The organism is Celeribacter baekdonensis (assembly GCF_900102315.1).
Taxonomy (GTDB): domain Bacteria; phylum Pseudomonadota; class Alphaproteobacteria; order Rhodobacterales; family Rhodobacteraceae; genus Celeribacter; species Celeribacter baekdonensis.
In genome coordinates this window covers 1-56,047 of record NZ_FNBL01000019.1, presented here as the reverse complement: position 1 = coordinate 56,047, position 56,047 = coordinate 1, and the positions used below count along the sequence as shown (strand labels likewise).

At 57.5% G+C, this 56,047-nt stretch carries 58 protein-coding genes (1 of these 58 cut by a window edge); 48 read left to right on the top strand and 10 right to left on the bottom strand.

Features of this window, described 5'->3' with window-relative positions; translation table 11 throughout:
* Both BLT54_RS20505 and BLT54_RS20500 read left to right on the top strand, forming a co-directional pair.
* Positions 1–813 carry the 3' portion of an ion transporter gene (locus BLT54_RS20505; RefSeq protein WP_074647306.1) on the top strand. Its footprint begins 159 nt before the window's first position, so 813 of the gene's 972 nt are visible here — the last part of the coding sequence; its start codon lies off the left edge, out of view; its stop codon occupies positions 811–813.
* Positions 810–1,349 carry an NADPH-dependent FMN reductase gene (locus tag BLT54_RS20500; RefSeq protein ID WP_074647305.1) on the top strand — a complete coding sequence of 180 codons (540 nt, stop codon included), beginning with the start codon at positions 810–812 and terminating at the stop codon, positions 1,347–1,349. Before BLT54_RS20505 ends, BLT54_RS20500 begins: the two co-directional genes overlap by 4 nt.
* Before the next feature lie 150 nt (positions 1,350–1,499).
* Here the strand turns inward: BLT54_RS20500 and BLT54_RS20495 are convergent, their stop codons facing one another.
* Positions 1,500–1,814: a GNAT family N-acetyltransferase gene (locus tag BLT54_RS20495; protein ID WP_074647304.1), complete on the bottom strand. Its 315-nt coding sequence runs from the start codon at positions 1,812–1,814 to the stop codon at positions 1,500–1,502.
* The gene (locus BLT54_RS20490) at positions 1,811–3,367 is read right to left on the bottom strand and encodes a VOC family protein (RefSeq protein ID WP_074647303.1); all 1,557 of its coding nucleotides are present in this window, start codon (positions 3,365–3,367) and stop codon (positions 1,811–1,813) included. Before BLT54_RS20490 ends, BLT54_RS20495 begins: the two co-directional genes overlap by 4 nt.
* A gap of 160 nt (positions 3,368–3,527) precedes the next feature.
* Between BLT54_RS20490 and BLT54_RS20485 the strand changes: the two genes are divergently transcribed.
* The 5 genes from BLT54_RS20485 (at position 3,528) to BLT54_RS20460 (ending at position 6,898) form a co-directional block, all read left to right on the top strand.
* Positions 3,528–4,466: a pirin family protein gene (locus BLT54_RS20485; protein ID WP_074647302.1), complete on the top strand. Its 939-nt coding sequence runs from the start codon at positions 3,528–3,530 to the stop codon at positions 4,464–4,466.
* 5 nt (positions 4,467–4,471) lie between these two features.
* Entirely contained in the window at positions 4,472–5,011 is a 540-nt protein-coding gene (locus tag BLT54_RS20480; protein WP_074647301.1) for a DUF924 family protein, read from the top strand.
* 537 nt (positions 5,012–5,548) lie between these two features.
* Positions 5,549–5,845, top strand: coding sequence for a putative quinol monooxygenase (locus BLT54_RS20470; protein ID WP_074647300.1), 297 nt, complete (start codon positions 5,549–5,551; stop codon positions 5,843–5,845).
* Between the two features lie 238 nt (positions 5,846–6,083).
* Positions 6,084–6,632 carry a cytochrome c oxidase subunit 3 gene (locus BLT54_RS20465; protein WP_074647299.1) on the top strand — a complete coding sequence of 183 codons (549 nt, stop codon included), beginning with the start codon at positions 6,084–6,086 and terminating at the stop codon, positions 6,630–6,632.
* Complete coding sequence (locus BLT54_RS20460; RefSeq protein ID WP_074647298.1) at positions 6,629–6,898, top strand: cytochrome C oxidase subunit IV family protein; 270 nt, start codon at positions 6,629–6,631, stop codon at positions 6,896–6,898. Before BLT54_RS20465 ends, BLT54_RS20460 begins: the two co-directional genes overlap by 4 nt.
* Positions 6,899–7,057: 159 nt before the next feature.
* Here BLT54_RS20460 and BLT54_RS20455 read toward each other — a convergent pair whose 3' ends face one another.
* Complete coding sequence (locus BLT54_RS20455; RefSeq protein WP_074647297.1) at positions 7,058–7,471, bottom strand: Rrf2 family transcriptional regulator; 414 nt, start codon at positions 7,469–7,471, stop codon at positions 7,058–7,060.
* A 163-nt stretch (positions 7,472–7,634) separates the two neighbouring features.
* Between BLT54_RS20455 and BLT54_RS20450 the strand changes: the two genes are divergently transcribed.
* The 15 genes from BLT54_RS20450 (at position 7,635) to BLT54_RS20380 (ending at position 23,356) form a co-directional block, all read left to right on the top strand.
* Positions 7,635–8,120 (top strand): hemerythrin domain-containing protein, encoded by a 486-nt coding sequence (locus BLT54_RS20450; RefSeq protein ID WP_245708085.1) that lies wholly within the window; start codon positions 7,635–7,637, stop codon positions 8,118–8,120.
* Between the two features lie 275 nt (positions 8,121–8,395).
* On the top strand, positions 8,396–8,926 hold the full coding sequence (gene ubiT / locus BLT54_RS20445) for a ubiquinone anaerobic biosynthesis accessory factor UbiT (protein ID WP_074647295.1): 531 nt from the start codon (positions 8,396–8,398) through the stop codon (positions 8,924–8,926).
* Positions 8,926–9,924 carry a ubiquinone anaerobic biosynthesis protein UbiU gene (gene ubiU / locus BLT54_RS20440; RefSeq protein WP_074647320.1) on the top strand — a complete coding sequence of 333 codons (999 nt, stop codon included), beginning with the start codon at positions 8,926–8,928 and terminating at the stop codon, positions 9,922–9,924. The genes ubiT and ubiU overlap by 1 nt, the downstream gene beginning before the upstream one ends.
* Positions 9,925–9,929: 5 nt before the next feature.
* Positions 9,930–10,841, top strand: a complete 912-nt coding sequence (ubiV, locus tag BLT54_RS20435) for a ubiquinone anaerobic biosynthesis protein UbiV (protein ID WP_245708084.1) — start codon at positions 9,930–9,932, stop codon at positions 10,839–10,841.
* Between the two features lie 409 nt (positions 10,842–11,250).
* Entirely contained in the window at positions 11,251–12,762 is a 1,512-nt protein-coding gene (locus BLT54_RS20430; protein ID WP_074647293.1) for an aldehyde dehydrogenase family protein, read from the top strand.
* Positions 12,763–13,004: 242 nt separating this feature from the next.
* On the top strand, positions 13,005–14,582 hold the full coding sequence (locus BLT54_RS20425; RefSeq protein ID WP_074647292.1) for a GMC family oxidoreductase: 1,578 nt from the start codon (positions 13,005–13,007) through the stop codon (positions 14,580–14,582).
* 25 nt (positions 14,583–14,607) lie between these two features.
* Entirely contained in the window at positions 14,608–15,897 is a 1,290-nt protein-coding gene (locus tag BLT54_RS20420) for an ABC transporter substrate-binding protein (RefSeq protein WP_074647291.1), read from the top strand.
* Between the two features lie 5 nt (positions 15,898–15,902).
* The gene (locus BLT54_RS20415) at positions 15,903–16,664 is read left to right on the top strand and encodes an ABC transporter ATP-binding protein (RefSeq protein ID WP_245708083.1); all 762 of its coding nucleotides are present in this window, start codon (positions 15,903–15,905) and stop codon (positions 16,662–16,664) included.
* Positions 16,664–17,368 (top strand): ABC transporter ATP-binding protein, encoded by a 705-nt coding sequence (locus BLT54_RS20410; protein ID WP_074647289.1) that lies wholly within the window; start codon positions 16,664–16,666, stop codon positions 17,366–17,368. The genes BLT54_RS20415 and BLT54_RS20410 overlap by 1 nt, the downstream gene beginning before the upstream one ends.
* Entirely contained in the window at positions 17,365–18,237 is an 873-nt protein-coding gene (locus BLT54_RS20405; RefSeq protein ID WP_074647288.1) for a branched-chain amino acid ABC transporter permease, read from the top strand. The genes BLT54_RS20410 and BLT54_RS20405 overlap by 4 nt, the downstream gene beginning before the upstream one ends.
* 2 nt (positions 18,238–18,239) lie before the next feature.
* Complete coding sequence (locus BLT54_RS20400; RefSeq protein WP_083351923.1) at positions 18,240–19,271, top strand: branched-chain amino acid ABC transporter permease; 1,032 nt, start codon at positions 18,240–18,242, stop codon at positions 19,269–19,271.
* Positions 19,268–20,380, top strand: a complete 1,113-nt coding sequence (locus tag BLT54_RS20395; RefSeq protein ID WP_245708082.1) for a class II histone deacetylase — start codon at positions 19,268–19,270, stop codon at positions 20,378–20,380. Before BLT54_RS20400 ends, BLT54_RS20395 begins: the two co-directional genes overlap by 4 nt.
* A 43-nt stretch (positions 20,381–20,423) precedes the next feature.
* Entirely contained in the window at positions 20,424–21,458 is a 1,035-nt protein-coding gene (locus BLT54_RS20390; RefSeq protein WP_074647287.1) for a TRAP transporter substrate-binding protein, read from the top strand.
* A gap of 50 nt (positions 21,459–21,508) precedes the next feature.
* Positions 21,509–22,021: a TRAP transporter small permease subunit gene (locus BLT54_RS20385; RefSeq protein ID WP_074647286.1), complete on the top strand. Its 513-nt coding sequence runs from the start codon at positions 21,509–21,511 to the stop codon at positions 22,019–22,021.
* A gap of 9 nt (positions 22,022–22,030) precedes the next feature.
* Positions 22,031–23,356: a TRAP transporter large permease gene (locus tag BLT54_RS20380; RefSeq protein ID WP_074647285.1), complete on the top strand. Its 1,326-nt coding sequence runs from the start codon at positions 22,031–22,033 to the stop codon at positions 23,354–23,356.
* Positions 23,357–23,417: 61 nt separating this feature from the next.
* Here the strand turns inward: BLT54_RS20380 and BLT54_RS20375 are convergent, their stop codons facing one another.
* Positions 23,418–23,984: a nuclear transport factor 2 family protein gene (locus BLT54_RS20375; protein WP_074647284.1), complete on the bottom strand. Its 567-nt coding sequence runs from the start codon at positions 23,982–23,984 to the stop codon at positions 23,418–23,420.
* Between the two features lie 251 nt (positions 23,985–24,235).
* Between BLT54_RS20375 and BLT54_RS20370 the strand changes: the two genes are divergently transcribed.
* Genes BLT54_RS20370 through BLT54_RS20335 form a run of 8 tightly spaced genes read left to right on the top strand, consistent with a single transcriptional unit; the run spans position 24,236 to position 31,020 of the window.
* Positions 24,236–25,396 (top strand): amidase, encoded by a 1,161-nt coding sequence (locus BLT54_RS20370; protein WP_074647283.1) that lies wholly within the window; start codon positions 24,236–24,238, stop codon positions 25,394–25,396.
* Positions 25,393–26,544, top strand: a complete 1,152-nt coding sequence (locus BLT54_RS20365) for an acyl-CoA dehydrogenase family protein (protein WP_074647282.1) — start codon at positions 25,393–25,395, stop codon at positions 26,542–26,544. The genes BLT54_RS20370 and BLT54_RS20365 overlap by 4 nt, the downstream gene beginning before the upstream one ends.
* 46 nt (positions 26,545–26,590) lie before the next feature.
* On the top strand, positions 26,591–26,953 hold the full coding sequence (locus BLT54_RS20360) for a hypothetical protein (protein WP_009573193.1): 363 nt from the start codon (positions 26,591–26,593) through the stop codon (positions 26,951–26,953).
* Between the two features lie 55 nt (positions 26,954–27,008).
* Entirely contained in the window at positions 27,009–28,286 is a 1,278-nt protein-coding gene (locus tag BLT54_RS20355) for an aromatic ring-hydroxylating dioxygenase subunit alpha (protein WP_074647281.1), read from the top strand.
* Positions 28,283–28,777 carry an aromatic-ring-hydroxylating dioxygenase subunit beta gene (locus BLT54_RS20350; RefSeq protein WP_074647280.1) on the top strand — a complete coding sequence of 165 codons (495 nt, stop codon included), beginning with the start codon at positions 28,283–28,285 and terminating at the stop codon, positions 28,775–28,777. The genes BLT54_RS20355 and BLT54_RS20350 overlap by 4 nt, the downstream gene beginning before the upstream one ends.
* Positions 28,777–29,538: an SDR family NAD(P)-dependent oxidoreductase gene (locus tag BLT54_RS20345; RefSeq protein WP_074647279.1), complete on the top strand. Its 762-nt coding sequence runs from the start codon at positions 28,777–28,779 to the stop codon at positions 29,536–29,538. The genes BLT54_RS20350 and BLT54_RS20345 overlap by 1 nt, the downstream gene beginning before the upstream one ends.
* 2 nt (positions 29,539–29,540) lie before the next feature.
* Positions 29,541–30,506: a PDR/VanB family oxidoreductase gene (locus BLT54_RS20340; RefSeq protein WP_074647278.1), complete on the top strand. Its 966-nt coding sequence runs from the start codon at positions 29,541–29,543 to the stop codon at positions 30,504–30,506.
* A 10-nt stretch (positions 30,507–30,516) separates the two neighbouring features.
* Positions 30,517–31,020 carry a flavin reductase gene (locus BLT54_RS20335; protein ID WP_074647317.1) on the top strand — a complete coding sequence of 168 codons (504 nt, stop codon included), beginning with the start codon at positions 30,517–30,519 and terminating at the stop codon, positions 31,018–31,020.
* A gap of 14 nt (positions 31,021–31,034) precedes the next feature.
* Here the strand turns inward: BLT54_RS20335 and BLT54_RS20330 are convergent, their stop codons facing one another.
* Entirely contained in the window at positions 31,035–31,505 is a 471-nt protein-coding gene (locus BLT54_RS20330; RefSeq protein WP_074647277.1) for a MarR family winged helix-turn-helix transcriptional regulator, read from the bottom strand.
* A 145-nt stretch (positions 31,506–31,650) separates the two neighbouring features.
* On the opposite strand from BLT54_RS20330, the gene BLT54_RS20325 reads away from it, so the two are divergent.
* From BLT54_RS20325 to BLT54_RS20305, 5 genes are all read left to right on the top strand, one after another.
* Positions 31,651–32,673 carry a TRAP transporter substrate-binding protein gene (locus BLT54_RS20325; RefSeq protein WP_074647276.1) on the top strand — a complete coding sequence of 341 codons (1,023 nt, stop codon included), beginning with the start codon at positions 31,651–31,653 and terminating at the stop codon, positions 32,671–32,673.
* The gene (locus tag BLT54_RS20320; RefSeq protein ID WP_245708081.1) at positions 32,670–33,191 is read left to right on the top strand and encodes a TRAP transporter small permease; all 522 of its coding nucleotides are present in this window, start codon (positions 32,670–32,672) and stop codon (positions 33,189–33,191) included. Before BLT54_RS20325 ends, BLT54_RS20320 begins: the two co-directional genes overlap by 4 nt.
* A gap of 14 nt (positions 33,192–33,205) precedes the next feature.
* Positions 33,206–34,495: a TRAP transporter large permease gene (locus tag BLT54_RS20315; RefSeq protein ID WP_074647315.1), complete on the top strand. Its 1,290-nt coding sequence runs from the start codon at positions 33,206–33,208 to the stop codon at positions 34,493–34,495.
* Positions 34,496–34,580: 85 nt separating this feature from the next.
* Complete coding sequence (locus BLT54_RS20310) at positions 34,581–35,639, top strand: maleylacetate reductase (RefSeq protein WP_074647275.1); 1,059 nt, start codon at positions 34,581–34,583, stop codon at positions 35,637–35,639.
* Between the two features lie 24 nt (positions 35,640–35,663).
* Entirely contained in the window at positions 35,664–36,506 is an 843-nt protein-coding gene (locus BLT54_RS20305; RefSeq protein WP_074647274.1) for an intradiol ring-cleavage dioxygenase, read from the top strand.
* A gap of 67 nt (positions 36,507–36,573) precedes the next feature.
* Here BLT54_RS20305 and BLT54_RS20300 read toward each other — a convergent pair whose 3' ends face one another.
* The 3 genes from BLT54_RS20300 to BLT54_RS20290 form a co-directional block, all read right to left on the bottom strand.
* Positions 36,574–38,058, bottom strand: a complete 1,485-nt coding sequence (locus BLT54_RS20300) for a tripartite tricarboxylate transporter permease (RefSeq protein WP_074647273.1) — start codon at positions 38,056–38,058, stop codon at positions 36,574–36,576.
* Positions 38,059–38,069: 11 nt separating this feature from the next.
* Positions 38,070–38,609 (bottom strand): tripartite tricarboxylate transporter TctB family protein, encoded by a 540-nt coding sequence (locus tag BLT54_RS20295; protein WP_074647272.1) that lies wholly within the window; start codon positions 38,607–38,609, stop codon positions 38,070–38,072.
* 90 nt (positions 38,610–38,699) lie between these two features.
* Complete coding sequence (locus BLT54_RS20290; RefSeq protein WP_074647271.1) at positions 38,700–39,635, bottom strand: tripartite tricarboxylate transporter substrate-binding protein; 936 nt, start codon at positions 39,633–39,635, stop codon at positions 38,700–38,702.
* A gap of 216 nt (positions 39,636–39,851) precedes the next feature.
* Here BLT54_RS20290 and BLT54_RS20285 point away from each other — a divergent pair, with 216 nt between their 5' ends.
* From BLT54_RS20285 to BLT54_RS20270, 4 genes are all read left to right on the top strand, one after another.
* The gene (locus tag BLT54_RS20285; RefSeq protein ID WP_074647270.1) at positions 39,852–40,880 is read left to right on the top strand and encodes an AraC family transcriptional regulator; all 1,029 of its coding nucleotides are present in this window, start codon (positions 39,852–39,854) and stop codon (positions 40,878–40,880) included.
* Positions 40,881–41,239: 359 nt separating this feature from the next.
* Entirely contained in the window at positions 41,240–42,379 is a 1,140-nt protein-coding gene (locus BLT54_RS20280) for an ornithine cyclodeaminase family protein (protein ID WP_074647269.1), read from the top strand.
* A 33-nt stretch (positions 42,380–42,412) separates the two neighbouring features.
* Entirely contained in the window at positions 42,413–42,835 is a 423-nt protein-coding gene (locus BLT54_RS20275; protein ID WP_074647268.1) for a Rid family hydrolase, read from the top strand.
* A 33-nt stretch (positions 42,836–42,868) separates the two neighbouring features.
* Positions 42,869–44,161 (top strand): NAD(P)/FAD-dependent oxidoreductase, encoded by a 1,293-nt coding sequence (locus BLT54_RS20270; RefSeq protein ID WP_074647267.1) that lies wholly within the window; start codon positions 42,869–42,871, stop codon positions 44,159–44,161.
* An 88-nt stretch (positions 44,162–44,249) separates the two neighbouring features.
* Here the strand turns inward: BLT54_RS20270 and BLT54_RS20265 are convergent, their stop codons facing one another.
* Positions 44,250–45,029, bottom strand: coding sequence for a DeoR/GlpR family DNA-binding transcription regulator (locus BLT54_RS20265; RefSeq protein WP_074647266.1), 780 nt, complete (start codon positions 45,027–45,029; stop codon positions 44,250–44,252).
* Positions 45,030–45,320: 291 nt separating this feature from the next.
* On the opposite strand from BLT54_RS20265, the gene glpD reads away from it, so the two are divergent.
* From glpD to glpK, 8 genes are all read left to right on the top strand, one after another.
* The gene (gene glpD, locus BLT54_RS20260) at positions 45,321–46,904 is read left to right on the top strand and encodes a glycerol-3-phosphate dehydrogenase (RefSeq protein ID WP_074647314.1); all 1,584 of its coding nucleotides are present in this window, start codon (positions 45,321–45,323) and stop codon (positions 46,902–46,904) included.
* On the top strand, positions 46,901–47,989 hold the full coding sequence (locus tag BLT54_RS20255; RefSeq protein ID WP_074647265.1) for an ABC transporter ATP-binding protein: 1,089 nt from the start codon (positions 46,901–46,903) through the stop codon (positions 47,987–47,989). Before glpD ends, BLT54_RS20255 begins: the two co-directional genes overlap by 4 nt.
* Positions 47,982–49,064, top strand: coding sequence for an ABC transporter ATP-binding protein (locus BLT54_RS20250; RefSeq protein ID WP_074647264.1), 1,083 nt, complete (start codon positions 47,982–47,984; stop codon positions 49,062–49,064). Before BLT54_RS20255 ends, BLT54_RS20250 begins: the two co-directional genes overlap by 8 nt.
* Positions 49,061–49,933 (top strand): carbohydrate ABC transporter permease, encoded by an 873-nt coding sequence (locus BLT54_RS20245; protein ID WP_074647263.1) that lies wholly within the window; start codon positions 49,061–49,063, stop codon positions 49,931–49,933. Before BLT54_RS20250 ends, BLT54_RS20245 begins: the two co-directional genes overlap by 4 nt.
* 45 nt (positions 49,934–49,978) lie before the next feature.
* Positions 49,979–50,818, top strand: coding sequence for a carbohydrate ABC transporter permease (locus BLT54_RS20240; protein WP_074647313.1), 840 nt, complete (start codon positions 49,979–49,981; stop codon positions 50,816–50,818).
* A gap of 28 nt (positions 50,819–50,846) precedes the next feature.
* Positions 50,847–51,122 (top strand): DUF2160 domain-containing protein, encoded by a 276-nt coding sequence (locus tag BLT54_RS20235; protein WP_074647262.1) that lies wholly within the window; start codon positions 50,847–50,849, stop codon positions 51,120–51,122.
* 83 nt (positions 51,123–51,205) lie between these two features.
* Complete coding sequence (locus BLT54_RS20230; protein WP_176832938.1) at positions 51,206–52,912, top strand: ABC transporter substrate-binding protein; 1,707 nt, start codon at positions 51,206–51,208, stop codon at positions 52,910–52,912.
* 98 nt (positions 52,913–53,010) lie between these two features.
* Positions 53,011–54,534 (top strand): glycerol kinase GlpK, encoded by a 1,524-nt coding sequence (gene glpK, locus BLT54_RS20225; protein WP_074647261.1) that lies wholly within the window; start codon positions 53,011–53,013, stop codon positions 54,532–54,534.
* Here the strand turns inward: glpK and BLT54_RS22695 are convergent.
* Positions 54,494–54,670, bottom strand: coding sequence for a hypothetical protein (locus tag BLT54_RS22695; RefSeq protein WP_176832937.1), 177 nt, complete (start codon positions 54,668–54,670; stop codon positions 54,494–54,496). The genes glpK and BLT54_RS22695 overlap by 41 nt on opposite strands.
* Before the next feature lie 327 nt (positions 54,671–54,997).
* On the opposite strand from BLT54_RS22695, the gene BLT54_RS20220 reads away from it, so the two are divergent.
* Positions 54,998–56,008, top strand: a complete 1,011-nt coding sequence (locus BLT54_RS20220) for an IS30 family transposase (protein WP_074639867.1) — start codon at positions 54,998–55,000, stop codon at positions 56,006–56,008.
* The last annotated feature ends 39 nt before the right edge of the window (positions 56,009–56,047 follow it).

The window sequence follows — 56,047 nt, the reverse complement described above, 5'->3', positions numbered from 1 at the left end:
GCGCGTTATCGGGTTGAGTTTCGCCTCTTTGATCTCTTTGTCACCCTCGCCTTTTCCGTGGAATATGTTGCGCGGGTCTGGGCCGCGCCCGAAGCCAGGCCGGACGAGCCCGCGTGGCAGGCCAGGCTGCGCTACATGCGTTCTCCGATGGCGGTGATCGACCTTGTCGCGATCCTGCCTTTCTATCTGACGCTTCTCATGCCGCTGGACTTTCAACTCTTGCGCGTTTTGCGGCTGTTGCGCATCTACAAACTGACCCGGTATTCGCCAGCGCTGTCCGTTCTGATGGCGGTGATCCGCGAGGAGGCGGCGACGCTTTTGGCCGCCTTTTCCATCCTGACGATCCTGCTCATATTCGCCGCCGCCGGTGCCTATATGGTCGAACACGAGGCACAGCCGGATGCCTTCGGCTCTGTTCCCGCCGCGATGTGGTGGTCGATGGTCACGCTGACGACCGTCGGATACGGCGATGTCACACCAATCACGCCGCTGGGGCGCGTATTTGGTGGGGCGATCACCATTTTGGGCGTCGGCATGGCCGCACTTCCCGCCGGTATCATCGCCAGCGGTCTGGCCGATCATCTGCACCGCCGCCGCGATCTGCTGCGCGAGGAATTCCGCTGTGCGCTTGAAGATGGGCAAATTGACTTGCGCGAAGGTCGCAAGATCGAAAAGCTGCGCCGTGACCTTGGCATCAGCAGAGAAATCGCCCACAGCATCCATCAGGACGTGCGGCGCAAGCAGTTTCAACGACCGCAATGCACATGCCCTCAATGTGGGTATGAATTCCAACACATAGGAGATGAAGAATGAGCACAATCCTTGGGATTTCCGGCAGCCTTCGCAAAGCCTCTTTCAATACAGGACTGCTGCGCGCGGCAACAGAGGTGACACCCGATGACGTGCAAATCGACATCGGGTCCATTGCCGACGTGCCGCTCTACAATGCCGATACCGAAGCCGCCGAAGGTTTGCCCCCGGCGGTGCATGTATTGCAGGCGCAGCTTGCATCGGCGGATGGCGTGCTGCTGGTCACGCCCGAATACAACAACGGCATCCCCGGCGTCTTCAAGAACGCGATCGACTGGATGTCACGGGGCGAGGGGTTGAAGCTGTTCGTGGGGAAACCCATCGCCGTGATTGGGGCCTCTCCGGGCGGGTTCGGTACAATCATGGCGCAGAACCATTGGTTGCCGGTCTTGCGAACGCTGAAATGCGATCTGTGGACCGAAGGCCGCCTGATGGTTTCGCGCGCGGGCAGTCTTTATGATGAGGCGGGCAACCTGACCGACGACAAGACGCGCACGATGCTGGGCGATTACATCAAGGCCTTTGCCGCCAGCCTGTAGGCCGGGAGCCGGGCTTTCCCGCTCTCGGCATCGGCAACCGGATCGACGTGCTGCCCTTCGGTCTGCCGGACGTTGGAAATGTCAGGCAGACCCCACCCCGGTCTGATTGATCTCCGTCACGCCTGACAATTCGGCCATGACCTCTTCTCCTTATGGATCTTCGCCAGGTTTGGTTGTGAACAGATCGGCCCATTCGGGATGCTTGGCGTATTGGCTGCGCACAAAGGGGCAAATCGGAATAATGCGGAACCCGGCGCGGCGCGCATCCTCCAGCATGTAGTTGAGCAGCGCCTTGGCAACGCCATGCCCGCCCATTGTGGCGGGCACGCCGGTATGATCCGCACTGATGATGCCCGCGCCTTGATGGCGAAATGTGATCTCGGCTTCGGCGTCGATCCCGGCGAGACGGGCGACGTATCGCCCGCGCCGTGCGCCATCTTCTTTTGACAATACGAGGTCGGTCATGTCGGTTCTCCTTGCGTGATCTTTGCCAGCCATTTTGCGGCGATGCGCACATCTTCGGGCGACAGGTCGTGTCCGGCGTTGATAATCTGGGCATTGAGCGTCGCGCCACCCGACCTGAGGGAGGCTTCCAGCGGCGGGACCATGCGCCCGAACGGGTCCTGCGCGCCGGTCAAAAGTAGAACCTCGCTGTGAGTCAGCTCGGCTGTTGGCGCGTCTTCGAGCGCCTCGATCCCACGCAGCAGGATGGCTCGGTGCACCACACCGGGATGCAACCGCAAGATTGCACCCAAGAGGTTTGCCCCGTTGGAATACCCAAGGAACGTCGTCGTCTTGGGGTCGAGCCCGTAACTCCGGGTCGCCCCTTCGACGAACGCCGCAAAGGCGCGCGCCTCTGCACGGATGTCGGCCTGATCATAGGTCACGGCGTCAAAGCGGCGGAACCAGCGCGTGATCCCCTCTTCGGTGGCTCGGCCACGAACCCCCAAAAGAGTGGCGCGCGGATTCAGCTTGGCGGCCAAAGGCATCAGATCGGCTTCATTCCCGCCGGTGCCATGCAACAGCACAATGGTAGAGCCGTCGGGGTTTTCCGGTGTATGGAACCGGTGAACAAAGGGCAGGTCTCTCATGGGTCTCCTTTCCTCGCCCGGACGGGCAAATTGCGGCAGGGTCACGCGTAAATCAGCGGCGCGCGCCGCATCTGTGGCCGGGATCATCAGGGTCTCACCCAGATGGGCGGCGTCTTCATCCACGGTGAAACCGGGGGCATCGGTGGCGTATTCGACCAGCGTTCCCATCGGTTCCCGCACGTAGAGCGACAGGAAATACTTTCGATCATGCACATTGGTCACACCGTTCTGGGTCACACCGTCCTGCGCGCGCAGGTCCAGTCGCATCTGGCGAAGGGCATCGACATCACGGGCTCGAAAGGCCACATGGTCGAACATACCCGTGCCGGGGAGTGCCGGAACGAACCCTGCCGAGGCCCGCACATCCACCACGTCCCGATCCGACCGCAACCGGATGAACGGCCCGTCTCGCAACGCTTCGGAATAGCCAAACCGTGCCAAAAAATCCGCCGTCGCCTGCGCATCCTCCGACAGCAGGGTCACGCCGTGAATCCGTGTCGGCGCGACGGGATCGGTCAGCGGGGCGGTGGCCGGAGCATCGCCGCCCACAAGCTTCACGACAATCCCGTCGGGATCGCGCAGCCGCAGCACCGTTTCGCCCAGTTCCCGCGTCGGTCCGCTGGCCTGAATGCCTGCGGTCATCGCACGGGTCAGCCAATCGCCCAGGCTGTTTCTGGGCACCGTAAAGGCGACCTCAGACAGCGCGCCAAGACCGACGCGGCCCGGTGCGCCGTCCTGCCAGACCAGAAAGGTTATGATCGAGCCCGGACTGCCCAAAGCATCACCATAGAACAGGTGCAATTGCTCTGCGTCCTCGTAGCCGCCGGTCTGTTTCACCAACTTGAGGCCAAGAAAACCGGCATAGAAATCGACGTTCTTTTGAACATTGCGTGTGATTGCGGTGACGTGATGGATGCCGGTTGTCATGGTGCCCCCCGTTGGAAACAAATCTCTGTCAGCCAAATGGGGACGTCGCAACATTCACTCAACACTGACAATATGGAACCCTGCGTTCCATGGTGACGAACAGCTATCGCTTTTCAAGGGCGCGCTTTTGCGGCTAACCTGACCCTGAAAGGAGAGTGCCATGAGTTGGAACCCCGCTCTTGACCCCGGCTGCCCCGACGAGATCGGTGTGGATGCCATCGAAACCCTGATCATACCGCGCGCCCGCGATCTGGGCGGGTTTGAGGTGCGTCGCGCCTTGCCCGCGCCAAGGCGTCAGATGGTTGGTCCGTTCATCTTTTTCGACCAGATGGGACCGGCCGAGCTTTTGACCAATCAGGGCATCGACGTGCGCCCCCATCCGCATATTGGCCTTGGCACTGTCACGTATCTCTATCAGGGCCATTTTCAGCACCGCGACAGCCTTGGGACCAATCAGGTGATCCGACCAGGTGCGGTCAACTGGATGGTCGCCGGACGTGGCGTGACCCATTCCGAGCGCAGCACAGCCGAGTCGCGCAAGGCCCCACAAGAGCTGTTCGGTATCCAGACATGGATGGCCCTGCCCGAAGAGGATGAAGACCGTGCGCCGTTGTTCGAACATCATGGCCAGGGCGCCCTGCCCATGATCGAAGCCGAGGGGATCGAGGCCCGGCTGATCCTCGGGACAGCCTATGGCGAAACGGCCCCGGCGACGATGTTCTCGGAAACCTTTTATCTGGATGTGACGCTTGCACCGGGCGCGCGCTTCCCTCTGCCGGACGATCATGAAGATCGCGGGCTTTATATCACCCAAGGTGAGGTCAGCATCGCGGGCGAGACCTTCGAGTCCGGGCGCATGATGGTGTTCCGCCCGGGCGATAAGATCACCGTGCAGGCCGGAGCGCAGGGTGCACGGTTGTTGGCACTTGGCGGGGCCACGCTGAACGGGCCGCGTCATGTGTGGTGGAATTTTGTGTCCTCCAGCAAGGACAAGATCGAGGCCGCCAAGGAAGAATGGCGCGCCGCGAATTGGGGCAAGGGTGTTTTCGATCTGCCCGAGGACGACAAAGCCGAGTTCATTCCATTGCCAGAGAAGTGACAGTCATGAAAACAGCAAAAGACATTCGCGATTTCTGGTTCGCGGACACGGTGCAGCCCTATTGGTTTGCCCGTTCCGATGAAGTCGATGCGCGGATCAAAACCGACTTTGCCGAAACTTATGAAGCCGCGCATCGCGGCGACCTCGATCCCTGGATGGAGAACGCGGCAGACGCGCTTTCGCTGGTCATCGCCTTGGACCAGTTCCCGCGCAACCTGTTCCGCGGTTCGGGGCGGTCCTTCGAAAGTAATGATATTGCCCTGACCCATGCCCGCACGGCGCTGGATCACGGCTATGATCAGGACCTTTCAGAAACCGAACGCCAGTTCTTCTACCTGCCCTTTATGCATTCAGAGGTGCTCGCCGATCAGGACCGATCCGTGACACTCTACAAAGCGCTCGGCAACGAGAATGCGCTGGATTTTGCCCATCAGCACCGCGACATCATCGCCCAATTTGGTCGGTTTCCTCACCGCAACGCAGTGCTGGGGCGCGATGATACGCCAGAGGAAGCGGAGTTTTTGAAAACTCATTCAGGGTTCTGAGAGCAATCCACGATCTGTGACACAATCTGTGACACACCCACAACCTGCGGTCAGCAGGTCCGCGCCAGAAGCACAGATGACGCACAGACACGGCAATCGCACTGGCCGCCTGACCCGGAGCCGACCGATAAATGCGGGGAGGGATGAAACGATCCTGACACTTCCGTTTCAACCGATGCGCCTCCATACATGTTGAACGTCATATGATTTTGGCCTTCATGGCTAAGCTGACCCGCATCGGGAAACCTTTACCATTGCCGCCCTTGTTCACTCCATTTTGTTCCTGTAATGTTCTGTCAGATTTGCGGCACCTCACTTGGAGAGATTCTGTCCACGGATGCTACTTTTCCTATCGCTGCAAACGCGCTGGATACGGACATCGGTCTCAAAAACCAGTTCCATGAGTTCACCTCTGAAAAGCTGAACTGGTATGCAATCTGCGATGATGCGCCGCAATCTGCGGGGCACCCCTCTGCGTGACCCGAACCGGGCGAAGCTGTGGGCGGACGAAATAAGAAAGCGACAAGGAAAAATGACATGCTCAAAGTCATCGCACAGGACTTTATTCAAGCCAAGGCGGTCGAAATCGTTCGCCCACTTTATGATGAACTCGTCAGGTTGACGAGAGAAGAACCTCTGTGCATCAGCTACGATCTCTTCGTTGACCGGAAAGATGCGGGGCATTTTATCTTTATCGAAACTTGGCCGGACAGGGCTGCCCTCGATGCCCACTGCGCGAGTGAGCATTTCCGTCGCCTCGTTCCACAGATCAACGCGCACCAGCGGCAAGACGCTACTTTCATTCTGATGGATGACTTCACCTCGACACCCTGACTAGCGGGACCACATCGAGACAAAGATGCCCAATATTCGACAATGTGACTGCGCTTGTTGTGCGGGTTGCTTGGTAGGGGCGTCAGTCAACGCCCCTTTTAGGCTTGTGAATAAGTATTTCAAATACTAATACAAAAGAGGGAACCGGACATAAGTGAGCTGACAAAATGATTTGGGAGACGCAGAGCAAGATTGCCACCCTTTCGCGCCTTTCATTCTGTGAAAGGATGCTCCCCGCATGACCGATAAAGATGCTTTGGACGCATTGCCCGGCGAATTGTTAATGTGGATTCTGATTGTCAGTGAGGTGCTCGTCTTCGGGGCGGGGCTGATCGTGTTCCTGTCTGTTCGGATCACCGACCCCGAGGGCTTTGCCGAGGCACAGGACATGTTGGATCGCACCGCGGCGGGGATCAACACGATTGTCCTGATCACCAGCGGCTTTCTTGCAGCCTTGGCCAATGCCTTGCGTCAGGGCGGCGCGCGGACGAAAGCGCGGTTTTGTCTTGTCGCAGCGGCTTTGCTTGGCGTGGTGTTCCTGTGGATCAAAGGGGCGGAGTTTGCCTCCAAGGCCGCAAGCGGCATCGTTTGGGACACCCATGTCTTTTTCAATTTCTACTTCATGCTGACAGGATTTCATGCCGCGCATGTCGCGGCCGGTGTCGTTCTGTTGGTGCTCGTTGCCTGGCGCGATCATGTTGACAACATAGAGGACGCCACGGCGTTTTGGCACATGGTTGACCTGATCTGGGTGCTGCTCTTTCCCGTGATCTATCTTTTGCAATGACACATCGGTCGCTTTATATCGCCTGGGCGCTGCTGGTGGCCCTCAGTTTTGGCTCAACAGCTCTGTCGGCATCGGGGATCTGGGCGCAATGGCCCATTGTGGCGGGTGTGGCGGTGATGGCGCTTGCCTGGCAAAAAGCCCGGATCATCCTTGCCGACTATATGGGACTGCAACGGGCACCAAGGTGGCGGCGCGGGTTCGATGTGTGCCTGACGGGACTATGCCTTCTCATGCTGGCGCTTTATGCCGCGCCGCTTGTGCTGTGAGCGCCAAAGCGCCAAGGCGATCCGGGTATATCCCAACCGCTTTTCGGGGCGGCTGCACCTGGGTCGAGGTTTCCGGCAGAAGCGGCGCGATGCCCATGATGGGGACCGAGGCCGATATTCTGGCCAGCGCGTGCGAGGGGCGGTCACGCTGTTGGCGTGTCAGAGGGTTTCAGGGCGGTAAACGCAATCGGCCAGTGTGCTGTGGTTGAGATCGGCAACAAAGGCCGCCTCGGCTTGGCCCAGTCGGGCCTTCAACCGGCATTGCGGGGTCAGTGTGCAGGCGTTGCCGCTGGCCGCGAAGCATTCCACCAGGGCTTGGTCAGATTCAAGTGTCGCGACCACGTCGCCCAGCCGGATGTTTTCGGGTGGACGGGCCAATGCAGCGCCTCCGCCCCCTCCGCGTCGGGTTTCCAGATAGCCTGCGGCGGCAAGGGCCGAGATCACCTTGGCCAGGTGATTGCGGGATATTTGGAACTCGTCGGCCAGATCCGCCGTGGTAAAGGGGCGGTCAGGGTCGCCTGCCATGCGCATCAACACGCGTAGGCCGAAGTCGGTGAAGGAGGTGAGGCGCAAGGTCGCAGTCCTGATTTGGTAATTGAAGTGCGTATTTGGAGAATGATATGCGTATTTTAGATACCAATTTGCTGCGGTCCGCGCAAGGGCCGGGCGATTAAAGCGCCACGCCTGTAACCTGAGACAGGGGAAAGGCGGAACGCTTTAGCCTGAGAAAGGGCCTATGATGAACACTCTTGCCGACGCGGACGTCCCCCAGGAAACTGGCGCGCTAATCGACCATATTTTGACCCGGTATCATGAGATGCACCGCGCCGACTTTGCCGCGTTGATGTTGCTGGCAGAGCGGGTCGAGCGCGTCCACGAGGGCGATGCGGATGCGCCTCAGGGTCTGGCACAGGCCCTCGCGACGCTGGCGCATGAGATGGAGGATCACATGACCAAGGAGGAAAGAATCCTGTTCCCGGCCATGCGAGATGGCGGGGGCGCGGGGATCGAGCATCCCATAGCGGTGATGCGGGCCGATCATGACGACCACGCTGAAAACATCGCGCTGATCCGGCAACTGACACACGATCTGACCCCGCCAGAGCATGCCTGCGGATCTTGGCGATCGCTCTATAGTGGCACGTTGACGCTGTTTGATGATATTGCCGCCCATATCGCGCTGGAGAACGACGTCCTTTTTCCAAGGTTCGAGCGAGCGTAAGGGCAATGATGACGCTGGCACGCGTTTCGGCGCCGGGACGCGGCGCGCGCGCGCGCTATCCCCCATGGCTTGCGGCGGCCCGGTGACGTCCGCCCAAGCTGGCGGCACGGCGTCCAAAGCCCGGTGTCATCGGCATTGCGTTGTCCGCAGCAGGTGAACACAATTCATCCGCACCCCCATCACCCGCAGCCCCATGACATCCCGCTTGACCTGATCGTGACCAAGACCAAGATCGCGACCAAGACCGGGTTGCTTGCAGAACGGACCCCCTGATCATGAGCATCCATGCAGATGTCAACACCCGCCCTCCGGGGCCCGGACGGACCGCCGCCGCGCGGCTGGCCTGTGTGCTGATACAGCCGTTTCTGTCCCGCGTTGTCCGTCGGACAGCCGCACGGCACCCGTCGCTCTTTGCGCGGCTTGGGCCACATCAGACGACTGATTTCCTGATCGACCCGGTGGAATTGCCCTTCGCGCTGCACCTGCGCCCTGATCCAGAGGCGCTGGTGTTCCGCGCCGTGCCGCGTGATGCCGCACCGCACACGGGTGCCGTGATCCGGGGGCGGTTTCTGTTGCTGCTGGAGTTGGTCGATTCCGAACAGGACGGCGACGCAGCCTTTTTTTCGCGCGATCTGGAGGTGAGCGGCGACACCGAGGCGGTGGTGCGGCTGCGAAACGCGCTCGACGATATCGACGGGTCTCTGGCCGAAGAAACGGCGGCGATGTTTGGAGCGCCGGGGCGGGCCATGCTCGCACGGCTGCGGCGGGCCTATCTCAACGACACCAAAGGACAGGAGTGCATATGATGAGCCTTGCCGAACTGATCTGCCCCGCGGGCACCCCCGCCGCGCTGCGGGTGGCCGTGGATGCAGGTGCCGACGCCGTTTATTGTGGGTTCCAAGATGCGACCAACGCGCGCAACTTTCCGGGCCTGAATTTCACGCCTGACGAGCTTGCCGCTTCGGTCGTCTATGCTCATGCCCACGGCACGAAGGTTCTGTTGGCGCTCAATACATATCCGCCCGCCGGCAAGCTGGATCTGTGGCGGCATGCGGCGGATACCGGCGCTCGGCTGGGTGTTGATGCCTTCATCGTCGCCGACATGGGCGTGGCCGATTACATTGCCCACACCCACCCGCAGGTGCGGCTGCATTTGTCGGTGCAGGCCGCTGCCTCGTCGCCCGAGGCGATCCGCTATTATTGCGAAAGTTTCGGGGTGAAGCGCGTGGTTTTGCCGCGTATTCTGACGATCCCCGAGATCCGCCAGATCCGCAAGGAAATCCCCTGTGAGATCGAAACCTTCATCTTCGGGAACCATGGTTTGATGGTCGAGGGGCGGTGCAGCCTGACAAACTATCTCACCGGGCAATCGACGAACATGGACGGGGTCTGTTCACCCGCATCGGACGTGGAATATGTGCGCGATGCCGACGGGTCGATGTCCTCGCAACTTGCGGGATTCACCATCGACCGGTTCGGTCCAGACGAGAAGGCGGGGTATCCCACGATCTGCAAGGGCCGCTACACTGCGCCGCACCGACCCGAGGGCTACTATGCCTTTGAGGAGCCGGTGAGCCTGAATCTCTCGCGGTTGCTGCCCGAATTGATTGAGGCCGGGGTCCATGCCTTCAAGATCGAGGGACGGCAGCGGTCGAAAAGCTATGTCCGGGGCGTTGTGCGGGCCTTTCGTGCGGCGGTGGACGATATCAAGGCCGGGCGAAAGGCGAATATCGCGGATCTTCTCGCGCTGACCGAGGGGCAAAAGCAGACCCAAGGGGCTTTCGAAACAAAGAAATGGCGGTGACCAACATGACGAAATTGACACTCGGCCCCATCGCCTATCACTGGTCCGCCGAGGCGCGGAGCGACTTTTATGCCCGCATCGCTGACGAGGCCCCGGTGGACGAGGTCTATCTGGGCGAAGTGATTTGTTCCAAGCGCGCGCCCTTTCACGAAGCCGAGCTGCCCGCCACGATTGAGCGGCTGGAACGGGCGGGCAAGCGGGTGATCTTGTCCACGCTGGCCGAAGTCATGCTCAAACGCGAGCGCAAGGCGACGGAGGATCTGGCAGAGATCGACGCGCCTGAGATCGAAATCAACAATGCGGCGGGCCTCTTTGCGCGAGGTCGGCGCCCGCACCGCATCGGTCCGTTCATGAACGCCTATAACGAGGCAACCATCGGATGGATGGCCGCACAGGGCGCGACCCATGTCTGCCTGCCGTCCGAAATGCCAGCCCCGGCCATTGCCGTCGCTGCGCGTGCCGCAAGAGAGCTGGGGCTTGGCGTCGAGGTGCAGGTCTTTGGCCGCGTCTCTCTTGCCGTCTCAGCGCGTTGCTACCACGCCCGCGCCCATGGCCGGACCAAGGACAACTGTCAGTTCGTTTGCGAGGAAGATCCCGACGGTATGCCACTGCGCAGCCGTGACGAGCAGCCAATCCTGCGGGTGAACGGCATTCAGACCCAGTCTGAGAGTTATCTTGATCTGTTGCCCGAAACCCCGCAACTGGTGGCGGACAGTGTCACCCATCTTCGGCTGATGCCGCAGAGGGTGGACATGGTTGCGGTGGCGCAGGTGTTTCGCGACGCGGTGGACGGCAGGCTGTCGATGGGCGAAGCAGACGCGCGCCTCGCGGCGCTGAGCGGCGATGCGCGCCTCAGCAATGGCTTCTACCATGGTGCGGCGGGCTACCGGCGGATCGCCATGGCGGCACCGAGCTGATTGCAGGCCGAAGTCCACAAAATGACCTCGGCTGTGGCGCAGATATGCGCCTGAACCGGCCTGTGAAGCGGTGATGGTACACATCGCCATGCGTGTCATGACCATGCGTGTCATGCGCAGCATCGACAGGTCCATGCCACTTTTGACACCGATACCCATCTGGCGGATTTCGCGCTTGGGTTCGGGGAGCTTTATCTGCGCAATATCTACTGAGTCCACTTTTCTCTAAGTGGTTATTGTAGACATAGACTCATTTTGCCGTTTAAAAATTCACCAATTTTTACGTTAACTTTCATTTAAATTTGACAGGGCGAGTCAGTTGCGTCAAGTTTCACGTTAACAATAACGCAAAAGCCAGAGATTCAATCCCTGGCGAAATAACGCACAACGCACCCCTTGGAGGTCAAAAATGAAAATTGCTGTGCCAGACAGCGCAGTGGAGGCTATCCTCCCGGCTGTCGCTGACTTTTTGAGCGCGCCTAAGATGGTCGTGGGCGGCCAAAGCTGCGAGGCGCTTTCCGGCAAAACCTTTGCCGTTTACGATCCGGCAACAGGCGGAGAAATCGCTCAGGTGCCCGCAGGTGGCGTGGAAGATGTCAATGCAGCAGTGGCTGCGGCGCGCGCAGCTTTTGAGGGGCCTTGGTCCAATATGAGCGCCATGGCGCGTCAGTCCCTGATGTTCAAACTCGCCGATCTCATTGAGGAGAATGGTGAAGAACTGGCCCAGATCGAGACCTTGGAAAACGGCAAGAACGTGATGATTTCGCGTCTCATCGAGGTACAATCCTCCGCCGAATACATCCGCTATATGGCGGGCTGGGCGACCAAGATTTATGGCCAGACCTTTGATGTCTCCATTGCCATCCCTGAGGGCACAAAATATCAGGCGCAGACCCGCAAAGAGGCCGTGGGTGTGGTCGCGGCGGTGACGCCGTGGAATTTCCCGCTCAACATGGCCGTCTGGAAAATCGCTCCTGCGTTGGCTGCGGGCTGTACGGTGGTGTTGAAACCCGCCGAAGAAACGCCGCTGACCTCGATGTATCTGGCGAAACTCTGTCTTGAGGCCGGGTTCCCTGAGGGGACGGTCAACGTGATCACCGGCACCGGCGCTGACGTGGGCGCACCGTTGGTGGCACATGACGGAGTCGATAAAGTCACCTTTACAGGGTCCACCGCGACCGGAAAACTCATCGGCATTCAGGCGATGAAAGATATGAAACCGGTGACATTGGAATTGGGCGGCAAAGCCCCGATGGTCATGTTTGACGACATGGATCTTGATCTGTTGGGCCCGGCAATCGGCATTGGCACGATGTTCAATTCCGGTCAAACCTGCACCTCCGGCACGCGGCTTTATATCCAAAAAGGCATCTACGAAAAGGCGCTCGACATCATCGCGGCCATCGCCGGGAGCCTGCCGATTGGTTCTGGGATGAATCCGGGCAACATGATCAATCCGCTGGTCTCAGCCAAACATCAGGCCCATGTCAAAGCCTGTATTTCCAAAGCGATCGAACAAGGCGCAAAGCCAATTCTCAACGGGGCCGCCCCGAATGAGGGCTATTATGTTGCGCCGCAGATTTTCACCGAAACCACTCAAGACATGGCGATCATGCAGCAAGAGGTGTTTGGCCCGGTGATCTCAGTCACGCCCTTTGATGACGCCAATGAGGCGATGACCATGGCCAATGATACGATCTATGGGCTTGGTGCGTCGATCTGGACCACGGATGTCAACAAAGTCATGCGCTATGTGCCAAAACTCAAAGCCGGAACGGTTTGGGTCAATGCCCACAACATCCCCGATCAAAACATGCCCTTTGGTGGCTTTAAACAATCGGGTGTGGGTCGTGAACACGGCGCAGGCGCACTTGAGAATTATCTCGAAACGAAATCGGTGTGCGTGGCGTATCCCGCGTAACTCGCATGGCCCTGTCCCTTTCCCCAAGCGGCAGGGCCTAAAGACCCTGTGCGTCTGACGCGCAGCTTACCCCGCGAAGCCCCCGCCATAGAGGGGCCGCGACAACAGAGAGGATTGATCTGAAGACCGAGATGTACCCTCGGTCGGACGCCATCCTTGTCACTGCAAAGTTCCCCCCTCGTGTCGGCACCGCTGGCACGAACCGCTCTTTCTTTGTCCATTGCCAAGAGGCTCATCTCCCCATGAATGCCCATACCTATCCCCAGCTCACCGCCGATCTGAACGGCAAAACATTTGACTATATCATCTGTGGCGCCGGGTCCGCCGGCTGTGTGATTGCCGCGCGCCTGTCCGAGGACCCTGCGGTTTCCGTCCTTCTGGTGGAAGCAGGTCACGGTGACACGCCCGACATGGTCTCCACCCCGCTGCGGGTGATCGACATTTGGTTTTCCGATTACGATTGGGGCTTTTCGACGGTGCCGCAAAAACATGCCGGAAACCGCCAAGTCTATTGGCCGCGGGGCAAGGTCATGGGCGGCTGTTCGTCGATGAATGGCATGATCTATGTGCGCGGCCATCAGGCGGATTATGACGCTTGGGCGCTTCAGGGCAATTATGGCTGGGATTGGAAATCTGTCCTGCCGTATTTCAAGAAAATCGAGGATTTTGAAGGCGGTGCGGATGACTATCGCGCCACCGGCGGGCCGCTGCGTGTGATCAAAGAATATGAGCCGCACCCGGTGATGGCGGCTTTGGTCAAGGCCGGTGTCGAAGCAGGCATTCCCTATAACGAGGATTACAACGGCGAGACCACTGACGGCATTTCGCGCATCCAGTTCAACATCAAAGAGGGCACCCGCGCCTCGACAGCGGCAGGCTATATCGACCCGATCCACAACCGTCCCAATCTGACGGTGATGAGCGGCGCGCGGGCGGAGAAGGTTTTGATCACCGACGGCGTGGTTACCGGCGTTCAACTTGCCACTGCCTCAGGGTCGGTCACGCTCAATGCCGCAAAAGAGGTGGTGCTCTCTGCCGGGACTTTGGAAAGCCCGAAAATCCTCATGCTCTCAGGGATCGGACCGAAAGAGCATCTTGCCGAACACGGCATTGACTGCATCAGTGATCTGCCGGGGGTGGGCCAGAACCTGCATGACCATACCTTCCTGCCGATGGTCTATGAAAGCAAACCGGACTACCCGTTCCCGACCAACCCGACCTTGCCACCGATGCAAGTGCATATGTTCACCAGATCGCATCCCGACATGGCGGTGCCGGACCTTCAGCCGCTGTTCTTTTCGGTGCCCGCCTATGCGCCGGGGCAGGAGGGGCCGATGAATGCGTTCACGCTGCACGCGGCGGGCATTCGTCCTACGTCGCGTGGTGAGATGCGGTTGACCGGGGCGTCGATCGACGATCCTGTGGCGCTTGATCCGAACCTTTTGTCGACCCAATATGACGTTGATTGTCTCGTCACCTCGATGAAGCAAATTCGCGACCTCACCTCTCAGCCTGCCCTCAAAGACTGGGTGACGCGCGAGGTCTATCCGGGGCCGGATGTGCAAACGGATGAAGCGTTGGCGGAGTATGCCCGCGCTTTCGTGGGCAGTTATCACCATCAGGTTGGCACCTGCGCCATGGGCACCTCGGCCTTGTCCGTCGTCGACCCGGAATTGCGGGTCTATGGCGTCAAAGGGCTGCGTGTGGCGGATGCCTCGGTCATGCCCGCCGTGCCATCCGGCAACACCAATGCCCCGGCCATCATGATCGGCGAAAAATGCGCTGATCTTATCAAGTTCAACGTCTGTGCCAGCGTTTGAACCGTGTGTTCCAAGGATATTTACCATGACAAAGCTCACCATGAACCGTCGTCACCTGATTAAATCCACCGCAGCGGCAACCCTGTTTGCGCCGTCGATCGTGTCTGCCCGCCGTGCCCATGCCGCAGGGGGCACCTTGCGGGTTGGGTATGTCTCTCCGCGCTCTGGCGCGCTGAGCCAAATCTCTGAAAGTGATGGCTTTGTCATCGACGCCGTGCGGGATACGCTGGGCGGTAAACTTGAGACGGCGGCGGGGGCGCTCAACATCGAGATCATCGAAAAGGACACGCAGTCTGATCCGAACCGGGCGGGCGATATGGCCTCTGATTTGATCTACCAAGATGAGGTCGACCTTGTGCTCGTCGGGTCCACACCGGATACGACCAACCCGGTTGCGGACCTGTGTGAACTCAACGGTGTTCCATGCCTTTCTGCGGCCACCCCGTGGCAGTCCTGGTACTTTGGCCGCGGTGGTGCGCCAATGGAGAAAAGCTTTACCTATACCAATCACTTCTTCTGGGGATCTGAGGATCTTTTGGCGGTGTATTTTGGCCTTTGGGCTGGATTAGAGACGAATAAAGTCGTCGGCGCGCTTTGGCCAAACGACCCAGATGGGATCGCTTTTGCCGATCCGAACCTGGGTTTTCCACCCGCTCTGTCTGAGGCTGGCTATACCCTTGTCGATCCGGGCCGCTATCAAAACCTGAAGGATGATTTTTCCGCCGAAATCAACGCGTTCAAATCCGCAGGGGTCGAAATCGTCACTGGCGTCATGCTTCCACCTGATTTGGCGACCTTCATGACACAGGCCAAACAGATGGGTTACACGCCGAAATTCGTCACTGTGGCCAAAGCTGCTTTGACTCCAAAGGGTGTTGAAAGTTTCCCGGATGGTTTGGGTGAAAACCTTTCCGGTGAATATTATTGGGGGCCACAATACCCCTATGTGTCGTCGCTCACCGGCCAATCGACCGAGATGCTTTGCGCCGCTTACATGGAGGGCACGGGCAACCAATGGCTGCAAGGCACAGGCTATGTTCATGCCCTGTTCGAGGTGGCGGTGGATCTGCTCAAGCGCACAGAAGATGTGACTCCCGAGGCCGTTGTGGCGGCGATGAATGCCACCGATTTGAACACCTGTGTTGGGCATATCAAATGGGGCGATTTCGCTTTGGCGCCAAACGTTGCCAAAACGCCGGTCGCAGGCGGGCAGTGGCAATCGGACGGTGAGGGCGGCTTCAAATTGGTCTGTACCTTTAACGATGTCGCGCCTGATATTTTGACCAACGGCACTTTGGAACCGAAGGTTTGGTAAGTGCTGTGACTGAGGTATTCACTCCTTTGGGACCCGTGCTTGAGGCGCGGGCCCTGACCAAGCGCTACGGCGCTTTGACGGTCAATGATGCGGTGTCCTTTTCGCTCGCGCCGGGTGAGGCGCTTGGTGTGCTTGGTCCGAACGGTGCAGGTAAGACGACGCTATTGAAAATGCTCGCGGGATCGACCGCCCCCAGTGCCGGACAAGTGCTTTATGACGGGCGCGATATGTCCGGGCTGACCGAACCTGCACGCTGTCGCCAAGGCATTGTGCGGACCTCGCAAGTGCCGCAACCGTTTGAACAAATCTCGGTTTGGGAAAACGTTTTGACGGCGGCCTATCACGGCGGCGGCCATCATGGCGATGCGGCGGAAGAGGTGGCCTACACCGCGCTCAAGCGCACGGGACTTTTGGAACGCCACGATGAAATGGCCGGAGCTTTGTCTCTGATGGGGCGCAAACGGTTGGAATTGTCGCGGGCACTGGCCTGTGAACCCAAGGTGCTTTTGCTGGATGAAATCGCAGGCGGCTTGACCGATTTTGAGGTCCACGACCTTGTTGTGCTGATCCAAGATATTCGTACCTCAGGTGTCTCGATCATCTGGATTGAGCATGTGGTGCATGCGCTTGTGGCTGTCGTGGATCGTCTCATTGCCTTGGATTTCGGTCAATTGATTGCCGAAGGCACTCCCGATGAGGTGATGGAGGGCGAGGCCTTCAAACGCGCCTATTTTGGCCAGGATGCGATTTTAGAAGGGGCGCGCTGATGGCTTTGCTTGAGGTTGAAAACCTGTCCGCCGGATATGGATTGTTTCAGGCCCTTCGCGGAATTTCCTTGGCTGCTGAGGAAGGGGAAACCTTGGCCATCGTCGGGGCCAATGGTGCAGGCAAAACAACATTGCTGCGCACGATTTGTGGCGCGCTTCCGGCGATGACGGGTCGGGTGTCTTTTGACGGCACGTCGATTGAAAACAGTTCGGCGCATCAACTGGCCCGCCTTGGTATTTCGATGGTGCCAGAGGGGCGCAAACTGTTCCCAAGCCTCACGGTCGAAGACAATTTGATCATCGGCAGCTATCCAAAACGCAAAGGCTTTTGGACGGTGGAGCGCGTGTATGCGCTTTTCCCCGAACTGGTCAAACGCCGCAACAATCGCGGGCTGGATCTGTCAGGCGGAGAGCAGCAAATGGTTGCGATTGGCCGGGCGCTGATGGCCAATCCCCGGCTGTTGTTGATGGATGAAATTTCCCTTGGCCTTGCACCTATTGTGGTGAATCAAATTTACAAAAGCCTGCCGGAAATCAGCGGCCATGGCACCTCTGTCGTCCTTGTTGAACAGGATTTGAACCGGGCTCTGAGTGTTTCCAATCACGTCTATTGCCTGCTTGAAGGCCATGTAGAACTGTCCGGTCTTTCGGCCCAGATGGATCGCCAGGCCTTGATCGACGCTTATTTTGGAGCAAATGCATGATTGCGATGTCCACCATGCTCAACGGCGTCCTTTTGGGCGGTCTTTATGCGCTTTACGGGCTGGGTCTGTCTTTGACATTCGGCATTATGCGCACCGTAAATCTTGCCCATGGGGACATCATTGTTCTCGCAACCTACCTCGCGCTTATAACCACGCAGGTGTTGGGGCTGACGCCTCTCATGTCACTCGCCGTGCTTGTTCCGGTGATGTTTTGCATCGGCTACGGGCTTCAACGCTTGATCCTCAATCGCACGCTGAAAGACGGGATGATGCCGGCGGTGATCATCACCTTTGGCCTGTCTTTTGTCATCCAGAATGGCTTGCTTTTGGGCTTTTCCGCAGATCGTCAGGTGCTGCGGCAGGGGGCGATTGAAACCATGGGGGTCACGCTTGCGCCAGGAGTGACCATCGGCGTATTCCCGATTTTGACTTTGGCGGTTTTGTTGGTGATGATCTTTGCGCTTCAGGCCTTTATGGGGCGCACGCTTTTGGGCCGCGCGTTTCGTGCCACGTCAGATGACCCGGCAACGGCGGAGCTGATGGGCATCGACGGCAAGCGCATTTATGGCCTCGCGATGGGGCTGTCTTTTGCCATCATCGCGGTCACTGGCGTGGTGATGGGCATTCGCTCGAACTTTTCGCCGTTTGACGGCCCTGCGCGGCTTATTTTCGCTTTTGAGGTCATCATCATTGGCGGCATGGGGTCGATTTATGGCGTGCTTGCGGGTGGGTTGATCCTTGGCATCGCCCAGACGATTGGCGGCGCGATCAATCCCACATTTTTCCAACTTGCGGGCCATCTCGTGACGCTTGGCATTCTTGTCGTGCGCCCGTCTGGTCTGTTTCCAGAGACCATAGAGAGGGACTGATCATGGCCGAGTCTCAGATCGTGACCCCCCGCCCGTATGCGCGCACATCGTCTGCCGCGCTGCCACTCTTTGCCCTTGCCGTCATCTTGGCCGCACTCATCACTTTGCCATTTTGGGCCACGGGTTACACCCAGCGCTCGGTGTTGGAATTCCTGTATTTCCTCGCCCTTGCCCAAGCATGGAACCTGATGGCGGGCTATGCCGGGATGATGTCCATCGGCCAACAGGCTTTTGTTGGCATCGGGGCTTATGGCCTTGTGGTCATGGCCGAAGACCTTGGCATAAATCCCTTTCTCACAGTGCCTCTTGCCGCCATTCTGGCCGTCATCCTCGCGGTCCCGGTGAGTTGGCTTTTGTTCCGGCTGAAGGGTGCTTATTTTGCCGTGGCCACATGGGTCATTGCCGAAACCGTGCGTCTGACGGTGAACGCCAATATTGATTGGCTCGGCGGTGGTCGCGGTCGCACCGTGCGGTCTCTGGGTCAATTTGACCGGCATCTGCGCGAAGACCTGGGCTATTGGGTGGCGCTTGCGCTTGCGATCATCGCGGTGTTTGGCGTGTTTTTCCTGTTGCGCTCCAAAACCGGGTTGGCGCTTCAGGCGATCCGCGACACCGAGAATGGCGCGCGCAGTGTGGGTGTTGAAACCCGGCGCACCAAACGCATCGTCTACCTATTTGCCGCCGCCATTGCCGGGGCAACGGGAGCGCTGATTTACATCGTTCAGATCAATGTGCGCCCGGATGCGGCCTTTTCGATCAACTGGGCAGCCTATGTGATTTTCATCGTTGTGATTGGTGGGATCGGCACCATCGAAGGGCCGATTTTGGGCACGTTGGTGTTCTTTTTCCTGCGCGACATGTTGGCCGATCTTGAGGCGTGGTCGATGCTGATCTTTGGCCTTATCGCCATCATGATGATGCTCTTTGCTCCAAAAGGGCTCTGGGGCCTTTTGAATACCCATCGGCCTGTCCTTTTGTTTCGTACGGCGCGACGCCTTCCGGAGAGGTTCGCGGCCCATAAAGAAGGCGAATGACCATGTCTAAACCGGCGTTTTATTTCGATGAGAAAACCCTTTGGTTCACAGCGGGTCTCTCCGCCTTGGTGCAGCCTGTTGGCGGTTGGGTTCAGCCCCCGGCGAGTGGTGGCCACGCCGACAGTCCAGATCCCAAACGGCGGCTCAAATCTTTGATGGATGTCTCCGGGTTGACGCAGGCATTTGACGTCAAAACCGCCGCGCCTTTGAGTGAGGCGGAGCTACAGCGCATTCATCCAAAATCCTACCTTGAGGCGTTTAAAGCCTTGAGCGATGCGGGCGGCGGGGCGCTGCATCCGACCGCGCCTTTTTCCGGTGGTAGCTATGAGATTGCCGCGCTCTCTGCGGGGCTGGTGAGCCGCGCCGTTTTGGATGTGGCCGAAGGGGCGTGTCAGCGCGCCTATGCCATTTCGCGCCCCTCTGGCCATCATTGCCTGCCCGACACGCCGATGGGATTTTGCATGTTTGCCAATGTCGCCATTGCGGTGCGTGCCGCTCAGGAGGCGGGGATCGGGCGGATTGCCGTGCTCGATTGGGACGTGCATCACGGCAATGGCACAGAGGCCTGTTTTTATGATGATCCGAATGTCTTGACGATCTCGATGCACCAAGAGGCCTGTTTTCCACCCGGAGTTTCGGGCGCAGTGGCGGCCACGGGAGAAGGCGCGGGGATCGGTGCAAATGTGAATATCCCGATTTGGCCCGGCGCAGGCCACGCCGCCTATCTCTATGCTTTCGATCATATCATCGCGCCTTCGATCACTGAGTTTGCCCCGGAGATGATCATCGTGGTCAACGGGTTGGATGCCAATGGCGTCGATCCTTTGGCGCGTATGTTGGCGCATAGCGAAACATTTCGGGCCATGACCAAGGGCGTGATCGCTCTTTCAGAGGCGCTGTGTGACGGTCGTCTCGTGATCGTCCAAGAGGGCGGTTACGCCGAAAGTTATGTCCCTTTTTGCGCGCTTGCCGTTCTCGAAGAGCTCTCAGCCACGCGAACGCAGGTCGAAGATCCATTTCTTGACCTGCTCATCGAACAACAACCCAGCACCGAGGCCGTCACAGCACAGATTGCGGCCTTGGCGCGACACCCACGACACGTCCCATAAACACGGCCGGAAAGGTCGGAACACACTCAATAGGAGACAGCAAATGAAGACGCACATCAAATCTCTGGTCACCTTGGCCGTCACGGTTTCCACACTGGTGGCCGCCCCGGCTATGGCCAAAGGGACCAGGCTCGACATTCAAAGCGCATGGCCTTTGACCATGCCCGCAAGTGGTGCCAACGCGGCATATTTGGGTGAGACGCTCAATGAAAGCTCAGGTGGGTCGCTTGATGTGACCATCTATGGCGCGGGCAAATTGGTGCCGTCGCTGCAAATTTTCGACGCGGTGCAACAGGGCACGTTGGACGCCGGGATCACCTCTCCGCTCTATGTCGCGGGCCGCTTTCCGGCAGTGCAATTGTTTGGCGGCATCCCCTTTGGCCCCGACGCCATCACCCACACGGCTTGGCTTTATGACGGTGGCGGGCGCGAAATCTGGTCCGAAATCTACGCCAAACAGGGGGTTGTAACCATCCCCTGTGGTCTGATGGATAGCGAAGCGGGTGGCTGGTACAATTTCGAGATCAACACGGTCGATGATTTCAAAGGCAAAAAACTGCGTTTTGCCGGGCTGGCAGGCGAAGTGATGGCCAAGGTCGGCGCGTCCATCGTGCTTTTGCCGGGTGGCGAAATTTATCCGGGTCTTGAAAAAGGGTTGATTGATGGCACCGAGTTGTCCATGCCCGCCATCGACATCACTCTCGGCCTCCAACAGGTTGGCAAATACTATTATCTCCCCGGTTGGCACCAACCCGCCGCGATGAACGAACTGATCGTCAATCAGGCGAAATGGGACAGTCTGGATGCCAGCCAACAGGTTTTGATCGAAGAAAGCTGTAAGGCGGTGAACCTTGAGTCCATCACCTCGACCATGGCGTTGAATGCCAAAGCCGTGGCCGAGTTTGAGGCTGCTGGTGTCGAGATCAAATCCTTCCCGTCTGAAGTGTTGGACCCGTTGCAGGCCGCCTTTGACGAGGTAATTGCCGAACAAGTCGCAAAAGATGCCGATTTCAAACGGGTCTGGGAGTCGCTGACCGCCTACCGCGCCTCTGTCGCGCCTTGGGCAGAACGCCGCTAAGCCATCCGCGCCGGGGGCCTCTCCGGCGCGCATTTGCGGGGAGACACATCATGCAAATCGTCATCACGCTCATCGAAGGGTTCGTCATCCGGGTTGGTAAAATCGGCGCGTTGTTTTTACCGCTTTTGATGCTCACCATTCTGGTCAATGTCACCTCTCGCTATGTCTTCGGCATCGGTTCGATCGAGTTGGAAGAACTGCAATGGCACCTCAATGCCGTGGCGGTGATGTCCTGTCTGGCATGGGCATATCAACAAGACGCCCATGTGCGCGTCGATGCGTTTCATGTCAAAATGTCGGCCACGCAAAAGGCCATCGTCGAACTGTGCGGCGTGGTATTTTTGGTGTTGCCGTTCCTGTGGTTTGTCACGGACAGCGCGTGGACGATTTTTGGCTATTCTTGGCGCCTCAAAGAAGGCTCGCCCATGCCTTCGGGTTTGCCCGCGCGCTACATCATCAAATTCGTGATGGCCGCCGGGCTCAGCCTTTTGGCGCTGCAAGCCCTGGCCATTGGCCTTAAATCCATCCTCTTTCTGTTTGGTCCCAAGACCCACAAAGACTAAGGCGCAATCATGGATATTCTCTTTGTTTTCCTTCTCTTCGCCTCCTTCATGGTGGTGATGTTCTCGGGCTTTCCGATTGCGTTCGTTTTGGGCGGTGTCGCGGTTCTTTTTGCGGCTTTGGGCACGTTGCTCGATGCCTTTAGCGTCGACGCCGATATGGCCTCTCTGCGGATGATCGGATTTGTTGCCAACCGCATCTTCGACACGCTCTCAAGCTACTCTCTCATCCCGATTTCGATGTTCGTGTTCATGGGCATGATGTTGGACAAATCCGGTGTGGCGGAGCGGCTTTTGACCCGGATGCACCAAGTGTTGCGGGTGGTTCCGGGAGGCATGGCGGTCTCTGTCGTGTTGATCGGCGTGGTACTTGCCGCCTCCACTGGGATCATCGGGGCCTCTGTCGTTTTGCTCGCCACAATTGCCATGCCCGCGATGCGCGGCGCGGGTTACGATGACCAGCTTGGGCTTGGCGTGGTCGGGGCAACCGGGTGTTTGGGCATTCTTATCCCGCCGTCGATCATGCTCATCGTCATGGGGGATCAGTTGCAGATCCCGGTCGGCGACTTGTTCCGTGGCGCGATGGTGCCGGGGCTTTTGTTGGCGCTGGCCTATGTCGCCTATGCGGTGTTTATCGCACTGCGCTATCCAGATCGTGCCCCGGCCAAGCCGATTGAAGCGGGGCGTGAGCTGCGCGAGGTCGTGCTTGATTTGATCGGATCACTGGTTGCGCCGTTGCTTTTGGTCATTGCGGTTTTGGGGTCGATCATCTTTGGCATCGCCACACCGACCGAAGCCTCTGGCGTTGGCGCGGCGGGGGCCACGTTGATCGCGCTGATGTCGAAACGTCTCACGTGGTCGGGATTTCGGGAGGTGTGCGAAAGCACAGGTACAACCACCGCGTTTCTCTTTGCGTTGATCTTTGGTGCATCCTGTTTTTCCGTCGTGCTGCGCGGATATGGTGGCGATGAATTGATCGAAAATGCGCTTCACGCCATCCCCTTGCCGCCGACCGGGACGTTGATTTTGATCCTGTTCATCGTGTTCCTGTTGGGGTTCTTTCTCGACTGGATGGAGATCATCCTGATTGTTGCCCCCTTGGTTTTGCCGGTTTTGACCGCTTTGGGGCATGACCCGGCCTGGGTGGCAATTCTGATGGCGATTTGCCTGCAGACCTCGTTTTTGACCCCTCCGGTTGGGATGGCGTTGTTCTATCTCAAAAATGCGGTGCCGGATGTGGGAATCACCCAAATCTATCGGGCGGTTCTGCCCTTTGTGATGATGCAGATTGGAATTTTGGTGCTCACGCTTTGGGTGCCAAAAATCGCGCTTTGGTGAGATGCGTATACCGAAAAAGGGCGCCTGTTGGGGCGCCCTTTTGTCTGTGAGTCGCTGTGATTTACGGTTTCATCAACACCGAGGCAGAGGGATAATCCGAGGCCCAAGTGGCGGGAAGCGGTGCAACAAAGACGTTTTCCGTGCGGTTGCGGGTGTAACGCCATGTGCCGTCGTCACATTTTTTGAACGCATTAAACAGGCGCGATGAGCGCAAAAGGGCTTTGCCATCGGAGAACAGCCACGGCTGCATATGGACCCATTGACCCGTTGCGGTTTGGCCGTCGGAGGCCACGTTGATCTGTTCCGAGGTCAGGTAGTGACAGTTGAGAATCAGCGCCGGATCGGTCTTGCCGCCCCAGAACCCTTCGAAGTGTTTGCGCACGGCGGCTTTGCCTTCGGCGCGGCCAAACTGTCCGGTGTAATATTCGCCAACGCCTTCCCAAACGGCTTCTTCAGAGAAGAGTTCCATAATTAAATCAATGCGTTCTGCATCATCTTTGACGCCATATTCGGGCATCGGCGTGTCGCAAAGAAACATGTAGCGGGATTGTACGCGGCGGACTTCGGCCTCGGCTTCGAGCAGTTCAAGCCGTTTGGTGAGGGCGGCGATGGTGTCAGAGTCGGTCATGTGCGTCCTTTCGGTTCGGCGCTGTGTCGCGCCTTGGATTTTGAGACAAACCTCGGGCAAAAATTGAGCTTTGCGGAGGCGTGTTGCCTGCAATTAAAGCAGTAAAATTACCGTAAATAGGTTTTACAGCACTCTCCGTAAATGCGCAAAGAAATTGTTTCATCTTTCACTTGACCTGTGACGTAAATACGTGAAGATTACTGTAACAGCGTCACGCGAGATGACGTCAAAGCCCAAACAGGGACCAGAAAATGAACGCACATGCCACCAGCTCTCACGCGCTGGTCCAAGAGCTGTCTATGGGCGGCACTGGGCCAACCGTCGTGATCAAAGATTGCATCGACATTGCCGGCACGGTGACGGGCTGTGGCTCAGAAGCCTTTGCCTCTGCCGCGCCAGCCCTTGAAAACGCCGCCGTGGTCGAGGCCCTGTTGACGGCCGGGTGTCGGATCATCGGCAAAGCCAATATGCACGAACTGGCCTTTGGAATGACGGGCGTGAACGGATTTCACGGCACCCCGGTGAACCCCAATTGGCCGGACCGCATTCCCGGCGGGTCGTCTTCCGGTTCCGCCGTCGCTGTGGCCGCAGGTCTATGTGATTTTGCCATTGGCACGGACACCGGCGGATCGGTGCGCCAGCCTGCGATTTGCTGTGGTGTGATCGGGATCAAGCCCACCTTTGGCCGGATCAGCCGCAAGGGTCTGTCGCCCAAAAACAGCTCGCTTGATTGTGTCGGGGCCTTTGCCCGCGACATGGATATGATCGAGACCGCGATGGCGGCAATGGACCCGACCTTTACCTCCGAAACCCTCATCAACGCTCCCAAATTGACCCGGATCAAATCCGATCCTGTGGCCGAAGTGGGCGATCCTTTGGTCTATGCCTTGATGGACGCCTATCCGGGTATGGGCTACGAGTGCCTCACGCATTTTGAAGCCGCGTTTCAGGCCGGAATGACAGTGATTTCCTATGAAACTGCTGCCGCGTTTGGGCATTTGCTCGACGAAGGCGCGCCCCTTGGCGCGGATATTCGCAAACGCCTGACGGCGGCGCGCCACGTGACCGAGGCGCAATTGGCCGAGGCCGAAGCGGTGCGCACCGCCTTCACTGCCGAAGTTGACGCGCTTTTGGATCAGTATGATGCGCTTGTCACGCCCGCATTGCCGGTGATTCCGCCGACGCTGAGCGAGGCGCAAGACCCACAAACCATTCTGCCGCTGACGCGCTTTTTGCGCCCGTTTAACCTCAGCGGCCACCCCGCCATCACCTTGCCCGCGCGCACCAACTCCGGCTTGCCCATCGGGCTGCAATTGGTTGGCCGTAAAGGCGAAGAGGCCCGACTGTGCGCGATTGCGCGCTGGATCGTCTCTTGTGTTCCCGATTTTCAGTCAAAGGACCAAAGCCAATGACCTCACTGTCAAAACTCTCCGCGGATCAGGCACATGATGCCCTCTACATCTCTGTCTTGGATCAAATCCGTGCCCGCCGGGCCGAATTTACCCAGCTTCGCCATGTGCCATTGGATGTGGTGGAGCGGCTGCAACACATTGGCGTTTACCGTTCTTTTGTGCCCGCCCGGTTTGGCGGCGCTGAAAAAACACCGGCTGAGTTTTGTCGTCTGATCGAAGATATTTCTGCCGCGGATGCCTCTACGGGGTGGGTCGCAAGTTTTGGTGTCTCCGCCACCTATTTGGCGGCACTGCCGTCGCAGACCTATGCGGAAATCTACGGCAAAGACCCAAACACCGTGTTCGCGGGCGCAATGTTCCCGCCGCAAAAGGCCGACAAAGTCGATGGCGGGTTCAAGGTCAAAGGCCGCTGGCCGTGGTGCTCTGGCATCATGGGGGCCTCGCTGGTTGGCGCGGGCATCAAGGTCGAAGGGGATGACACGCCGCTGCCTCGTGTGGCCGTGTTGCCGCGCAACAAGGTGTTTGTTGATGAGACGTGGAACACCATTGGCTTGTCTGCGACCGGATCGCATGACGCGGTGGTCGAAGATGTCGTGATTGCCCCTGAGTGGACCTTTATCCGTGGCGGCAAACCCGAGATGGACGATCTGATTTTCAAATATCCGGCGATGGCACTGGCGGCACAGGTTTTGGCTGTGGTGGCCTTGGGTGCTGCACGTGAAGCGCTTGATTTCTTGGTCAAAGACGCCGCTGAACGCGCGTCGATCACTGGCGCGCCAAACCCCGGCGCACGCCCCTATGTGCAGAGCGAATTCGCCAAGGCTCAGAGCATCTTGATGGGTGCGCGCGCAGCATTTTACGACACGATTGAGGCGGCTTGGGATCAGCTCAAGACCACCGGCGATGTGTCACAGGACATGAAAATCCGCCTGCGTCTGGTGGCGACAAAAGCCGCCCGCGATGGCGCAGAGGCGGCACGCATTGCCTTTGTCATCGGTGGCTCTGGCGTGATGGAAACGGGCCATACCTTGGGGCGGTGCATGGTGGATGCGGCCTGTGTCGCCCAACACGCCTTTATGGGCGAGGGCACCTGGACCGCTGCGGGGGCCGGTTTTTTCGATCAACCGACCATGCCCGGCTACCCCTAAGACAACCGATTGATTGCACGAAATATTCCCGAAAGAGGACAACCCCATGAGCGACCAAAAGCCGATCCGCACCCTGTTGTGCTTTAACAACCATCCGACGTTTTTCAGCCTGCCGTTTGACCAAATCGGCCCGGTTTGGAAAGCCACCCAAGAGTTGATGTCCGGCATTGACCAGATGGAGGGCGTCGAAATCGTCGGGACGTTTGATGACGATCAGACCATGGTCGGGGCTTCCTCTGGCTTTCCGTTCACATGGTACATGCTCTGTGATTTCCCGACCCGTGAAGACGTCCAAGCCGCGTGCAACCTGCTGCGCACCATCGTGGTGGGCGAGGGCAACGACCGCCTTTGGAAATACATGACCGTTGAGGCGCGCATGGGCCGCGCTTTGGAAATCCCGCAACTTTAATTTTACGGGGTGTGCCGTTTGCACGCCGCCCCGATGCCACTGAGAAGGAGCTGATATGTCTCTCGATATGCCAAAGTTCAGTGACCTTGACGCGCTCTACGACGAAGAGAATGCGCTGGTCGGAACCGCCATGTACGAAGATCCTGATCTCTTTGCCGAAGAGATGGAAAAGATTTTCAAAAACACCTGGGTCTGGATCGCACATGAAAGCGAATTCCCTGACAAGGGCTCGTTCAAACTCTCCAACGTCGGTCTTGAACCGGTGATCGTGGTGCGCGACCGCAAGGGCAAAATCCATTGCATGGTCAACCGTTGCCGTCACCGCGCCGCCACGGTGTGCGAAGTCAAAAAGGGCAAGACCTCGTCGTTCCAATGCCCCTATCACGGTTGGGGCTATGGGCTTGACGGCTCTTTGCGCGCGCTGCCCTACCCGGAACAGTATGGCGACGATTTCGACAAGGCTCAGCATGGCCTGTTGAAATTGCGCACCGAATCCTACAACGGCATGGTGTTTGCAACCTTCAAAGAAGACATCGAACCGCTCGAAGAGTTTCTGGGCGAGGCGGTGTGTCGCTATATCGACCTGTTCATGAAACAGGGCGGTGGCTTCCCGGTCAAGGTTTTGGGCGAGCATCAGTTCACCGTGCCGATGAACTGGAAAGTGCAGTTGGAAAATACCACCGACGCCTATCATTTCCCGGTCGTGCACAAGAGCTTTATGCAAACGCTCGACGGTCAGACCGAAGAGATGTTCGACTTCCTCGACAAGGGCAAAGGCTGGGTTGAGGATCTGGGCAACGGTCACTCGATCATGATGATGATCCCGGAGCTTGAAGACCTCGACGCCAATCTCGACGCGCCGATCCCGGCCCGTTTTGAAGAGCTGGCACAAGAAATCCGTGACGAAGGCTATCCCGAGGATCAGGTCAAGAAAATCGTCCGTGCCGTGGGCGGGGCGGGGTTCAACCTCAACCTTTTCCCCAATGTGTCCTTCTCTCTGGCGTTCTTTCGCGTGCTCACGCCGATTTCGGTTGAACAAACCGACATCCGCCACATTGCCATCGGCATGGACGGCGGCCCGGACGCCGCCAACCAAGCGCGGATTCGTTTGCATGAGCATTTCCAAGGGCCGATGGGCTTTGGTTCGCCGGACGACGCCGAAGTGTGGGAGCGCATTCAGCGCGGCACCAAAGGTGGCGAGGACCTCAAGATCCTTGTGAACCGCGGCATGGTCGATGAGGTCGATGGCCCAACGGGGCCGCGTGGTCACATCTCCGCTGAGACCGGCATGCGTGCCGCTTACAAAATGTGGAAAGGCTTGATGGCAAAATGACTGAGATGAGCAAAATCGACACCAAATCCCTGTTGGCCGATGTCACAGCCTTCATCTGGGCCGAAGGCGCGATGCTGGATGCCAAGGAATATGACGAGTGGCTGGACCTGTGGACCGCTGATGGCCTTTACATCATGCCGATCGGCGACACGGTGGATTTCAAAAACAGCGTCAACCTGTGCTATGACAACGCCAAAATGCGCAAAGACCGGATTGGCCGTTTTCACCAAGGCTTTTCCATCTCGTCCGCGCCGCCCGCTCAAACCGTGCGCACACTGTCGCGGTTTCGAATCGAGGGCACAGAGGGCGATTTGGTCACCGTGACCTGCGCGGAACATGTCATCGAGGACAAATTTGGCCGTCAACGCGTGTGGGCGGGCAATGTCGCATACACCCTCAAAGCCACTGAGGGCGGTTTCAGATTGCACCAAAAGATCATCCGTCTTTTGAACTCTGATGGGATGCTGAATTCGTTCAGCTATTTGTTCTGATGGGCGCGCCTCTTCCAGAACACATCCCGACCGCAGTGGTCACGGGCGGTGCGCGCGGCTTTGGCGCGCAGGCCGTCCGGGCGCTGCACAAAGCGGGCTACCGTGTGGTCATCACCGATGTGAATCCGGGCGAAGAGGCCAAAGCTTTGGCCTCTGAACTGGACTTGGCGGGAGAGACCGCGATCACGGCCACATTGGATGTTTCCAAGCCTGAGGATTTCCAAACGGTGCTCGACAAATGTGTTGAACGCTATGGCTCGGTCGAGGTTCTGGTCAACAACGCCGCGCGCACCGCTGTGCAAAATGTGCTCGACATTGATCCCGCGTTTTTCAACGAGGTGATGGCGACAAACGCCGGTGGTACTTTTGCGGGCTGTCAGATTTTTGGCCGCTATTTCAAAGCGCAAGGCTACGGTCGTTTGATCAACATGGCCTCCTTGGCTGGTCAAAACGGCGGCACCGCCACCGGGGCGCATTATGCGGCCTCGAAAGGCGCAATCCTGACGCTGACCAAAATCTTTGCCCGCGACCTCGCACCGTTTGGCGTGACGTGTAACGCCATCGCACCGGGCCCGATGGACACGCCAATGGTGCGCGCGGTTTTGGGCGACACTATCGACAACGCCATTGCGGGCATCCCGGTCAAAAAACTCGGCGATCCTGATTTTGTGGCCAAGATGGTTGTCATGTTGGCGGGCCCTGACGCGGGCTTTGTCAACGGTGCCTGTTGGGACGTCAACGGCGGGCTGTATGTGAGGTAATCATGACCGAAAACAACGCACAAAAGCTAAAGGTCAGCGCCCGAATGGATGACCGTGGCGGGATTTCCCGCATTCGGTTCGTGCCGGAAAACGGCGGGGACATTCGCCCGTTTGCGGCCGGTGCGCATCTTGATCTCTATTTGCCTGACCTCGATATGTGGCGGCAATACTCGCTCTGCTCCGATCCGGCGGAAACCGGATTTTACGAAATCGGTGTCCTCAAAGACCCGAACAGTCGTGGTGGGTCACTTAAGGTCCACGAAACGGCTGTAGAAGGCGCGGTGTTCACCGTTGAAGGTCCGCGCAATCACTTCCCGTTGGATGAAACGGCCCAGACCACCGTGCTTTTGGGCGGTGGCATTGGCATCACACCGATGATCGCCATGGCCAAACGGTTGTACGCCATCGGCAAGGACTTCACGCTGCATTATTGCACCCGCTCGGCGGATGTGACGGCCTTTCGCGACGCGCTTGAGAGCTGTGGGTTTGCCGATAAGGTGGTGTTTCACTTTGACGACCAAGACCCCGCACAACGGCTTGATCTCACGCGCGATCTTCCCGCGCCGTCTGCGGCGACCCATCTTTATGTCTGTGGCCCGCAAGGGTTCATGGATTGGGTCATCGAGACCGCAGAGGCCGCCGGTCACGCCAGCGCCAATGTCCACCGCGAATATTTCTCGGCGGATGTGGACCTTACGGGCGATAGCTTTGAAGTCGAATGCCGCGAAAGTGGTGTGACGCTGACGGTCGCGTCCGATGACACCATCGCCAAAGCTCTGGCGCGTGCGGGCATCAAGGTTGAAGTGAAATGCGAAGAGGGTGTCTGTGGCACCTGTTTGACCGATGTTCTTAAGGGCGAGATTGATCACCGGGATCAGTTTTTGACCGAAGAGGAACGCGAAGATGGCGACGTGATGTGCGTCTGTTGTTCGCGGGCCAAAGGCCCAAAACTTGTGTTGGATATTTAAGGGGATGATGATGGAGCTGACTCAAACCCAACAGGATTTTCGCGAAGGCATGAGCCGCCTTGGCGCCGCTGTGAACCTGATCACCACCGATGGGCCAGCGGGCAAGCACGGCATCACCGCTTCGGCTGTGTGTTCGGTGACGGACAATCCGCCGACGCTGTTGGTCTGCATCAATACCCGCGCGTTTGCGCATGATAAATTCGTGGAAAACGGCGTGCTTGCGGTCAATGTTTTGGCTGCCGAACACCAAGAGCTTTCCGGCATTTTCGCCCGCTTTGTCGAAGGCGTGGACCGGTTTTCCTTTGGCAACTGGGAGGCGGGTCCAACCGGTGCACCGATGCTGACGGATGCCAATGTCGCGTTTGATTGCCGCATCACTGGCCGCCAAGAAGAGGGCACGCATTCGGTGTTTTTCTGTCAGGTCGAAGAGGTCCGCATGAGTGCCAAAGCGCGTCATGGGCTGGTGTGGTTTAGCCGGGATTTCCACCATCTTGTGACGGAGGAGCAGGCGTGAACCTCACCTTGAACTCAGATAATCCGGCCGAGGTCCGTTGTGATCTTTTCAAGGATGGTGTTCAGGGTTTTGATCTCTGCGGGCGTGACGTTGTGAAAACTTTCGTCGCGAATGCGGTAAACCTCATTGAGCGCCTTGGCGCGCAGATCGTCGCCCTTTTCGGTCAGGCAGACTTCGGTCACGCGCCCGTCCGTGGGGCGCACGCGGGTTTCGACCAAACCATCGACGATCATGCGCTGAACGATCTTGGTGGTGGTGTTGAGTTTGAGGGTGGAAAAATCCGCAACCTCGGAGACCGACATGTAGTCCTGTTGGTACAGCGAGATCAGAACGCGCCAGCGTGGCGCATCGACACCCAAGGGTTTGAGCCGTCTTTCAAGCGCGCGTGTGTAAAAGGCGTTGACCCGGTTGATCCAAAAATAGGGCCATGTATCACGGAAATGATCGGGTTTTTGGGACTCTTCGGGGGGCACTATTTTGGTCATTATCGGTCTCTCCAAGTCCCGTTTTCGTCGCGTGGATTATATAATAACATATATGTATCAGTATGATGCGGTGATTTTCCAATAACTAAAGAACACCCCGCGAAGGGCGTCATACCATCAAAATGCACCAATAGGGAATGTGAAAATGAACATGAAACTTAAAAAGATCGCCGCCACGGCGACAGCCATCGCACTCTTTTCCAGCGCGGCATTTGCCGAGACCGTTCTCACCATGAACAGCTGGCTCCCCCCGACCCATCCGCAAGTGGCCGAGTTGTTCGTGCCATGGGCCGCGGACATTGAAAAAGTCACCGAAGGTCGCGTTAAAATCAACATTCTGCCCGCCCCGCTTGGCCCGCCCCCTGCGGCGTTTGATTTGGCCAAAAACGGCATCGCCGACATCACTTATTCGGTGCATGGCTACACGCCGGGTCGGTTTAAAACCTCCGTGTTGGGGGAAATGCCGTTCCTCTCGGACGATGCCGTGGCCACGTCTGTTGCCTTTTGGCGGGTTCAAGACGCGATGTTGAAAGATGCGGGTGAATATGACGGCGTTAAGGTTTTGACCGTGTTCACCCATGGCCCTGGCGAGATTTTCTCGCGCAAACCGATTGAGACCGCAGAAGAGGTGTCGGGTCAAAAAATCCGCATCGGGTCCACCATGGCGCATGATATTGCGACCAATTTGGGCGCGGTTCCGGTCGAAGGCCCGTCGTCCAAAGCCTATGAGCTTTTGAGCCAAGGTGTTGCGGACGGCATCTTCTTTCCGTTTGAAACAGTGACCTTTTTTAGTCTCGAAGACATCTTGGACTATGGCTACACCGTCAAAGGTGGGCTTTATAATTCCGCCATGTTCGTGGTCATGAATGAGGCCAAATGGAACAGTATTTCGGCTGAGGATCAGGCCCTCATCGAACCGCTTTTGGGCGAAGCCTTTGCGCGCCGTGCGGGTGAGATGTGGAACGCGGCCGATGCCAAGGGTCGGGCCGAGATGGACGGGAAAATCACCATAAAAGCCGCCTCTGACGAAGAGGTTGCCGCGCTCAAGACCCGTCTTGCGCCGATCGTTGAAGAGCGGATCGCGCAGATCACAGAAGCGGGTGTCGATGGTCAGGCGGCCTATGACATGATGCTGTCCGAGATCGCTAAAATCGAGTCTGAAAAATGATGAACCTGTCCGAACTTATTGCCGGACGTCATGAGGATGGGCTGCCGCGTGCGGTGGCCCGACCTTTTCACCATGTGATTGCCTGGCTCTGTGCCGTGCTTTTGATCTTGATGATGGGTTTGACCGTCTTCGACGTGTTGGGGCGCTATTTGATGAATGCGCCGGTGCCGGGATCGACGGAACTGACCGAAATGCTCTTGGCCGCGATCATTTTTTTGGGTCTCCCGGCGGCGAGCCTTGATCGGGAACATGTGACGGTCGATCTTTTTATTGACCGCCTGCCGGATTGGATCAATCGGCTGCGTGAACCTGTGGTTTTGCTGATGTCGGCGGGCGTGCTTGGCGTCATTGCCTGGCGTCTTTGGATCACTGCGGCTCAGGTCGCCAGCTATGGCGGCACCACTGCGACATTGGAACTGCCCGTGGCACCCATCGGATATCTGGCATCTTCGCTCACGTGGGTCGCGGTGGCACTCACCTTGGCCGAAGTCTTTTACCGCCCGAAAAAGGAGGCCTGATGATGGCTCAACTTATGGCCCATTGGGAATTCGGGACGCTTGTCCTCTTTATCCTGTTGTTTCTTGGCGTCCCGATTTCCTTTGCCTTGGCTCTGATCGGCACGGCGGGCACAGCGGCCATTATTGGCTGGTCCCCATCTTTTTCGCTTTTGGGGCAAACCTATTTCGAACACAGCCGCAGCTATTCGCTGTCGATCCTGCCGCTGTTTTTGATGATGGGGAATTTCGTGGTGCAATCGGGCATCGCGCGTGATCTCTATTCTGCCGCTTATGCGTGGCTTCGGCATCGCAAAGGCGGGTTGGCCGTGGCGACCGTTGTGGCCTGTGGCGGGTTTTCGTCGGTCTGTGGCTCGTCCTTGGCGACCGCGTCGACCATGGCGAAAATCGCCCTGCCGAACATGCGTAAATTTGGTTACCCGGACAGTCTTTCGACCGCGTCCATCGCGGCGGGGGGCACCTTGGGCATCCTGATTCCGCCCTCCGTTATTCTGGTGTTTTACGGCATCATGACCCAGCAAGACATTGGCAAGCTGTTCCTCGCGGGCATCCTTCCGGGCATTTTGGGGGTGATCCTATATGCGCTTGCGGTTCGGATTTCGGTCCATTTTGGCAAGTTTGATTTGCCAATTGAGTCCAAGCTACCGCTCAAAGATCGCATCATCGCACTCAAAGGGGTGGCCGGGGCGCTTGGGCTTTTTGCCTTTGTCATGGGCGGCATTTATTTTGGCGTGTTTACCCCAACGGAAAGTGCCGGCATGGGGGCCGGGGGCGCGTTCCTTTTGGTGCTGTTGCAAGGTCGCCTGACCGTGACCAAAACGCTTGTCACCCTCTATGAGACGGCCAAAACCACGGCGATGATGTTTTTCATCCTGTTCGGCGCGCTGACATTCGCCAATTACGTCAACCTGTCGGGCATGAGCCGTGACATTCAGGTTTTGGTGACGTCCGTGGGCGATCATCCTTTGGCGGTGATCGGGATCATCACGGTGATTTACCTGATCCTCGGCTGTGTCCTTGAGGGCCTGTCGATGATCACGCTCACCGTGCCGATCTTTTATCCCATCGTCGCCGCCCAAGGGTTCGATCTGATTTGGTTTGGCATCTATGTCGTGATCGTCACCGAGGTGAGCTATATCACCCCGCCCGTTGGTCTAAACGCTTTCGTGCTCAAATCCGTGGTCAAAGATGTGCAACTCAGCACGATCTTCCGCGGTCTTGGGCCATTCCTTTTGGTGGATGTGTTGCGCGTGATCTTGATCCTCGCGTTTCCCGCACTCGTCTTGTTCGTTCCCAACATGATGTAGCGCGTTCGCACCAACTGCGGCGGGTCGTCCGGCAAGAGGCCCGCCGCATTTTATTTGCCCTTGCCGCCTTGAGAGTTTGAAATCCATGAAAGATTTTACCTATTTGTCTCACCCGCGTCGTGTCCTTTTTGCGTCGGGCGCACGTCGATCTCTTGGGGATGAACTCGATCGGTTGGGGATCACCCATCCGCTGATTTTGACCACGCCACATCAGGTAAACGCCGTTGATGATCTGTCTGACGGGCTTGCGGCGCGTTCCTGGTCGCAGTTTTCCGGTGCCGCCATGCACACGCCGGTTGAGGTCACCAAAGAGGCGCTGCGCAGCTATCACGAGAGCGGAGCGGATGGGGTTGTCTCCATCGGGGGCGGCTCGACAATCGGTCTGGGCAAGGCGCTTGCTGTACGCCAAGGCTGTGCGCATATCAGCCTGCCGACGACCTATTCCGGCTCTGAGATGACCGACATTTTGGGCGAAACCGAAGGTGGTCAGAAAGTGACCCGTCGTGACGCCAAAATCCGTCCCGATATGGTGATCTATGACGTCGATTTGACGCTGGGGCTGCCGGTCGGGCTTTCGGGGCTTTCGGGGATGAACGCCATGGCCCATGCGGTCGAGGCGCTCTATGCCCCTGATGCCAATCCGGTCAGCGATCTCATGGCGCTGGAGGCCATCGGCGTTTTGGCCGAGGCGCTGCCAAAGCTTGCGGATGCGCCGCAGGATGTCGATATCCGCGCCAAACTTTTCTACGGATCGTGGCTCTGTGGTCTGTGTCTTGATGGCGCGGCGATGTCGTTGCATCACAAAATTTGTCACACATTGGGCGGCAGTTTCGATCTGCCCCATGCCGAAACGCACACGGTCATGTTGCCGCATTCGCTTGCCTATAACGCCCCGGCGATTGCCCCGGTGATGGCGCGTTTGACATCGGTGCTTGGGGCCGATCCGGCACGGGCGATTTTTGATCTGTCCGGCCGTTTGGGGGCACCACGCGCGCTGTCTGATCTTGGGATGCCCGAAAGCGGGATCACCAAAGCGGCGCAGATGGCGCTGAAAAGCCCCTATGCCAATCCCCGCCCGCTCGAAGAGGCCGCTTTGAATGCGATGTTGACGCGCGCCTGGCGTGGAGAAGCACCGCAGTCGTAAACATATTTGGGAGGAGGAACAGGCATGAGTGCCTATTTTGAAGAGAGTAAATCCGTCGAGGTGGTGAATGCCCGTATGGGTGCGGAGGTGCCAGATCGGTTGGCCACGGTGATGCGCGCGCTGGTTGCGCATCTGCACGCCTTTGTCAAAGACGTGGAACTGACCGAAGCGGAATGGGGCAAGGCCATCGAATTCCTCACGGCGACCGGACAGATTTGTTCCGAGGAACGTCAGGAATACATCCTGTTGTCGGATGTCTTGGGTGTGTCGATGTTGGTTGATGCGATCCAAAACCGCAAACCAAAGGGCGCGACGCCCTCCACCGTGTTCGGCCCGTTTCACGTCGAAGGCGCGCCAGAACGTCCGATGGGTTTTGACATTTCACTGGACGGAAAAGGGGAACGCTGTCGGTTTGAAGGGCGGATTCTGGACATCGACGGCAACCCGATTGAGGGCGCTGTGATTGACGTTTGGTCCGACAATGCGGAAGGCTTTTACGACGTACAACAACCCGATATTCAGCCCAAGTGGAACAATCGCGGGGTGTTTAAAACCGGGCCTGACGGGCGCTACTGGTTCTACGGGATCAAGCCGGTGTCCTATCCGATCCCCGATGACGGTCCGGTTGGGCAAATGCTGGGCCATATCGGGCGGCATCCGTTCCGTCCTGCGCACACCCATTTTCGCGTGGTGGCGGAGGGATATAAGCCGTTGATCACCCACACGTTTGTGGCGGGTGACCCCTATCTTGAGGGTGATACGGTCTTTGGTGTGAAGGGCGATCTGATCGTTGATTTCGTCCAAGAGGCCGCAGGCGAACAACGGGCTGGAGAGTGGACGGCGCAGTTTGATTTTGTTCTGGCCTGATCCAGAGCTACAGTTTTCACGACAAAGGGGCACCGTGAGGTGCCCCTTTTGCGTTTCAGCTCAGTCTCTAATGCACCATTTTCAAGCGGTGATTTTGGATGGCCGCGCGGATTGAGGAGGCGATGATCACCACGATGACGATGGCAAGGAACGCCGCAATCGGTCGGTCTACAAAGTCCAGCGGGCTGGTCACACGGGCCATGGCGGCGCGGAGTTTGACCTCCATGATATTGCCCAAAACCATGCCAAGGATGATCGGCACCACCGGAAGGTGGAGACGTTTGAGGATCAACCCAAGCACCCCGAAGGCGGCGGCAATGGCGCAATCCACGGCGGAGTTGCGCAGCGAATAGACGCCGACAAAACTCAGCATCAGGATCATCATGCCCAAGAACCGCGTGGGGATACGGATCAACCGGATCAGCCAATTGGAGGAGACCAGCATAAACAGGATGACGATCACATTGAGGGCCAAAAGCGCCATGTAGAGCGCGTAGATAAAGTCGATATGATCGCGAAACAGTGCCGGACCGGGGACGACATTATGGACGTAGAACACCGACAACATCATAGCTGTCAACGCTTCGCCCGGAATGCCAAGCGCCAAAAGTGGGATCATCGCGGCGGCGGGCACGGCGTTGTTGGCGGATTCGGAGGCGACGAGGCCTTCTTCGGAGCCTTTGCCGAATTTCTCAGGCGTCTTGGACCGTTTGCGTGCAAGGGTGTAGCTCATGAATTGCGCGGTGAATTCGCCGACGCCGGGGATCATCCCCATCACCACGCCAAAGAATGATCCGGTGGCGGCAACCCGTTTGTATTTGAGCACGCCGAGCATCTCGCGGCCCATGCCGCCTTTGACCGGGGCGGCGTCTGGGGCGCTTTCTGGATCGACCAGCAAGGAGAAGGCCTGAGAGATCGCGAACAGACCCAAAACCACCACAATCAGGTCGAGACCAGAGGTCAGCCAGTCCTGGCCAAAAGTGAAGCGCATGGTGTATTTCACCGGCTCCATGCCAACGGATTGCAACAAAATCCCCAGACCCGCCATCATGCCCGCCGCCGCGATTTGTCCACGGTGAGCGACGATCACCAAAACGATGCCAAGCAGGGCGGCAAGGAAGATTTCGCGCGCGCCAAACATCGGCGCGATTTTCGCCAGAAGCGGCGACAACAGGATCAAGGCGAGGATCGACAGGATGCCACTGAGAAATGATGCCCCATAGGCAAGGCCGAGCGCTTTGGTCGCCTCGCCGCGTTGGGTCATCGGGTAGCCGTCATAGGTGGTCAGTGCGTTCACCGCCGTGCCGGGGGTGTTGATCAACACGGCAGGCAGCGAACCGCCAAACATCGAAGACCCGTAAATCCCCAACAGCATCACCAAACCGACCAGCGGTGGCAAAGCAAAGGTGGCGGGAAGCAGGATTGCGATTGCCACAGCGGGACCAACGCCCGGAATGGCCCCGATGATCACACCACCAATGGAGCCAATCATGAGGGCTACCAAAACGTCGAAACTCATCAGGAGGGAAAGACCGGAAAGTAGCGCATCCATTTCGGAAACCTTTAGAAATTGACCATCATGAAGGTGCGGATGCTGTCGGGAAGATAGGCATACAGCGCGCCTGAGGGCACTTTGACATTGAGGCCGGCCTTAAACACGGCAACGACTGTGAAGCCGAAGACGGCGGCAACGGCGAAACTTTGTACACTGCGATAACCAAGGCGCCAGACCAGCAGCACGGAAAAGAGCAGTGAGGCGGGCAGGTACCCTATCACGGGCACGGCGAGCACATAGGCCAAAAACCACGCCACGAATTCCAGTGACCGCGCCCAATAGAGCATCTCTTTGCCACGTCCCGGACTGCGTTCAGAGGCGATTGAGCCGATCAAATGTATTGCGCCAAAACCGACCATCATAAAAACCCCCACAGCAGGCCAGAATGCGGGCTGGGCAAACAGCGGGGTTTTGTCGACCCAGCGGGTTTCTTGTGGCAAAAGCATCAGGCTCACCAAGGCGAAGACCATGAACGCCGTGGCAAACACGAAATCGCCGGGGCGACGTTGACGCTGAAACAGCTCAACAAAGGATTTTAGGCGCTCCATGGCGTGGCTCCTGAGGCAAGAAGAAGAGACGGGGCCCGAGCAGCCCCGTCGTCAGTATATGACAGCAGTGATGTCATCGCAGGCGCATGATCAGTCAATGTAGTCGCTGATCCGTTGAAGCGTTGCGGTATCTTTGAGCATCTGTGCTTCAGACGCCTCAATGTCGAGCCAATAGATTTCAGCGCCGGTGTCTGCGGCAATTTGTTTTGCGGCATCAGAATGGATCACTTTCTCTGCGATGGCTGCGATTTTGTCACGGGCCACTTGCGGTGTGTCCTTGTGCACGAACAGGCCATTCCATGTGGAGAACGGCAGATCCGCTGCGATCTCTCCGGCGGTTGGGACATCCGGCAAAAGCGGAATGCGATTGTTGGTCACCGACATCAGAATGTTGAGATCATCCAGACAGGGACGGATCAATTGCAGTGTGGTGTTGATGACATCGGCGTCCCCAGAGGCGAGTGTGTTGCAATCGAGTGCATCGAAGGCCGCATCGGATGCGTAGGAAAAGCCAAGCTCTTTTGCTAGGGCAAGCGTGTGACGTGCCGGGCTTGTTTCGGAGCCGAAATGGCCCAAAGCGACGTCGTGATCTTTGGCGTAGGCGGCAAGCTCTGCCATGGTTGTGTAGGGCGCGTCACCCGCTGCGGCGACAACAAACGGATAGCTGAGAAAAATACCAACAGGCTCAAACGGGTTGGGGTCAAGCGGACCGATGCCGATATATGGACCGACCATGGGCACGTCGATCACGAAGGAGCCGACAGTGTAACCATCTGCCGGAGCCAACGCCACGTCAACCGCACCGGGGAACGGGCCACCGCCACCACCGGGTTTGTTCACCACGGCCGCGGGTACTCCGTAGGTGGCCTGAAATTCGTCGGCGATCATACGGGTCAGGATGTCCTCCAAATCGCCGGGTGGAAAGGGAACGACGAACTCAACGGGTTTTTCGGGATATTCGGCAGAAGCTGCCAAAGGCATAGCGGCAAGCACGGCGGCGGAGCCGATTTTCAAAAGCGTGGTCATATGTCTCTCCTGTCGAGCGTATCAGCGGCTTTGTAAGCCGGTATTTGTTTTTATATGCAATGTACCGCCATCCAATGAGTCTAGGAGAGCATCAGAGGTCAGTTTCACTTTGCCCCCTAAACATGTCATCCACCCAGTTTTCCGCCATTGCAAAACGCGCCAAAAAAGCGATAATTTGCGCAAGTTCCTTTTCCAAACAGATGGAAATTTAAACAGATGGCAGATGCGACGCACGGCCATGCAGCAATTCGCAGTACGGTGCTTGGATCCGTTCTTGATCGTTTGATTGCGCGAGGCGTTTCGACTCAGTCGCTTTTGTCGAAACATGGAATGAGCCTTGATATATTGAAGGATCCCTATGCCAGACTTTCGGTGATGGAATATGCGGGATTTATGGAAAGCGCCGCCGCTTTATCCGGGGATGAGCATATCGGAGCCCGGATCGGAAGCGACATTCGTGCCGGGGATCTTGGTCCTATGGGCATCCTTTTGTCCCTGTCGCGGTCAATTTATGTCGGAATTGATCGGATTGTACGGTCCACGCGGTCGCTTCAAACAGGCACCGAAGTTGCGCTCATTGAAAATGGCGATGATGTGTTTTGGTCCTATCGTTTGGTCGATGGTCACATCTGGCCCCGCAGGCAAGACGCCGAATTCACCCTTGTCGCAACCACGCAGGTGATCCGAGATAATTTCATTGGGCGTTGGGCGCCTCAGCAGGTTCATTTCGAACATGTGGAGCCAGAAAGCGCACAGTTTTTGCGCCGATATTTTGGGTGCCCGGTGCTTTATGGTCAGGCGACAAACCGGCTGGTGATGGATCGTGGCCCGATGTTGGAGATTTACCGTGCGGAAGACACCGCACTGGTGTCTATGTTGGAACGTCACATCGCTGATTTGATTGAAAAAACACCGCGACGATCCACGCTCACGGAGGCGACGCGCTCCATCGTCTCTTCGTCTCTCGGGTTGCGCCCCGTGTCCGTTGAACGGGTGGCCGAAACCCTGGGCCTGTCCTCGCGTAACCTTCAGCGCAAGCTGGCGGAGGAGGGCACGAGCGTTCGGATTTTACTTGATGAAATCCGGCGGACTCGGGCCGAAATGCTCTTACAGGAAGGCACGCAAAGTGTTGGCCGCATTGCGACGGCATTGGGATACGCCGATGGCACCGCCTTTTGGCGCGCCCATAAAAGATGGTCCGAACATTCGCCGCGCCAAGTAAAGGCATCGGGGTCCTCGCTATGACCAAGTGTGTTTTGCGAGACATGCGCGCAATCTGATCATGCGCGCCGCGCGGGGATTCGCAATAAGTTGCCATGGAAAATGCGCCACGACATCAAAGCGCTTAAATTTCGCGCAGACCTTAGAAAAACACGCACAGAGATTGGAATCCTTGAAGATAAAGGGTTTCCGCACTGGCGACATCCAAATTGAAAATGTCCCTGCATTGTGTGGATAAGGCTCGGATGGCGTAAACTATCGGAAAAATGACGCGCCGCGCAATGGGCAAACCAGTCTACAATCTCGTTTCTGGTCATCAGATCGTCGCCCGTGTTCATTCGGAACCATGGCGACTCATGACACAGCGACCAAAAGAGAGCCCCATGACAGACTTGCCCAAAATTGATTTCATCTACCTCAATGAACAAGACATGATCAAAGCTGGCGTGACCGATATGGCCGGTTGCGTGGATGCCATGGAAGACATGTTCGTGCTGCTGCACAAAGGCGATTATCGCATGGCGGGCGCGAACAATGACAGCCACGGCGCGATGGTGGTTTTCCCTGAAAATTCGCCCTTTCCGAACATGCCAAAACCCACGGCGGATCGCCGTTTCATGGCGATGCCGGCCTATCTTGGTGGCACATATGGCACCACGGGCGTGAAATGGTATGGCTCTAATATTGCCAACCGGGACAAGGGCCTGCCGCGTTCCATTTTGATGTTCACGCTCAACGATACGGACACGGGTGCGCCGCTGGCGATCATGTCGGCCAACCTGTTATCGGCCTACCGCACGGGTGCGGTGCCGGGCGTTGGCGCCCGTCATTTGGCACGCAAAGACTCGAAAGTGGTGGCGGTTTATGGCCCCGGCGTAATGGGCAAGACCTCCCTTGCGGCTTTCATGGTGGCGTGCCCGGGTATCGACACTTTGAAAATTCAGGGCCGGGGTCAAAAGAGCCTCGACAGTTTCATCTCTTGGACCAAAGAGACCTATCCGCAGATCACCAATATCGAGATCGTCACCGACATCGAAACCCTCGTGCGTGGTTCTGACATTGTGACCTACTGCGCCTCTGGCGAGACCGGGGACGTGTCGAAATACCCGATTGTCAAACGCGAATGGCTCAAACCCGGTGCGTTCCTGTCGATGCCTGCGTCCTGCGAAATTGACGAGGGCATGGAGCAAAAAGACGTGCGCAAGGTGATGGACAACATCGGCCTCTATGAGGCGTGGTTCGAAGAATTGCCAAAACCCGCACATGTCCACGTTCCGGTCATCGGCGTGCGGTTCATGGATATGATCCATGAGGGCAAAATGACCCATGACGATCTTGAGGATTTGGGTGACATTTGTGCGGGGGCCACTCCGGGGCGTCAAAATGACGAAGAGATCATCATGCTTTCGGTCGGCGGGATGCCGGTCGAAGATGTGGCCTGGGGCACGCGCGTATATCGCACCGCAATCGCCAAAGGCATCGGCACCAAACTCAACCTGTGGGACGTACCTGTGCTGCGTTGATCCGATTATGCATTTGAAACAGAAAGAAAAAACATGACAAAAATTGTCAAAGTCAAAACTGGCGCAAAGCTGGAACAGGTCAGCAGTTATTCCCGCATTGTGATGGTCGACAACTGGATTTCGGTGTCGAACACCGCCGGGCGCAACCCGGAAACCAAAGAAATCCCCGAAGACCTGCGCGAACAGACGCTTCAGGTGTTTGAGAATATCGAAAATGCGCTCAAGGCGGTGGGATCGGGGCTTGAGGACGTGATCTCCACCCGCGTGTTCATCCAAACGCCCAGCGACACCCCCGCTGTGATGGAGATTTTCGGTGAAAAATTTCGCGGCGTCGATCCAACCACCACGGTGACCTGCCCGCCGCTTGGCTCCTCCGTCTACAAAGTTGAGATCGAGGTCAGCGCCTATCGTGGCGCGTCCAAAGCCGAGATCGCATACATCGACACGTCACTTTGATCGCTCCACATCCCCTCTTTCAAGGACTGCCCCATGGCCCCCAAAACCGCCCCCGTCCAAACCGCCACTGAGGCTCCCCAAACCACCTCTGTTGTGATCATCGGCGGTGGGATTGTCGGGTTGACGGCGGCTTTGACCCTCGCTGAGCGCGGGGTTTCCGTCACCGTTTTGGAAAAGGGCCGGGTCGCGGGCGAACAATCCTCGCGCAATTTGGGCTGGATTCGTAAAACATCGCGCGCGCCGAAAGATGTGCCGATGTCACTGGCCTCGGACGCGCTTTGGGCGACGATGGCACAGCGCACGGGTGTGGATGTGGGGTATCGTCAAGAGGGTATTTTATTCGCCGCAAAAACCGAGGCAGAAATGGAGATGCATCGCGCATGGCTTGCCTCGGTTGCAGAGTATAACCTCGACAGCCGGATGGTGACGGATCAAGAGATTGCGGAACTGGTTCCGGGAGGAGGGACGTCTTGGGCGGGGGGAATTTACACCCCCTCGGATGGCTACGCCGAACCGACGATTGCCCCCATCGCCATTGCCAATGCCGCCGTCGCCAAAGGGGCTGTGATCGTCGACCACTGTGCGGTGCGCACAGTGATCCGCTCAGCCGGGAAGGTCAGCGGTGTGAGGACGGAAAAGGGCGAAATCTCTTGCGATCATGTGATCCTCGCGGCCGGGCTTTGGTCCCGCAAATTCTTGGGCAACATGGGCGTCTCTTTCCCGACCTTGCCTTTGGTGTGTTACGCCATTCGCACCGCGCCAATAGAGGGACCGACACATATCGCCGTGGGGACGCCGGATATGTCGTTTCGCAAGCGGATGGATGGGGGTTTTACGGTCTGTCAACGCGGTGCGGTGGGATCGCCTTTGGTTCTTGATCATGCGCTTTTGGGGATGAAATACCTGCCTATGTTCAAGCATGGGCGCAACATGTTGCGTATTTCTTTGGGGCGGGAGTTTATCGAAGATCTCAAACTCGCGCGGCGCTGGTCGCCTGATCGCATCTCGCCATTCGAGAAACTGCGCACCATGGACCCGCGCGTGAACGCGGGCATCAATGCCGAAGCGATCGCCAATATCAAAACCTACTGGCCAGCTTTCGCGGAGATCAAATCCGAGGAAGAATGGGGCGGCACGATGGATATCACGCCGGATTCGCTACCCGTCATTGGTGGGATCGACGGGATTGACGGGCTCACGCTTGCCACGGGTTTTTCAGGCCATGGGTTTGGCACTTCGCCTGCGGCGGGGCAACTTGCCGCCGATTTGGTGATGGGCGTCTCACCGATTATTGACCCAAGCCCCTATCGGTTTGATCGGTTTTGAGACTCAAATCCCACTGGTGCGGCGATTTTGAACTGGGCGCATTGCCGAAACGATGTACGGCCAAATGTGTGGACGGTGGGGCAGGGGGCTATTCTATCTCACGTTCAAGCCGGCTCACATGTATTTGGGTCGCCCACATCGCACACAGGTTTTCCAAAGGGCGAGGCACCGGCGCGTCGGTAAAGAAGTCGTCGATCTCCGAAAGGGATGCGATCCGGGCAGGGGCCGTACGTTTGAGTTTGGTGTGATCCGCAACCAACATGGTGCGGCGGGACTGATGCAGGATCGTCTGACTGACGCCGACTTCGCGCAGGTCAAAGTCCAAAATGTCGCCGTCTTGATCAATGGCGGAACACCCGATGACGCCGATGTCGAATTTGAATTGCCGGATCGCGGCGGTTGTGATGTCCCCGATCAGCCCGCCGTCGGATTGGCGCAGTGATCCTCCGGTCACAAGCACCTCACAATCAGGGTTTCGAGTCAAAATATTGGCCACGTTCATATTATTGGTGACAACCATGAGATTGCGATGGTGTAGCAACTCAGCCGCGACAGCCTCCGTACTTGTTCCTATGTTGAGGAAAATCGCACAGTTTTCGGGGATCATCGCGGCACAGGCCTGTGCCATGGCGATCTTTCCTCCCGCATTAAGCCGCCGCCGCTCTTGATAGGCGATGTTGACGGTGCCCGATGGCAACACCGCGCCCCCGTGAACACGCTCCAACCTCCCGGCATTCGCCAATTCGCTCAGATCGCGGCGGATGGTTTGTAATGTGACGCCAAGATGCTCCGCAAGATGTTCGACCGTCACTTTCCCGTCCCGTCGGGCAATATCTAGAATCTCAGGGAAGCGGATGTTTTGCGACATAAAGAGGCTTTCGGTTTGGTGTGAGGCGATCCTGCTTTGCACCTGTTCTATGCGGCGGAATCAGAGGGGATGAGTGACCATGGAAATCAGGTTTGGCCATGTTCGTTTCTGCGTGGTTTTGTGTCTATTGCTCATTTCTACGATAATACGCGCAATTCTCAATTCTTTTTCTCAGCAAATTCAGGGTGTTTTTTGCAATTTTTACAAAAACCGAAAAAAACCGAAAATATATGTTTTCTTTTGGGCGCGGCTTTGTCACAGTGCTGTCATCAGGGTTTGGGAGGATCCAACGTGAGCGAGAATGCGCAGATCTGCGATTTGCTGGTGATTGGTGGCGGCATCAATGGCTGTGGGATTGCCCGTGACGCCGCAGGTCGCGGATTAAGTGTGACGCTGGCCGAAATGTCGGATCTGGCCTCTGCGACCTCTTCCGCCTCGACCAAACTGTTTCATGGTGGGTTGCGGTATCTTGAGTATTTCGAATTTCGTTTGGTCCGCGAGGCGTTGATTGAACGCGAAACCCTTTTGCGTGCGATGCCACATATCAGTTGGCCGATGCGGTTTGTCTTGCCGTACCAAAAGGACATGCGGTTTGAGAGCGACACGCCAACCTCAAAACTGCTGTCCCTGTTCATGCCGTGGATGAAAGGGCGTCGCCCCGCCTGGCTGATCCGGCTTGGGTTGTTGATGTACGACACGTTGGGTGGGCGACAAATCCTCCCCGGCACCAAAACGCTTGATCTCAAGCAAGGGCCAGAAGGCGCACCGCTCAAACCCCTCTTTGCCAAAGCCTATGAATATAGCGATTGCTGGGTCGAGGATTCACGCCTTGTGATTTTGAACGCGCGCGACGCGGTGGCGCGGGGTGCCAAAATTCTCCCCCGGACCAAAGTTGTGTCCGCCAGATCCGAGGGTGGCATCTGGACCGTGACGCTCAAAGATGTTGAAACCGGAGACACGCACGACATGCGCGCCCGTATGGTCGTCAACGCGGGCGGTCCATGGGTCGGTCAAATCCTACGACAACAGATCGGTTCCAACAGCACCGACAATATTCGCCTTGTGCGTGGCAGCCATATCGTCACCAAGCGTTTGTTTGATCACGACAAATGCTATTTTTTCCAAGGCACTGATGGGCGGATCATGTTCGCGATCCCCTATGAGACGGATTTCACCCTGATCGGCACCACCGACAATGAGCATAGCGACCTGTCGCAAAATCCGGTCTGCACCCCCGAAGAAAAGCGCTACATGATTGAGTTTGTGAACGCCTATTTGAAAGAGCCAATCCGCGACGAGGACATCGTCTGGACCTATTCCGGTGTGCGCCCGCTTTATGATGATGGTGCGAGTTCTGCGACGGCGGCGACGCGTGATTACACGCTAAAGATCGACGACAGTGCTGGCGCGCCGGCGTTGCATATTTTTGGCGGCAAGATCACAACGTACCGCCGCCTCGCCGAAAGCGCGCTTGAGAAAATCGGCACCCGTCTGGACGTGGCGCAAGGCCCATGGACCGCAGGGGTTGCCATGCCCGGTGGGGATTTTCCCGTCGATGGGGTCGAACCCCTTATCACCGATCTGCGCCAAACCTATCCCTTCCTTGATGATCGCTGGGCGCGTCGTCTCATCCGTGCCTATGGCACTGAGGCACGCGATGTCTTGGGCAACGCCAAAACCGCCGAGGAACTTGGGCAGGATTTCGGCGCGACATTGACCGCAGCGGAAGTCGATTGGCTTATGGACCGCGAATTTGCCCGTACCGCAGAGGATGTTCTGTGGCGACGCAGCAAATTGGGCCTGCGCACCGTAAAGGCCAGCGCCCTCGAAACCTACATGACCGAGCGCCGCGCACACGCAAAGGACATTGCATGACACTTGAACTCGATGACGTCAGCTATGTTGCTGGCGGCAAGACCTTTATCTATCCGACCAATTTGGCGCTTGAAAACGGCACGATGAATGTGCTGTTGGGGCCAACCTCGTCGGGCAAAACGACCTTGATGCGCCTGATGGCGGGGCTCGATGTGCCGACCAAGGGGCGCATTCGCTGGAACGGTGAGGATGTGACCGGACAACGCGTCCAGGATCGCAAAATCGCGATGGTCTATCAGCAATTCATCAATTATCCGGGGATGACGGTTTACGACAACATTGCCTCGCCGATGAAGCTGATGGGGCTTGATCATGCAGAGATCGACAGCCGCGTGCGCAAGACGGCGGAGTTGATGCAACTGACCCCGATGCTGGACCGCAAGCCGCTTGAACTCTCGGGCGGCCAGCAACAGCGCTGTGCTTTGGCACGGGCCTTGGTCAAAAACGCCGGTCTGGTGTTGCTTGATGAACCCTTGGCGAACTTGGATTACAAATTGCGCGAAGAGTTGCGCGCCGAAATCCCGCGCATCTTTGCTGAATCCGGGTCGATTTTTGTCTATGCCACCACGGAGCCGGAAGAAGCCCTGTTGCTGGGCGGCAATTGCGCGACCCTTTGGGAAGGCCGGGTGACACAATTCGGCCCGACGGCACAGGTCTATCGCAACCCGATGGATGCCACGACCGCACGGGTGTTCTCCGATCCGCCGATGAATTTCCTGCATGTGGAAAAACGCGGCGATCTGATGCACTTTGGCCATGAAGAGAGCATTCCCGCGGTGGGCGGACATGTCGCCGATGGCAAATATATGCTTGGGTTCCGGCCCAACCACCTTTCGTTGGAGCCGGGCGACGGCAAGCTTGGTTTTGATGCGACGCTTGGCGTGATGGAACTTACCGGCTCGGAAACTTTTGTGCATCTGTCGCATTTTGACGCGAAATGGGTCGGTTTGATCCATGGTGTGCGCGATCTGAAGCCGGGTCAAAAGCTGCCCGTCTATCTCGATACATCGCGGATTTATCTGTTTGCTGAGGACGGCACCCTTGTCGCCTCTGCCCCTTATGCGGAGACGGTGTCACATGGCTAAGATCACACTTGAGAACCTTGCGCATTCCTATTTGCCGGACCCAAAGAGTGAAAACGACTTTGCGCTCAAAGAGTTGAACCATGATTGGGCCGATGGCGAGGCCTATGCGCTTTTGGGTTCATCCGGCTGCGGCAAGTCCACGCTTTTGAACATCATTTCCGGTCTGTTGATCCCCTCACAAGGTCGGGTGTTGTTCGATGGCACCGATGTGACGATGTCCCCGACGGCAGACCGCAACATCGCGCAGGTGTTTCAGTTCCCTGTTGTTTACGACACGATGACAGTGCGGCAAAACCTTGCGTTCCCGCTGAAAAACCGGGGCATGGACGCAGCCGAGATCAAACGTCGCGTCCAGCGCGTCGGTAAGATGATTGATATGGAAGCGGAGCTGGATCACAAAGCGCGCGGCCTGACGGCAGATGCAAAACAAAAGATTTCGCTTGGCCGCGGCATGGTGCGCGAGGACGTCAACGCGCTCTTGTTTGATGAACCCCTGACCGTGATTGACCCGCATATGAAATGGGAATTGCGCACGCAGCTCAAGCAACTGCATCAGGATTTCGGGCACACAATGATCTATGTGACCCACGACCAAACCGAGGCGCTGACCTTTGCGGATAAGGTCGTCGTCATGTATGACGGTCGCGTCGTACAAATTGGCACGCCACAAGACCTGTTCGAACGCCCCGCGCATACTTTTGTGGGCTATTTTATCGGCTCACCCGGTATGAATCTGTTTGACGCCACAATTGAGGGCGCCACGGCCCGCGTTGGCGACACCACCGTCGATCTGGGTGGCACCTATGTGGCAAGCGGCAAAACACAGCTTGGCGTGCGTCCTGAATTCATCCGGCTGAGCGCGGGCGGCGCGGGTATTCCCGCGCAGATCAACCGCGTCGAAGACGTCGGGCGTCACAAGATTGTCCGCCTGAACGTCGAGGGGCGCGAAACAAACGCGGTCATCGGTGAGGGGGTCGACATTCCCGCAGGGACAGACCGGATCAGTTTTGCGCCCGAAGGGATCAATGTTTACGCCAATGACTGGCGCGTCAGTGCAAAAGGGGACGCCGCATGAACAAGACCGTCAATCAAAAAGCATGGTTCCTTGTCCTGCCCGTGCTGATCCTTGTCGCCTTTTCCGCCGTCATCCCATTGATGACCGTGGTGAACTATTCTGTCCAAGACACGTTCGGCAACAACCAGTTTTTCTGGGCAGGCCTCGATTGGTTTGATGACATGTTGCATTCGGATCGGATGTGGAACGCGCTTGGGCGTCAGTTGATGTTCTCCTGCATCATTTTGGCCATTGAAGTGCCGCTGGGGATTTATGTCGCGCTGCACATGCCGAAAAAGGGCTTTTGGTCCTCGTTCTGTCTTGTGTTGATGTCGCTGCCTTTGTTGATCCCGTGGAACGTGGTGGGCACCATTTGGCAAATTTTTGGCCGCGTCGATATTGGGCTTTTGGGCTACGCGCTGGACGCGCTGGGTGTGGATTACAACTACACCCAAGACACGATGGACGCGTGGATCACTGTGATCGTGATGGACGTCTGGCACTGGACCTCGCTCGTGGCGCTGTTGGCCTATGCTGGTCTGCGTTCGATCCCTGATGCCTATTATCAAGCGGCGAAAATCGACCAAGCCAGCCGCTGGGCCGTGTTTCGCTACATTGAATTGCCCAAGATGGCGGGCGTGTTGATGATTGCGATCCTGCTGCGCTTTATGGACAGCTTTATGATCTACACCGAGCCTTTCGTTTTGACCGGGGGCGGTCCGGGCAATGCGACCACCTTCCTCTCCATCGACCTTGTGAAAATGGCCTTGGGGCAATTTGATCTTGGACCTGCGGCCGCCTTTAGCCTGATGTATTTCCTGACGATTATGGCGATCAGTTGGGTGTTCTACACGGTGATGACCACGATTGATAAAAGGGATGGCAAGTAAATGACCGATACCGCAATTCCAAACGTCGTCACCCAGGCGACCGAGATGAAAATTGAAAAACCGCGCACCACGTCCAAACGGATGCGCCCCTCTGGCGGGGCCGTGGTGATGGGGCTTTACCTGCTGTTCTTGATGCTGCCGATCTATTGGCTGCTCAATATGAGCCTCAAGACCAACTCCGAAATCCTCGGCGCCTTTAGCCTGTGGCCCCGCAATTTCACGTTTGAAAACTATGCGACCATCCTCACCGACCCGAGTTGGTACATGGGCTATGTCAACTCACTGATCTATGTTGTGATGAACACGACCATCAGTCTCGCCGTCGCGCTACCGGCCGCCTATGCGTTCAGCCGCTACAGTTTCATGGGTGACAAACATCTGTTCTTTTGGCTCTTGACCAACCGTATGGCACCGCCTGCCGTGTTTGCCCTGCCGTTCTTTCAACTTTATTCCAGCATCGGCCTTTTTGACACGCATATTGCGGTGGCTCTGGCGCATTGTCTGTTCAATGTGCCGCTCGCGGTCTGGATTTTGGAAGGCTTCATGCGGGGTGTGCCCAAGGAAATCGACGAGACCGCCTATATCGACGGCTATTCGTTCCCGGCGTTTTTCGTGAAAATCTTCACGCCCCTCATCGCAAGCGGCATCGGCGTCGCGGCCTTCTTTTGCTTCATGTTCTCTTGGGTCGAATTGCTGCTGAGCCGCACCCTGACCTCTGTGGACGCCAAACCCATCGCCGCCACCATGACCCGCACCGTCGGGGCCGCCGGTGTCGACTGGGGCGTGCTGGCCGCCGCGGGTGTCCTGACCATCGTTCCCGGTGCATTGGTCATCTATTTTGTCCGCAACTACATCGCCAAGGGCTTTGCCCTGGGACGGGTGTAAAGGATGCGCCGTTTGAAAGGAGTTCGCTATGCTTGACTGGATGGCCTGGACATGGCCCACCGCCACATTTTTTCTTATCATCGCTGGACTTCTGGCCACCTTTACGGTGCTGGCGATCAAATTCCCCGAGATGCCCCGCAAGGGTATTCTACAGATCGAAACCACGCGGGGGGATCGGTTGTTCATCACGCTCTTGGGGTCCGCGTTTATCAATCTGGCGTGGCTTGGTTTGGGCGTCGGCCCACAAGCTTACGCCTTGATTGCCTGTCTGGTCTATGCCGCAGCGGTGTTTCGCTGGGTGTAGGTGCTGACAAACTCCGGCCTGGAAAATGGAAGAGGTTCAGGCCGGCTCTACGCCTACGTTCAACCAAAGGGAGGAAACCTATTATGAACGTCTTACTGAAATCATCAACGGCTCTGGGATTGGCGCTTGCGCTTACTCAACCCGCTTGGGCCGATATGGCCGCAGCGACTGACTTTCTGGACAACGAGATCGCGGGCCTGTCGACCCTGTCCCGTGCCGATCAAGAAGCAGAAATGCAGTGGTTCATTGATGCCGCGCAACCGTTTCAGGGCATGTCGATCAACGTGGTCTCCGAGACCATCACCACCCATGAATACGAATCCCAAGTGCTTGCCCCTGCGTTCACAGCCATCACAGGCATCAACGTCACGCATGACCTGATCGGCGAAGGCGATGTGGTCGAAAAACTGCAAACCCAAATGCAGTCTGGCGAAAACATCTATGATGCCTATGTCAACGACTCCGATCTGATCGGCACCCACTGGCGCTATCAACAGGTGCGCAACCTGACCGACTGGATGGCGAATGAGGGCAAGGACGTGACCTCGCCGACGCTGAACCTCGCGGATTTCATCGGCACACAGTTCACCACCGCCCCCGATGGGGATCTGTATCAGCTCCCGACCCAACAGTTCGCGAACCTCTATTGGTTCCGCTATGACTGGTTCAATGACCCTGACATCAAAGCGGCCTTTAAAGAGGCCTATGGCTATGATCTCGGTGTGCCTGTGAACTGGTCAGCCTATGAAGACATTGCCGAATTCTTTACCGGGCGCACCATTGATGGCGTCGAAGTCTATGGCAACATGGATTACGGCAAAAAAGACCCGAGCCTCGGCTGGCGCTACACCGACGCGTGGATGTCCATGGCCGGGATGGGCGACAAGGGTGAACCGAACGGGCTTCCGGTCGACGAATGGGGCATCCGTGTGAATGACAAATCGCAACCCGTTGGGGCCTGTGTCGATCGTGGTGGGGCGACGAACTCCCCTGCGGCTGTCTATGCCATCGACAAAGCGATCAAGTGGCTGCAAGACTATGCCCCTCCCTCAGCGGCTGGCATGACCTTCTCTGAGGCGGGTCCTGTTCCGGCACAGGGCAATATCGCGCAACAGATGTTCATGTACACCACCTTTGTCGCACCTCTGGTCGCCTCTGATGCTGTGATGAACGAAGACGGCACACCAAAGTGGCGCCTCGCCCCAAGCCCGCATGGCGTGTATTGGGAAGAGGGCATGAAAGTTGGCTATCAGGACGTGGGCAGCTGGACCTTGATGAAATCCACTCCGGTGGATCGTGCCCAAGCTGCATGGCTTTACGCACAGTTCGTCACCTCTATGACTGTCGATGTGAAGAAATCCGATATCGGTCTCACGTTTATTCGCGAATCCACCATCAATTCCGATCACTTCACCGATCGCGCGGACAAACTGGGTGGTCTGGTCGAATTTTATCGCTCGCCGGACCGTGTCCGTTGGTCACCTACGGGTACAAACGTGCCTGACTATCCGAAGCTTGCACAGCTGTGGTGGCAGAACATCGGCGATGCCATGTCCGGTGCGAAAACCTCGAAAGAGGCGCTTGATCAGCTTTGTGGTGATATGGAAAGCGTGATGGCACGTCTGGAACGCGCTGGAATCCAAGGCGATCTTGGTCCGGTTCTCAACGACAAAGAGGACGACAGCTATTGGTTGGAACAGCCGGGCGCACCAAAGCCCAAGCTGGCCGACGAGGACGAAACCCCGATGACCATCGGCTATGACGAACTTGTTTCCTCCTGGAAGCAATAAGTTTGTAACCCTTGCCGGGGCGCGGCAGATCTGCTGCGCCCCGTTTTTGTGCCCGGCGGCTTATGCCCGGCCATTTTGCGTGAACGGGGAGGACCCTCATGACATATATTCTTGCCATTGATCAGGGCACGACCTCCAGTCGGGCGATCTTGTTTGACGCTCAGTTGCAAACAACGGCAGTCGCCCAAGAAGAATTCCCGCAGTATTTCCCACAATCCGGTTGGGTCGAACATGATGTGTCTGACCTCTGGGCCACGACCGCTGGCACCTGTCGTGCGGTCATTGAAAAGGCCAATATAGACACACGCGACATTGCCGCCATCGGGATCACCAACCAACGCGAAACCACTGTGGTGTGGAACCGCAAGACGGGTCAGCCCATCCATAATGCCATCGTCTGGCAAGACCGCCGCACCGCCGCAATCTGTGAGAGCTTGCGTGCAGAGGGTCATGAACAGATGTTCACCGACCGTACCGGATTGCTGATTGATCCTTATTTTTCCGGCACCAAAGTCAAATGGTTGCTCGACACGGTCGAGGGCGCACGCGCTGCGGCCAAAGCCGGGGATCTGTTGTTTGGCACCGTCGACAGCTACCTGATCTGGAAATTGACGGGCGGCAAAGTGCATGCGACCGATGCCACAAATGCGGCCCGGACCCTGTTGTATGATATTCGCAAAGGGCGCTGGAGTACGACGATTTGTGATCTCTTGGGCATCCCCATGGATATGCTCCCCGAGGTCCGCGATTGCGCCGCCGATTTTGGCATGACGCGCCCCGACCTGTTCGGGCGTCCCCTCCCCATTCTTGGTGTCGCAGGCGATCAACAGGCGGCCACAATCGGTCAGGCCTGCTTTCGACCCGGCATGTTGAAATCCACCTATGGCACTGGCTGTTTTGCTTTGATGAATACCGGCGACACGCCCGTCACCTCGCAAAACCGTTTGTTGACCACCATCGCCTATCAACTGGACGGCAAACCAACCTACGCGCTCGAAGGTTCGATTTTTATCGCCGGCGCTTCGGTTCAATGGCTGCGGGACGGGTTGAAAATGATCCGGGATGCGACAGAAACCCAACCCTTGGCCGAAGCCGCCGACGAGGAGCAACCTGTGATCATGGTGCCCGCCTTTACCGGACTTGGAGCGCCCTATTGGGATGCCGAGGCGCGCGGGGCAATTTTTGGCCTGTCGCGCAACTCGGGGCCTGCCGAATTCGCCCGTGCGGCGTTGCAATCCGTCGGCTATCAGACCCGTGATCTCTTAGAAGCCATGCACCGCGATTGGCGCGCGCCCGGTGGCGATGCGATCCTGCGGGTCGATGGCGGCATGAGCGCATCGGATTGGACCATGCAATTTCTGTCCGACATCATCGGTGTGCCCGTTGATCGCCCAGTGTGCCAAGAAACCACCGCCATGGGCGCTGCGTGGCTCGCAGGCAGCCGCGCAGGCCTATATCCGGATCAGGCAGGCTTTGCCGAAATGTGGTTTTGCGACCGGCAGTTTGTGCCAACCATGAAAGCGGCTGATCGAGACGCCAAGTATAGCGCATGGCAACGGGCCGTTCGGGCAACACGCATGTTTACGTCGCCATCGTCACGGCCAAATGAGCCCGTCCAATGAACAGCGCGTCCAGACCTTCCACCTGCACGATCTCGTCAATGGCGCTGGCGTCTTCGATCATGGCGATCACGGCACAGCACGCGTCTTGGGTTTTCAGATGCGTGGCAATGCCGATTTGGGGATCCTCAAACGTCAACAGACCCTAAACAGTCTTGCCCAAATCAATTCTCAAAACCGCGATGCCCATCAATGCCCCTTTCCCCACCTATCCCACAACTATAGCTGCGGTTTGGTGGGAAGGCAGTTCACCCCCATGAGCTTACCAAACACATGCCGCCCGTAATGATAGCAAACTGAGGCACCTGTATGCGCCGTCGACCTCACATGACTAAAGCGAGCAGCGAATTCATTGACAATTTTTAAACATAAGACTGATTATAGGACTTTTTGATGTAGGTGGGGTGGATTCACAAACGAAGTGCAAATTCTTTACTAAAACAGAGAGTTGCACGGAGGATGAAGAATGGAACCCCACTACTGTCACCTGAAGCTGGACGAACGTCGCAAGCTTGCAAAGTGGCTTGAAGCCAAAATGCCGATTTCAGAGATCGCGGATCGACTGGGTCGCGACCCGTCCACGATCTACCGAGACATTAAGCGTAATCGGTACACGGACGACGAACTGCCTGAGCTAAATGGGTATCACGCGCTCGTCGCTCAGGACAAATATGAGCAGCGCCGCGCGATCCATCGCAAGATGATCATTCACCCTGATTTGAAAGCCGCCATCGAAGACCGCCTGAAGGCTGGCTGGTCGCCCGAACAGATAGCCGGCCGGATGCGGATCGAACGGCACCCGATCCGCGTGAGCCACGAGACGATCTATCGCTTTGCCTATTCCAAAGACGGTCGCAAGGAACAGTTCTACCGCCATCTCCCTGAGCATCGCCGCCGCCGCCGGCCGCGTGGTTACCGCAGGCACAACAGAACCCACATATTCGACGTTCAAAGCCTGTCACACAGGCCTGAGCGCGTCTCAGAACGCTTAGAATTCGGTCATTGGGAGTGCGACTTGGTGATGTTCCGCAAGGAGCATGGGAAGGTAAACGTGACGTCACTGGTTGAGCGCGTCAGCCGCTATGCCGTCGTGATGCGTAATGAAGATCGCCAATCCAAACCGATCATGGAGTCCCTGATCAACGGGTTGGCTCCCCTGCCCGCCGACGCGCGCCAGTCGATCACCTTCGACCGCGGCACCGAGTTCTCGGCCTGGAAACTTCTCAAGGCCGGGATCGGTGCGGATGCCTGGTTCTGTGACCCGCAAGCGCCCTATCAGAAAGGCACTGTTGAGAATACGAACAACAGGCTGCGCCGATACCTGCCAAGATCAACCGCACCGACGGCGCTGACAAATCGATATTTGAGGTCGATTTGCCACCGCCTCAACGCAACGCCGCGCAAGTGCCTTGGCTACCGGACGCCCGCTGAGGTCTTTGAAAGCAACCTGATGGAAATACAGAACCGGTTGGAGTAAAACGAGATATCAAGAACTGCACTTCACTGTGAGTTCACA

What these genes read in the sequence shown, in the direction of transcription:
- BLT54_RS20325 (WP_074647276.1), top strand. Translation starts at nt 31,651, where the DNA reads ATGAACATGAAACTTAAAAAGATCGCCGCCACGGCGACAGCCATCGCA.
- BLT54_RS20220 (WP_074639867.1), top strand. Translation starts at nt 54,998, where the DNA reads ATGGAACCCCACTACTGTCACCTGAAGCTGGACGAACGTCGCAAGCTT.
- BLT54_RS20390 (WP_074647287.1), top strand. Translation starts at nt 20,424, where the DNA reads ATGAAGACGCACATCAAATCTCTGGTCACCTTGGCCGTCACGGTTTCC.
- BLT54_RS20425 (WP_074647292.1), top strand. Translation starts at nt 13,005, where the DNA reads ATGAATGCCCATACCTATCCCCAGCTCACCGCCGATCTGAACGGCAAA.
- BLT54_RS20295 (WP_074647272.1), bottom strand. Translation starts at nt 38,609, where the DNA reads ATGGAGCGCCTAAAATCCTTTGTTGAGCTGTTTCAGCGTCAACGTCGC.
- BLT54_RS20345 (WP_074647279.1), top strand. Translation starts at nt 28,777, where the DNA reads ATGGGCGCGCCTCTTCCAGAACACATCCCGACCGCAGTGGTCACGGGC.
- BLT54_RS20385 (WP_074647286.1), top strand. Translation starts at nt 21,509, where the DNA reads ATGCAAATCGTCATCACGCTCATCGAAGGGTTCGTCATCCGGGTTGGT.
- BLT54_RS20355 (WP_074647281.1), top strand. Translation starts at nt 27,009, where the DNA reads ATGTCTCTCGATATGCCAAAGTTCAGTGACCTTGACGCGCTCTACGAC.
- BLT54_RS20335 (WP_074647317.1), top strand. Translation starts at nt 30,517, where the DNA reads ATGGAGCTGACTCAAACCCAACAGGATTTTCGCGAAGGCATGAGCCGC.
- BLT54_RS20320 (WP_245708081.1), top strand. Translation starts at nt 32,670, where the DNA reads ATGATGAACCTGTCCGAACTTATTGCCGGACGTCATGAGGATGGGCTG.
- BLT54_RS20315 (WP_074647315.1), top strand. Translation starts at nt 33,206, where the DNA reads ATGGCCCATTGGGAATTCGGGACGCTTGTCCTCTTTATCCTGTTGTTT.
- BLT54_RS20490 (WP_074647303.1), bottom strand. Translation starts at nt 3,367, where the DNA reads ATGACAACCGGCATCCATCACGTCACCGCAATCACACGCAATGTTCAA.
- BLT54_RS20310 (WP_074647275.1), top strand. Translation starts at nt 34,581, where the DNA reads ATGAAAGATTTTACCTATTTGTCTCACCCGCGTCGTGTCCTTTTTGCG.
- BLT54_RS20290 (WP_074647271.1), bottom strand. Translation starts at nt 39,635, where the DNA reads ATGACCACGCTTTTGAAAATCGGCTCCGCCGCCGTGCTTGCCGCTATG.
- BLT54_RS20485 (WP_074647302.1), top strand. Translation starts at nt 3,528, where the DNA reads ATGAGTTGGAACCCCGCTCTTGACCCCGGCTGCCCCGACGAGATCGGT.
- BLT54_RS20465 (WP_074647299.1), top strand. Translation starts at nt 6,084, where the DNA reads ATGACCGATAAAGATGCTTTGGACGCATTGCCCGGCGAATTGTTAATG.
- BLT54_RS20360 (WP_009573193.1), top strand. Translation starts at nt 26,591, where the DNA reads ATGAGCGACCAAAAGCCGATCCGCACCCTGTTGTGCTTTAACAACCAT.
- BLT54_RS20240 (WP_074647313.1), top strand. Translation starts at nt 49,979, where the DNA reads ATGAAAATTGAAAAACCGCGCACCACGTCCAAACGGATGCGCCCCTCT.
- BLT54_RS20420 (WP_074647291.1), top strand. Translation starts at nt 14,608, where the DNA reads ATGACAAAGCTCACCATGAACCGTCGTCACCTGATTAAATCCACCGCA.
- BLT54_RS20285 (WP_074647270.1), top strand. Translation starts at nt 39,852, where the DNA reads ATGGCAGATGCGACGCACGGCCATGCAGCAATTCGCAGTACGGTGCTT.
- ubiT (WP_074647295.1), top strand. Translation starts at nt 8,396, where the DNA reads ATGAGCATCCATGCAGATGTCAACACCCGCCCTCCGGGGCCCGGACGG.
- ubiV (WP_245708084.1), top strand. Translation starts at nt 9,930, where the DNA reads ATGACGAAATTGACACTCGGCCCCATCGCCTATCACTGGTCCGCCGAG.
- BLT54_RS20245 (WP_074647263.1), top strand. Translation starts at nt 49,061, where the DNA reads ATGAACAAGACCGTCAATCAAAAAGCATGGTTCCTTGTCCTGCCCGTG.
- BLT54_RS20270 (WP_074647267.1), top strand. Translation starts at nt 42,869, where the DNA reads ATGGCCCCCAAAACCGCCCCCGTCCAAACCGCCACTGAGGCTCCCCAA.
- BLT54_RS20480 (WP_074647301.1), top strand. Translation starts at nt 4,472, where the DNA reads ATGAAAACAGCAAAAGACATTCGCGATTTCTGGTTCGCGGACACGGTG.
- BLT54_RS20495 (WP_074647304.1), bottom strand. Translation starts at nt 1,814, where the DNA reads ATGACCGACCTCGTATTGTCAAAAGAAGATGGCGCACGGCGCGGGCGA.
- BLT54_RS20450 (WP_245708085.1), top strand. Translation starts at nt 7,635, where the DNA reads ATGATGAACACTCTTGCCGACGCGGACGTCCCCCAGGAAACTGGCGCG.
- BLT54_RS20460 (WP_074647298.1), top strand. Translation starts at nt 6,629, where the DNA reads ATGACACATCGGTCGCTTTATATCGCCTGGGCGCTGCTGGTGGCCCTC.
- BLT54_RS20380 (WP_074647285.1), top strand. Translation starts at nt 22,031, where the DNA reads ATGGATATTCTCTTTGTTTTCCTTCTCTTCGCCTCCTTCATGGTGGTG.
- BLT54_RS20470 (WP_074647300.1), top strand. Translation starts at nt 5,549, where the DNA reads ATGCTCAAAGTCATCGCACAGGACTTTATTCAAGCCAAGGCGGTCGAA.
- BLT54_RS20405 (WP_074647288.1), top strand. Translation starts at nt 17,365, where the DNA reads ATGATTGCGATGTCCACCATGCTCAACGGCGTCCTTTTGGGCGGTCTT.
- BLT54_RS20400 (WP_083351923.1), top strand. Translation starts at nt 18,240, where the DNA reads ATGGCCGAGTCTCAGATCGTGACCCCCCGCCCGTATGCGCGCACATCG.
- BLT54_RS20305 (WP_074647274.1), top strand. Translation starts at nt 35,664, where the DNA reads ATGAGTGCCTATTTTGAAGAGAGTAAATCCGTCGAGGTGGTGAATGCC.
- BLT54_RS20430 (WP_074647293.1), top strand. Translation starts at nt 11,251, where the DNA reads ATGAAAATTGCTGTGCCAGACAGCGCAGTGGAGGCTATCCTCCCGGCT.
- BLT54_RS20330 (WP_074647277.1), bottom strand. Translation starts at nt 31,505, where the DNA reads ATGACCAAAATAGTGCCCCCCGAAGAGTCCCAAAAACCCGATCATTTC.
- BLT54_RS20340 (WP_074647278.1), top strand. Translation starts at nt 29,541, where the DNA reads ATGACCGAAAACAACGCACAAAAGCTAAAGGTCAGCGCCCGAATGGAT.
- BLT54_RS20235 (WP_074647262.1), top strand. Translation starts at nt 50,847, where the DNA reads ATGCTTGACTGGATGGCCTGGACATGGCCCACCGCCACATTTTTTCTT.
- BLT54_RS20275 (WP_074647268.1), top strand. Translation starts at nt 42,413, where the DNA reads ATGACAAAAATTGTCAAAGTCAAAACTGGCGCAAAGCTGGAACAGGTC.
- BLT54_RS20500 (WP_074647305.1), top strand. Translation starts at nt 810, where the DNA reads ATGAGCACAATCCTTGGGATTTCCGGCAGCCTTCGCAAAGCCTCTTTC.
- BLT54_RS20350 (WP_074647280.1), top strand. Translation starts at nt 28,283, where the DNA reads ATGACTGAGATGAGCAAAATCGACACCAAATCCCTGTTGGCCGATGTC.
- BLT54_RS20255 (WP_074647265.1), top strand. Translation starts at nt 46,901, where the DNA reads ATGACACTTGAACTCGATGACGTCAGCTATGTTGCTGGCGGCAAGACC.
- BLT54_RS20370 (WP_074647283.1), top strand. Translation starts at nt 24,236, where the DNA reads ATGAACGCACATGCCACCAGCTCTCACGCGCTGGTCCAAGAGCTGTCT.
- BLT54_RS20395 (WP_245708082.1), top strand. Translation starts at nt 19,268, where the DNA reads ATGACCATGTCTAAACCGGCGTTTTATTTCGATGAGAAAACCCTTTGG.
- BLT54_RS20375 (WP_074647284.1), bottom strand. Translation starts at nt 23,984, where the DNA reads ATGACCGACTCTGACACCATCGCCGCCCTCACCAAACGGCTTGAACTG.
- ubiU (WP_074647320.1), top strand. Translation starts at nt 8,926, where the DNA reads ATGAGCCTTGCCGAACTGATCTGCCCCGCGGGCACCCCCGCCGCGCTG.
- BLT54_RS20365 (WP_074647282.1), top strand. Translation starts at nt 25,393, where the DNA reads ATGACCTCACTGTCAAAACTCTCCGCGGATCAGGCACATGATGCCCTC.
- BLT54_RS20280 (WP_074647269.1), top strand. Translation starts at nt 41,240, where the DNA reads ATGACAGACTTGCCCAAAATTGATTTCATCTACCTCAATGAACAAGAC.
- BLT54_RS20250 (WP_074647264.1), top strand. Translation starts at nt 47,982, where the DNA reads ATGGCTAAGATCACACTTGAGAACCTTGCGCATTCCTATTTGCCGGAC.
- BLT54_RS20265 (WP_074647266.1), bottom strand. Translation starts at nt 45,029, where the DNA reads ATGTCGCAAAACATCCGCTTCCCTGAGATTCTAGATATTGCCCGACGG.
- BLT54_RS20410 (WP_074647289.1), top strand. Translation starts at nt 16,664, where the DNA reads ATGGCTTTGCTTGAGGTTGAAAACCTGTCCGCCGGATATGGATTGTTT.
- BLT54_RS20230 (WP_176832938.1), top strand. Translation starts at nt 51,206, where the DNA reads ATGAACGTCTTACTGAAATCATCAACGGCTCTGGGATTGGCGCTTGCG.
- BLT54_RS20300 (WP_074647273.1), bottom strand. Translation starts at nt 38,058, where the DNA reads ATGGATGCGCTACTTTCCGGTCTTTCCCTCCTGATGAGTTTCGACGTT.
- glpK (WP_074647261.1), top strand. Translation starts at nt 53,011, where the DNA reads ATGACATATATTCTTGCCATTGATCAGGGCACGACCTCCAGTCGGGCG.